The 57,671-nt window shown below is 72.6% G+C and carries 47 protein-coding genes, 1 tRNA gene and 1 pseudogene (1 of these 49 only partly in view); 26 read left to right on the forward strand and 23 right to left on the reverse strand.

What is annotated here, in order from left to right; genetic code table 11:
- Positions 1-189: 189 nt before the first annotated feature.
- Positions 190-615, forward strand: coding sequence for a guanyl-specific ribonuclease (locus tag AC07AW_RS11655; protein ID WP_478815226.1), 426 nt, complete (start codon positions 190-192; stop codon positions 613-615).
- Between the two features lie 9 nt (positions 616-624).
- On the opposite strand, the gene AC07AW_RS11660 is transcribed toward AC07AW_RS11655, so the two are convergent.
- Positions 625-2,094: an ankyrin repeat domain-containing protein gene (locus tag AC07AW_RS11660; protein WP_478815227.1), complete on the reverse strand. Its 1,470-nt coding sequence runs from the start codon at positions 2,092-2,094 to the stop codon at positions 625-627.
- A gap of 69 nt (positions 2,095-2,163) precedes the next feature.
- Positions 2,164-3,048: a hypothetical protein gene (locus tag AC07AW_RS11665; protein ID WP_478815228.1), complete on the reverse strand. Its 885-nt coding sequence runs from the start codon at positions 3,046-3,048 to the stop codon at positions 2,164-2,166.
- 198 nt (positions 3,049-3,246) lie between these two features.
- On the opposite strand from AC07AW_RS11665, the gene AC07AW_RS11670 reads away from it, so the two are divergent.
- Positions 3,247-4,017, forward strand: coding sequence for a S1 family peptidase (locus tag AC07AW_RS11670; protein ID WP_478815339.1), 771 nt, complete (start codon positions 3,247-3,249; stop codon positions 4,015-4,017).
- A 59-nt stretch (positions 4,018-4,076) separates the two neighbouring features.
- Here AC07AW_RS11670 and AC07AW_RS11675 read toward each other — a convergent pair whose 3' ends face one another.
- Positions 4,077-5,837 carry a glycoside hydrolase family 35 protein gene (locus tag AC07AW_RS11675; protein WP_478815229.1) on the reverse strand — a complete coding sequence of 587 codons (1,761 nt, stop codon included), beginning with the start codon at positions 5,835-5,837 and terminating at the stop codon, positions 4,077-4,079.
- A gap of 84 nt (positions 5,838-5,921) precedes the next feature.
- Between AC07AW_RS11675 and AC07AW_RS11680 the strand changes: the two genes are divergently transcribed.
- From AC07AW_RS11680 to pepN, 4 genes are read left to right on the forward strand one after another with little or no spacing between them, the layout of a single operon-like run.
- Positions 5,922-6,809: a helix-turn-helix transcriptional regulator gene (locus AC07AW_RS11680; RefSeq protein WP_478815230.1), complete on the forward strand. Its 888-nt coding sequence runs from the start codon at positions 5,922-5,924 to the stop codon at positions 6,807-6,809.
- Between the two features lie 11 nt (positions 6,810-6,820).
- Entirely contained in the window at positions 6,821-7,144 is a 324-nt protein-coding gene (locus AC07AW_RS11685; protein WP_478815231.1) for a chorismate mutase, read from the forward strand.
- The gene (locus AC07AW_RS11690; RefSeq protein ID WP_478815232.1) at positions 7,144-8,130 is read left to right on the forward strand and encodes an asparaginase; all 987 of its coding nucleotides are present in this window, start codon (positions 7,144-7,146) and stop codon (positions 8,128-8,130) included. Before AC07AW_RS11685 ends, AC07AW_RS11690 begins: the two co-directional genes overlap by 1 nt.
- A 51-nt stretch (positions 8,131-8,181) precedes the next feature.
- Positions 8,182-10,665 (forward strand): aminopeptidase N, encoded by a 2,484-nt coding sequence (pepN, locus tag AC07AW_RS11695; protein ID WP_478815233.1) that lies wholly within the window; start codon positions 8,182-8,184, stop codon positions 10,663-10,665.
- Between the two features lie 22 nt (positions 10,666-10,687).
- On the opposite strand, the gene AC07AW_RS11700 is transcribed toward pepN, so the two are convergent.
- Positions 10,688-11,578 carry a LysR family transcriptional regulator gene (locus tag AC07AW_RS11700; RefSeq protein WP_478815234.1) on the reverse strand — a complete coding sequence of 297 codons (891 nt, stop codon included), beginning with the start codon at positions 11,576-11,578 and terminating at the stop codon, positions 10,688-10,690.
- Between the two features lie 106 nt (positions 11,579-11,684).
- Between AC07AW_RS11700 and AC07AW_RS11705 the strand changes: the two genes are divergently transcribed.
- The 4 genes from AC07AW_RS11705 (at position 11,685) to AC07AW_RS11720 (ending at position 16,984) form a co-directional block, all read left to right on the forward strand.
- Positions 11,685-12,077 (forward strand): hypothetical protein, encoded by a 393-nt coding sequence (locus AC07AW_RS11705; protein WP_478815235.1) that lies wholly within the window; start codon positions 11,685-11,687, stop codon positions 12,075-12,077.
- Positions 12,070-13,680 carry a multicopper oxidase family protein gene (locus tag AC07AW_RS11710; protein ID WP_478815236.1) on the forward strand — a complete coding sequence of 537 codons (1,611 nt, stop codon included), beginning with the start codon at positions 12,070-12,072 and terminating at the stop codon, positions 13,678-13,680. Before AC07AW_RS11705 ends, AC07AW_RS11710 begins: the two co-directional genes overlap by 8 nt.
- 521 nt (positions 13,681-14,201) lie before the next feature.
- Entirely contained in the window at positions 14,202-15,575 is a 1,374-nt protein-coding gene (locus tag AC07AW_RS11715) for a pyridoxal phosphate-dependent decarboxylase family protein (protein WP_478815237.1), read from the forward strand.
- A complete protein-coding gene (locus AC07AW_RS11720; protein WP_478815238.1) occupies positions 15,572-16,984 on the forward strand; it encodes a lysine N(6)-hydroxylase/L-ornithine N(5)-oxygenase family protein in 1,413 nt (470 codons plus the stop codon). The genes AC07AW_RS11715 and AC07AW_RS11720 overlap by 4 nt, the downstream gene beginning before the upstream one ends.
- A 9-nt stretch (positions 16,985-16,993) precedes the next feature.
- Here AC07AW_RS11720 and AC07AW_RS11725 read toward each other — a convergent pair whose 3' ends face one another.
- Positions 16,994-18,790, reverse strand: coding sequence for a bifunctional metallophosphatase/5'-nucleotidase (locus AC07AW_RS11725; RefSeq protein ID WP_478815239.1), 1,797 nt, complete (start codon positions 18,788-18,790; stop codon positions 16,994-16,996).
- Between the two features lie 113 nt (positions 18,791-18,903).
- Here AC07AW_RS11725 and AC07AW_RS11730 point away from each other — a divergent pair, with 113 nt between their 5' ends.
- Together AC07AW_RS11730 and pyk are read left to right on the forward strand one after the other, a co-directional pair.
- On the forward strand, positions 18,904-19,587 hold the full coding sequence (locus AC07AW_RS11730; RefSeq protein WP_478815240.1) for an SIMPL domain-containing protein: 684 nt from the start codon (positions 18,904-18,906) through the stop codon (positions 19,585-19,587).
- A 146-nt stretch (positions 19,588-19,733) separates the two neighbouring features.
- Positions 19,734-21,161: a pyruvate kinase gene (gene pyk, locus AC07AW_RS11735; protein WP_478815241.1), complete on the forward strand. Its 1,428-nt coding sequence runs from the start codon at positions 19,734-19,736 to the stop codon at positions 21,159-21,161.
- 36 nt (positions 21,162-21,197) lie between these two features.
- Here the strand turns inward: pyk and AC07AW_RS11740 are convergent.
- Positions 21,198-21,270 (reverse strand) — tRNA-Leu (locus AC07AW_RS11740).
- 115 nt (positions 21,271-21,385) lie between these two features.
- Between AC07AW_RS11740 and AC07AW_RS11745 the strand changes: the two genes are divergently transcribed.
- Positions 21,386-22,039 carry an ANTAR domain-containing response regulator gene (locus AC07AW_RS11745; protein WP_453522638.1) on the forward strand — a complete coding sequence of 218 codons (654 nt, stop codon included), beginning with the start codon at positions 21,386-21,388 and terminating at the stop codon, positions 22,037-22,039.
- A gap of 76 nt (positions 22,040-22,115) precedes the next feature.
- On the opposite strand, the gene AC07AW_RS11750 is transcribed toward AC07AW_RS11745, so the two are convergent.
- The 9 genes from AC07AW_RS11750 to AC07AW_RS11790 all read right to left on the reverse strand — a co-directional run bounded on the left by AC07AW_RS11750 (position 22,116) and on the right by AC07AW_RS11790 (position 32,818).
- The gene (locus AC07AW_RS11750) at positions 22,116-22,832 is read right to left on the reverse strand and encodes an ABC transporter ATP-binding protein (protein WP_478815242.1); all 717 of its coding nucleotides are present in this window, start codon (positions 22,830-22,832) and stop codon (positions 22,116-22,118) included.
- Positions 22,829-23,950: an ABC transporter ATP-binding protein gene (locus AC07AW_RS11755; protein WP_478815340.1), complete on the reverse strand. Its 1,122-nt coding sequence runs from the start codon at positions 23,948-23,950 to the stop codon at positions 22,829-22,831. Before AC07AW_RS11755 ends, AC07AW_RS11750 begins: the two co-directional genes overlap by 4 nt.
- A gap of 5 nt (positions 23,951-23,955) precedes the next feature.
- Entirely contained in the window at positions 23,956-25,689 is a 1,734-nt protein-coding gene (locus tag AC07AW_RS11760) for a branched-chain amino acid ABC transporter permease (protein ID WP_478815341.1), read from the reverse strand.
- 5 nt (positions 25,690-25,694) lie between these two features.
- A complete protein-coding gene (locus tag AC07AW_RS11765; protein WP_478815243.1) occupies positions 25,695-26,627 on the reverse strand; it encodes a branched-chain amino acid ABC transporter permease in 933 nt (310 codons plus the stop codon).
- Between the two features lie 128 nt (positions 26,628-26,755).
- On the reverse strand, positions 26,756-27,994 hold the full coding sequence (locus AC07AW_RS11770) for a branched-chain amino acid ABC transporter substrate-binding protein (protein WP_478815244.1): 1,239 nt from the start codon (positions 27,992-27,994) through the stop codon (positions 26,756-26,758).
- 470 nt (positions 27,995-28,464) lie between these two features.
- Positions 28,465-28,914 carry a hypothetical protein gene (locus AC07AW_RS11775; RefSeq protein WP_478815245.1) on the reverse strand — a complete coding sequence of 150 codons (450 nt, stop codon included), beginning with the start codon at positions 28,912-28,914 and terminating at the stop codon, positions 28,465-28,467.
- A complete protein-coding gene (locus AC07AW_RS11780) occupies positions 28,911-29,795 on the reverse strand; it encodes a trypsin-like serine protease (protein WP_478815246.1) in 885 nt (294 codons plus the stop codon). The genes AC07AW_RS11775 and AC07AW_RS11780 overlap by 4 nt, the downstream gene beginning before the upstream one ends.
- Positions 29,796-29,969: 174 nt before the next feature.
- Positions 29,970-30,473, reverse strand: coding sequence for a PaaI family thioesterase (locus tag AC07AW_RS11785; protein WP_478815247.1), 504 nt, complete (start codon positions 30,471-30,473; stop codon positions 29,970-29,972).
- 62 nt (positions 30,474-30,535) lie between these two features.
- Positions 30,536-32,818 carry an FdhF/YdeP family oxidoreductase gene (locus AC07AW_RS11790; protein ID WP_478815248.1) on the reverse strand — a complete coding sequence of 761 codons (2,283 nt, stop codon included), beginning with the start codon at positions 32,816-32,818 and terminating at the stop codon, positions 30,536-30,538.
- Positions 32,819-32,940: 122 nt separating this feature from the next.
- On the opposite strand from AC07AW_RS11790, the gene polA reads away from it, so the two are divergent.
- Entirely contained in the window at positions 32,941-35,652 is a 2,712-nt protein-coding gene (polA, locus tag AC07AW_RS11795; RefSeq protein ID WP_478815249.1) for a DNA polymerase I, read from the forward strand.
- A 681-nt stretch (positions 35,653-36,333) separates the two neighbouring features.
- Positions 36,334-36,663 (forward strand): annotated as a pseudogene (locus AC07AW_RS11800) (serine hydrolase); the annotation flags it as partial.
- 289 nt (positions 36,664-36,952) lie between these two features.
- Here the strand turns inward: AC07AW_RS11800 and AC07AW_RS11805 are convergent.
- On the reverse strand, positions 36,953-37,861 hold the full coding sequence (locus tag AC07AW_RS11805) for a DUF4184 family protein (RefSeq protein ID WP_478815250.1): 909 nt from the start codon (positions 37,859-37,861) through the stop codon (positions 36,953-36,955).
- 257 nt (positions 37,862-38,118) lie between these two features.
- On the opposite strand from AC07AW_RS11805, the gene AC07AW_RS11810 reads away from it, so the two are divergent.
- From AC07AW_RS11810 to pgfA, 3 genes are all read left to right on the forward strand, one after another.
- Positions 38,119-39,903: a lytic transglycosylase domain-containing protein gene (locus AC07AW_RS11810; protein WP_478815251.1), complete on the forward strand. Its 1,785-nt coding sequence runs from the start codon at positions 38,119-38,121 to the stop codon at positions 39,901-39,903.
- A gap of 165 nt (positions 39,904-40,068) precedes the next feature.
- Positions 40,069-40,209, forward strand: coding sequence for an SPW_0924 family protein (locus tag AC07AW_RS11815; protein ID WP_369143656.1), 141 nt, complete (start codon positions 40,069-40,071; stop codon positions 40,207-40,209).
- A 10-nt stretch (positions 40,210-40,219) separates the two neighbouring features.
- Entirely contained in the window at positions 40,220-41,215 is a 996-nt protein-coding gene (gene pgfA / locus AC07AW_RS11820) for a cell envelope lipid trafficking protein PgfA (protein WP_478815252.1), read from the forward strand.
- Here pgfA and AC07AW_RS11825 read toward each other — a convergent pair.
- On the reverse strand, positions 41,199-43,853 hold the full coding sequence (locus AC07AW_RS11825) for an ATP-dependent RNA helicase (RefSeq protein ID WP_478815253.1): 2,655 nt from the start codon (positions 43,851-43,853) through the stop codon (positions 41,199-41,201). The two genes, pgfA and AC07AW_RS11825, sit on opposite strands and share 17 nt — an antisense overlap.
- Before the next feature lie 72 nt (positions 43,854-43,925).
- A complete protein-coding gene (locus AC07AW_RS11830) occupies positions 43,926-44,765 on the reverse strand; it encodes a class I SAM-dependent methyltransferase (protein ID WP_478815254.1) in 840 nt (279 codons plus the stop codon).
- A 346-nt stretch (positions 44,766-45,111) separates the two neighbouring features.
- Between AC07AW_RS11830 and rpsA the strand changes: the two genes are divergently transcribed.
- From rpsA to AC07AW_RS11850, 4 genes are all read left to right on the forward strand, one after another.
- On the forward strand, positions 45,112-46,623 hold the full coding sequence (rpsA, locus tag AC07AW_RS11835; RefSeq protein ID WP_478815255.1) for a 30S ribosomal protein S1: 1,512 nt from the start codon (positions 45,112-45,114) through the stop codon (positions 46,621-46,623).
- A gap of 176 nt (positions 46,624-46,799) precedes the next feature.
- Positions 46,800-47,738 carry a PAC2 family protein gene (locus AC07AW_RS11840; protein ID WP_478815256.1) on the forward strand — a complete coding sequence of 313 codons (939 nt, stop codon included), beginning with the start codon at positions 46,800-46,802 and terminating at the stop codon, positions 47,736-47,738.
- Between the two features lie 31 nt (positions 47,739-47,769).
- Positions 47,770-48,384, forward strand: coding sequence for a dephospho-CoA kinase (coaE, locus tag AC07AW_RS11845; RefSeq protein WP_478815257.1), 615 nt, complete (start codon positions 47,770-47,772; stop codon positions 48,382-48,384).
- 137 nt (positions 48,385-48,521) lie between these two features.
- On the forward strand, positions 48,522-48,890 hold the full coding sequence (locus AC07AW_RS11850) for a tetratricopeptide repeat protein (RefSeq protein ID WP_478815258.1): 369 nt from the start codon (positions 48,522-48,524) through the stop codon (positions 48,888-48,890).
- A 36-nt stretch (positions 48,891-48,926) separates the two neighbouring features.
- On the opposite strand, the gene AC07AW_RS11855 is transcribed toward AC07AW_RS11850, so the two are convergent.
- Positions 48,927-49,196 carry a DUF6343 family protein gene (locus AC07AW_RS11855; RefSeq protein ID WP_478815259.1) on the reverse strand — a complete coding sequence of 90 codons (270 nt, stop codon included), beginning with the start codon at positions 49,194-49,196 and terminating at the stop codon, positions 48,927-48,929.
- A gap of 92 nt (positions 49,197-49,288) precedes the next feature.
- Positions 49,289-49,624: a hypothetical protein gene (locus AC07AW_RS11860; protein WP_478815260.1), complete on the reverse strand. Its 336-nt coding sequence runs from the start codon at positions 49,622-49,624 to the stop codon at positions 49,289-49,291.
- 185 nt (positions 49,625-49,809) lie between these two features.
- Here AC07AW_RS11860 and AC07AW_RS11865 point away from each other — a divergent pair, with 185 nt between their 5' ends.
- From AC07AW_RS11865 to AC07AW_RS11875, 3 genes are all read left to right on the forward strand, one after another.
- Complete coding sequence (locus tag AC07AW_RS11865; RefSeq protein WP_478815342.1) at positions 49,810-52,647, forward strand: DEAD/DEAH box helicase; 2,838 nt, start codon at positions 49,810-49,812, stop codon at positions 52,645-52,647.
- Positions 52,644-53,924: an SWIM zinc finger family protein gene (locus tag AC07AW_RS11870; RefSeq protein ID WP_478815261.1), complete on the forward strand. Its 1,281-nt coding sequence runs from the start codon at positions 52,644-52,646 to the stop codon at positions 53,922-53,924. Before AC07AW_RS11865 ends, AC07AW_RS11870 begins: the two co-directional genes overlap by 4 nt.
- A 215-nt stretch (positions 53,925-54,139) precedes the next feature.
- Positions 54,140-54,931: a chaplin gene (locus tag AC07AW_RS11875; RefSeq protein ID WP_478815262.1), complete on the forward strand. Its 792-nt coding sequence runs from the start codon at positions 54,140-54,142 to the stop codon at positions 54,929-54,931.
- Between the two features lie 37 nt (positions 54,932-54,968).
- Here the strand turns inward: AC07AW_RS11875 and AC07AW_RS11880 are convergent, their stop codons facing one another.
- The 3 genes from AC07AW_RS11880 to AC07AW_RS11890 form a co-directional block, all read right to left on the reverse strand.
- Positions 54,969-55,658: a DUF2293 domain-containing protein gene (locus tag AC07AW_RS11880; protein WP_478815263.1), complete on the reverse strand. Its 690-nt coding sequence runs from the start codon at positions 55,656-55,658 to the stop codon at positions 54,969-54,971.
- A gap of 13 nt (positions 55,659-55,671) precedes the next feature.
- Positions 55,672-56,130 carry a hypothetical protein gene (locus AC07AW_RS11885; RefSeq protein WP_478815264.1) on the reverse strand — a complete coding sequence of 153 codons (459 nt, stop codon included), beginning with the start codon at positions 56,128-56,130 and terminating at the stop codon, positions 55,672-55,674.
- 80 nt (positions 56,131-56,210) lie between these two features.
- On the reverse strand, positions 56,211-57,422 hold the full coding sequence (locus AC07AW_RS11890) for a pyridoxal phosphate-dependent aminotransferase (RefSeq protein WP_351180983.1): 1,212 nt from the start codon (positions 57,420-57,422) through the stop codon (positions 56,211-56,213).
- A 90-nt stretch (positions 57,423-57,512) separates the two neighbouring features.
- Between AC07AW_RS11890 and AC07AW_RS11895 the strand changes: the two genes are divergently transcribed.
- Positions 57,513-57,671, forward strand: partial view of a winged helix-turn-helix transcriptional regulator gene (locus AC07AW_RS11895; RefSeq protein ID WP_478815265.1) — the beginning only. It continues 471 nt past the right edge of the window; 159 of the gene's 630 nt are visible here — the first part of the coding sequence; it begins with the start codon at positions 57,513-57,515; its stop codon lies beyond the right edge, outside the window.

Genomic DNA, 57,671 nt, shown 5'->3' on the forward strand with positions numbered 1-57,671 from the left:
CGTTCTCCTTCCTCCCTCCCCCCTTCCCCCCCCCCCCCCCCCCCCCCCCCCCCCCCCCCCCCCCCCCCCCCCCCCCCCCCCGCGCCGTGTCCACCGGATCCGCACGTTGGGGAGGAACTGGTTAACGTCCGGGGAATTGAAGGCCGTTGGGGTTCCCGACGAGGATCTACGCGCGTCATCATCACAGCCATGCGAATCCCCCCTCGATTCACCCTCGCCGGCGGTGTCGCCACCGCCCTCCTCTCCTCCCTCCTCCTCGGCGCCCCGGCCACCGCCGCGCCCGCCCCCGCACCCGTCGCCGCCGTGTCCTCGCTCGCGGCGACCGCGTCCGTCGGGGACATCTGCTACTCGGACCTGCCCAGCCAGGCGTACGACACCCTGCGCCTGATCGACGCGGGCGGCCCCTTCCCGTACAGCCAGGACGGCTCCGTCTTCCAGAACCGCGAAGGCGTCCTGCCGGCCCACAGCTACGGCTACTACCACGAGTACACGGTGAAGACCCCGGGCATCGACACCCGCGGCGCCCGCCGGATCGTCACCGGGAACGCGGTGGACGAGGACTACTACACCTCCGACCACTACGCCACGTTCGACCTCATCGACTACGCCTGCTGACCCCCACCGTCAGCCGCGGCGCGGGGTCGTCCACTCCAGGCGGGTCCTGACCCGCCGGTCGTGGACGTGCTCCAGGGCGGCCAGCGCCGTCTCCCGCGCCGCGCCGTCCGCCTCCCCGTCCGCGAGGATCGACGCCAGCGCGTCGACGGCGCGCGGGTCCTGACGGATCGCGAGCCCGCGCGCCGCCTCCGCCGCGGTCTCCGGATCGGTGTCGCCGAGCCGCTCCGCGAGCCCCTCCCGTACGAGAGGGGTGTCGTCGGGCAGCTCGGCGAGCGCCAGCGTCGCCCAGTCCCGCACCCGGGCGTCGCCGTCCCGGCTCAGCGCCAGCACCACCCCGAGCGCCTCGACGTGCCCGGCCGGCACGATCCCGGCGAGGGCCGCCGCGACCGCCCGGCGCACCACCGCGTCGGGATGCCCGGCCGCCGCGAGCAGTTCGGGCACGGCGGCCGCGTCCGCGCACTCCCCGAGCGCGATCGCCGCCGAGAGCAGCGGTTCCCGCGCCGGGGGCACCGCCTCCGCCGCGAGACGGCGCAGGACCGGCACCGCGCTCGGGCCGAAGCCGGGCAGCGCGCCGAGCACCCGCGCGCCGAGGGCCCGGCGCAGCGGATCCCGGTAGGCGCACCACCCGGCCGCCGCCACGAAGGTCTCCTCGTCGGCCCGGCCCGCCAGTTCGGCCACCGCCGTCGTCCAGTCGTCGAGCTCGGGGTCGCCGCCGTGCAGCGCCCGTGCCGCGAGCTCCTCGTGCGGGGTGCGCAGGCCGAGCGCCGCCTCCAGGAGCGTGGCGATCGCCGCGTGACCGGTGCCCCGGTCGTCGCCGCGCCCGGGCGCGCCGTTCTCCCGCAGGAGTTCGACGCACACCGTGATCCCGCCGTCCTCCCGGATCCGCCGGACGACCGCCTCGTACGTCTGCCCGCCCTCGTTCCCGGCGACGAGCCCGCGCCGCAGCTCGGCCGCGATGTCGGCACCGATCCACCGCCGGGCCTCCCGCAGCGCGGCCTCCCGGGCCTGTGCCCCGTGGTCGAGGAGCGCCCGCACACAGCCGCTGGAGCCGCGCCGGGCGGCGGCGACGAGCGGGAGGAGCCCGTCGGGTCCCGGCCGGTCCGGGTCGGCGCCGTGCTCCAGGAGGACCCGGGCCGTGTCGGCGTGGCCGAGGCGGAGCGCCCAGGCGAGGGCGGTGAAGCCGTACGACTCCTCCTGGTCGGCCGCCGCGCCCGCCGCGAGCAGCGCCCGCACCACCTCGGCGTACCCGCCGCAGGCCGCGCCGCACAGCGGCAGGTCGCCGTCGTCCTCGCCGCTGCGCCGGCCCGGGTCGGCCCCGGCGGCGAGCAGCACCCGCACGATTCCGGCCTCGCCGTCGACGGCAGCCCGGTACAGGGCGGTCTCCCCGTCCTCCCGGCCCTCGGGATCGGCTCCGTCCCGCAGGGCGCGTACGGCCCCGTTCTCGTCCCCGTGGCGGATGGCGTCGAACAACGTGCTCATGCCCCGACCCTGACGCGCCGTCGGTGCGTGGCGCAAATCGCTTCGCGTGTCGAGGTGTGCGTCGACGGGTCAGGGAGCGCACTCCAGGACCGAGCCGCACACTCCGCACCGGGCCCGCAGCGCCTGCCCCGCCGGGACCCGCAGGCGCTGGGCGCAGACCGGGCAGTGGAAGGAGACGCCGGTCGCCGGAGCGCCGCCCTCGAAGGCGTACGGGGCGTCCTCGGAGGCCCGGCCCCGGCGCCGCTGCACGGCGTACCGGCGGCGCTCGGCCCAGCCCGCCCCGGCGAGCGGCGGCGCGGTCCGCTCCCGCGCGGCCTCCGCCCGGCCCCGTACCCATGCCTCGTACGCCACCGCGCTGGTGAACCACGGCGAGGGGTCCTCGCCGAAGACCTCGGCCCGCTTGGCGAGGACGTAGCCGAACTCCTCCGGGGTCAGATAGCCGAGCTTCTGGCTCTCGACGCCGTCCCGCCGGTACGCGTCGAGCAGCAGCCAGCCGGCGCCCAGATAGGTGGTGGTCACATCGGTGAGGACCTCGTTCTCCGCGGTGGAGGGGAAGCCGAGGCCGAGCCGGTGCAGCAGGACGTGGGTGATCTCGTGGGCGAGGGCCGCGCCGATGTCCCTGCGGCGGGTCCGGAAGCGGTCGTTGAGCTCCACGAAGTACTCGGGGCCCGCGGTGAGCTCGACGGCCGCCGCGTGCTCCATGGGCCGGAAGCTCACCACGATGCGCGCCTCGGGCAGCCTCAGGTGCCGGACGAGGGTGTGGGCCACCCGCTGGGCGCCGAGATGAAGGTCCTCGTCGTCGCCCAGGGCCACGTCGGCGGCGGTCACGCAGGCCGGGTAGCGGTGCACGCCGTCGGGGGAGAGGCGGCGGTAGAGCGCGGTGAGCGAGGCCCGCACGACGGCGCGGTGCGGGAAGCCGTGGATGACACGGTCGGCCTCATGACGGTTCTGCATGCCGGATCCCCCCTCCTCTCCACTGTACGGTCCCCCCACCGGATCTGGCCGAAAAGGCTTTCTTGTGGCGGCAGTTGAGCGCTGTCCATAATCCGGACGTGCCTTGACGGGCGCATGTCACCGATTCCCGCCGGTGCCGTCACCCGTCCGGGCCGACCCCCCACGAGAGAAGGAAGACACGTGAAGCAGCAGAACCGCATGGTCCGTGCCCTCCAGAAGCTGGCAGCCGCCGGCGCCGTCGTCCTGGCGGCCGTCAGCCTCCAGCCCACCACCACCGCCTCCGCCGCCCCGGCCCCCGTGGTCGGCGGCACCCGCGCCGCCCAGGGCGAGTTCCCCTGGATGGTCAGGCTCTCCATGGGCTGCGGCGGCTCCCTGATCACCCCTCAGATCGTCCTCACCGCCGCCCACTGTGTGAGCGGCTCCGGCAACAACACCAGCATCACCGCCACCGCCGGAGTCGTGGACCTCCAGTCCAGCAGCGCCATCAAGGTCCGGTCGACCAAGGTCCTGCAGGCCCCCGGCTACAACGGCCAGGGCAAGGACTGGGCGCTGATCAAGCTCGCCAGCCCGATCACCTCGCTGCCCAACCTGAAGATCGCCGACACCACCGCGTACAACAGCGGCACCTTCACCGTGGCCGGCTGGGGCGCCGCCCGCGAGGGCGGGTCGCAGCAGCGCTACCTGCTCAAGGCGAACGTCCCGTTCGTCTCCGACGCCTCCTGCCAGTCCGCCTACGGCAGCGACCTGGTCCCGGCCGAGGAGATCTGCGCCGGCTACAGCCAGGGCGGGGTCGACACCTGCCAGGGCGACTCCGGCGGCCCCATGTTCCGCAAGGACAACAACGGCGCCTGGATCCAGGTCGGCATCGTGAGCTGGGGCGAGGGCTGCGCGCGGGCCGGCTACCCCGGCGTCTACACGGAGGTCTCGACCTTCGCCGCCGCGATCACGTCGGCCGCGGCCACGCTGTAGCCGCTCGCCCCTGAACGGGTGCCCCGGAGCGGCCTCGGCTCCGGGGCACCTTCACGTGTTCAGAGGACGTCCAGCTCCACCGAGGACGGCGCCCCGCCCTCCAGCTCCAGGACCCACACCTCGTTCGCGCCCTCCCGCAGCACCGGGCCCGGCACGAACAGCGCCTCCTGCGGGCCCGCCGCCCAGTAGCGGCCCAGGCAGAAGCCGTTCATCCACACGAAGCCGCGGGTCGAGCCCGGCAGCCGCAGCCACGCGTCGCCCGCGCCCGTCACGTCGAGCGCGCCCCGGTACAGGCCGGGGCCCGGCTCCGCCGGCACCGACGCGAACGGCACCTTGCCGACCGCCGCCGCCTCGAAGGCGTCGAGCCGCAGCCCCCGGGCCCGTACCCCGTGCAGAAACTGCCGCTCGTGCCGTACGCCCCCGGTGATCCCCTTCGGCTCAGCCAGCCGCGGCCCGTAGTTGACCCGGCCGAGAGACTCCACCCACAGGTCCACGAGCGCGGGACCCGCCACCGGCCCGGGAAGGACGGCGTCCTCCCCGGCCGAGGTGTCCAGCACCCCCGCCGGCCGCCCGTCCACGTACACCACGGCCCGGTCCCGCAGCCCCGTCACGCCCAGCGGGTACGGCTGCCGGGGCCCCGGCACCGCCACCCGGTAGCGGACCAGACCCCGGTCCACGCCCAGCTCCTCGAAGGCCGGCGGCATCGGCGTCACCGTCTCCTCGCCGCCGAGCACCTCCAGGACCCCGTCCAGCGGCGCCCAGCCGTCGAGCGCGCAGGACACCGGCGCCCCGAGCCGGGCCGGCGGCTCCGGCAGCTCCGGCAGCGGCCCCTCCGCGTACTCCGCGAGCACCTCGCGGAAGGCCCGGAACTTCTCCGTCGGCCGCCCCGCCTCGTCGATCGGCGCGTCGTAGTCGTACGAGGTCACCGTCGGCCGCAGGGGACCGTCGTGCAGCTCGCCGTCCCGGTTCGCGCCCGCCCAGCCGCCGAAGTTCGTCCCGCCGTGCGCCATGTACACATTGACCGAGGCCCCGCACTCCAGGATCTCCCGCAGCGCCGCCGCCGCGTCCGCCGCGTCCCGCACGGAGTGCTCCGTGCCCCAGTGGTCGAACCAGCCGCACCAGAACTCCATGCACATCAGCGGCCCCGACGGCTGGTGCCGCCGCAGCGTCGCGAAGCCCTCCCGCGCGCCCGAGCCGAAGTTCGCCGTCGCGAGCACCCCCGGCACCGAACCGCCCGTCAGCATGTGGTCCTCGGGCCCGTCCGAGGTGAACAGCGGCACGCTCACCCCGCAGCCCCGCAGCAGCTCCGTCAGCCACTCCAGATAGCCCCGGTCGCTCCCGTAACTCCCGTACTCGTTCTCCACCTGCACCAGGACCACCGGCCCGCCCCGGTCCACCTGCCGCTCCACCACCTGCGGGAGCAGCCGCCGGAACCAGGCCTCCACCGGCGCCAGGAACTCCGGGTCCAAGGTCCGCACCCGCCGCCCGAGCGGCCCGGTCAGCCAGTGCGGAAGCCCGCCGTTCTCCCACTCGGCGCAGATGTACGGACCGGGGCGCACGATCGCCCGCATCCCGGCCCGCCCCACCGCGTCCAGGAACCGCCCGAGCGCCTCCACGTCCGCGTACCGGCCGGGCTCCGGCTCGTGCAGGTTCCACGGCACGTACGTCTCGACGCAGTCGAGGCCCATCGCGCGCAGCATCCCGAGCCGGTGCTCCCAGTGCCCCTCGTGCACCCGGAAGTAGTGCAGCGCCCCCGAGAGCAGCCGCACCGGCCGCCCGTCGAGCAGAAAGTCCTCGTCACCCACAGCGAACGTGCTCATGGCCTCACCCTGACCCTCTGGCGGCGGCGCGGTCCATGGACAAAGATCGTCGCAGTTTGGACGTTAGAGAGAGCGGGCCGCGCGATGTACCACACCTGGATGCGTTACTTCACGCCCGGCCCCGTCCACCACCGCCTCGGCCTCGTCTGCCTCGGCGTCGGACTCCAGCACGGCACCCTGCCCACCGTCGGCCCGCGCACCCTCGACCACCACGTCGCCGTCGTCGTCTCCGCCGGCGGCGGCTGGTACCGGGGCGCCGACGGGCGCCGCACCACCGTCACCGCCCCCGCCCTCCTCTGGCTCACCCCCGGCACCCCCCACCACTACGCCGCCGACCCCGCCACCGGCTGGGACGAGGCCTTCGTCGACTTCACCGGACCCGCCACCACCACCTACACCGAACTCGGCTACATCGAGCCCGACCGGCCCGTCGTCCCCCTCTCCGACGCCGCCCCCGCCCGCGCCGCCATCGGCCGCATCGCCCGCGCCGCCCGCCCCGGCAACCCCCTCCTGGAGGTCGAGACCGGCGCCGCCGTCCACGAACTCCTCGTCGCCCTGCGCCGGGCCCGCGCCGACACCAACGCCGAGGGCGACCCCGTCCTCGCCGCCCTCGCCCGCGACGCCTTCCAGCCGCTCTCCGTCGCCGACCACGCCGCCCGGCACGGCATGACCGCCGCCGAGCTGCGCACCGCCGTCCGCCGCGCCGCCGGATGCAGCCCCAAGGACTACCTGCTCACCGTCCGCCTCGGCCGCGCCAAGGAGCTCCTCGCCGCCACCGAGCTGCCCGTCGCCGCCGTCGCCCGCCGCGTCGGCTACGACGACCCCGCCTACTTCTCCCGGCTCTTCACCCGCCGCGTCGGCACCGCGCCCATCCGTTTCCGCGAACAGCAGGGGCGGTCCGTGCACGGCGGCTGGAGCAACGTCGTTCCGGATCCCGAACACCCGCCCACGATCCTCCCGAGATCCGTCTAAGCTCGCAGATCATGAGCGACACCAGCGGCACCAGTGCTATCGACCCGTCCGTCATCGCCGAACTGACCCGGCTGCGCGAAAGCATCGACAACATCGACGCCGCCGTCGTGCACATGCTCGCCGAGCGCTTCAAGTGCACCCAGCAGGTCGGCGTCCTCAAGGCCGAGCACCAGCTACCGCCCGCCGACCCCGCCCGCGAGTCCCGCCAGATCGCCCGGCTGCGGGAACTCGCCGAGAGCGCGAAACTGGACCCGGCCTTCGCGGAGAAACTCCTCAACTTCATCATCGCCGAGGTCATCCGGCACCACGAGACGATTGCGGACGGAGCACGCTGATGGGCCGCGTCACGGTCTTCACCCTCGGAGGGACCATCTCCGCACGAGGCGGTGACGCCGCCCGCATGACCGGCCGGGAGGTCCTCGCCGGGCTCGGCGCCCCCGAGGACGTCGAGCTGCGGGACTTCCGCCGGGTCCCCAGCTCCACCCTCTCCTTCGAGGACCTCGCGGCCCTCGCCGACGAGGTCCGCAAGGCCGTCGCCGACGGCTCCGGCGTGGTCGTCGTCCAGGGCACCGACACCCTGGAGGAGACCGCCTTCCTCCTCGACCTGCTCTGCACCACCGAGCAGCCGATCGCCGTCACCGGCGCCATGCGCCGCCCCGACCTGCCCGGCGCCGACGGCCCCGCCAACCTCGCCGCCGCGCTCGCCGTCGCCGCCGACCCCGCCTGCCGGAACCTCGGCGTCCTCGTCGTCCTCGCCGACGAGATCCACGCCGCCCGCCTCGCCCGCAAGACCCACACCACCTCCATCGCCACCTTCGCCTCACCCGGCGCCGGACCCCTCGGCACCGTCGTCGAGGGCGAACCCCGGATCCTGCTCCGCCCCGCCGCCCCCACCGCGCTCTGCCCGCTGAAGCTCGACCCCTCCGTACGCATCGCCCTGCTGACCCTCTCCCTCGGCGACCGCGGCGAACTCCTCGACGCCGTCGACGACCGCTTCCAGGGCCTCGTCGTCGCCGCCTTCGGCGCCGGACACGTCCCCGCCCCGCTCGTCGAACCCCTCGCCGAGATCGCCGGCCGCATCCCCGTCGTCCTGGCCTCCCGCACGGGCGGCGGCGCGACCCTCTCGCACACCTACCGCGGCCCCGGCTCCGAGTACGACCTGCTGCACCACGGACTGATCCCCGCCGGCCCGCTCGACCCCGCCAAGGCCCGGATCCTGCTCCACACCCTGGTCTCCAGCGGCGCCGCGGGACCGACCGGCTACGACCGCCCCCGCATCGCCGCCGCCTTCACCCACCTGAACGGCTCCGGCCTCGCCTGAGCCGGGTACACCCCCTGCCCCGGCCGAGAGTGATCGGGCAGCATAGGGCCCATGTCCGTACTGACGCGCGACGAAGCGCAGACCCGTGCCCAGCTCCTCGACGTCCACCACTACCGCGTGGACCTCGACCTCACCACCGGCGACGAGACCTTCGGGTCCCGGAGCCTGATCCGCTTCACGGCCCGCGCCGCGGGGGACACCTTCGTCGACCTCAAGCCCGAGACGCTCCGCTCCGCCCTCCTCGACGGCGAGCCCCTCGACGTCACCACCCTCGACGGCAACCGGCTCCCGCTGACCCTCACCGAGGGCGAGCACACCCTGCGCATCAGCACCACCATGCGGTACTCCCGCACCGGCGAGGGCATGCACCGCTTCACCGACCCCACGGACGGCGAGTCGTACGTCTACACCCAGCTGTTCATGGAGGACGTCCAGCGCGTCTTCGCCGCCTTCGACCAGCCCGACCTGAAGGCCGTCTTCGAGCTGAGCGTCAAGGCCCCCGAGGGCTGGACCGTCCTCTCCAACGGCATCACCGAACAGCAGGAGGACGGCCGCTGGCAGGCCGCCCCCACCCCGCTGCTCTCCACCTACTTCGTCTGCGTCGCCGCCGGCCCCTGGCACACCATCCGCACCGAGCACGCGGGACTGCCCTTCGGCATCCACTGCCGCCGCTCCCTCGCCGCCCACCTCGACGCCGACGCCGACGAGATCCTCGCCGTCACCAAGGCCTGCTACGACCGCTACCACGAGAAGTTCGACGAGCCCTACCCCTTCGACTCGTACGACCAGGCCTTCGTCCCCGAGTTCAACGCCGGCGCCATGGAGAACCCCGGACTCGTCACCTTCCGCGACGAGTTCGTCTTCCGCTCCGCCGTCACCGTCACCGAGCGCCAGACCCGCGCCATGGTCATCGCCCACGAGATGGCCCACATGTGGTTCGGCGACCTCGTCACCCTGCGCTGGTGGGACGACATCTGGCTGAACGAGTCCTTCGCCGAGTACATGGGCTTCCAGACCGTCAACGAGGCCTGCTCCGACCTCTTCCCCGACACCTGGATCGACTTCGGCGTCACCCGCAAGGCCTGGGGATACGAGGCCGACCAGCGCCCCTCCACCCACCCCGTCGCCCCCGACCCGGAGGCCGTCCCCGACACCGCCTCCGCCCTCCTCAACTTCGACGGCATCTCCTACGCCAAGGGCGCCTCCGCCCTGCGCCAGCTCGTCACCTGGCTCGGCGAGAAGGACTTCCTCGCCGGCATCAACATCCACTTCAAGCGCCACAAGTTCGGCAACGCCACCCTCGCCGACTTCATCGACAACCTCGCCGCCGCCACCGACCGCGACGTCCACGGCTGGGCCGAGCAGTGGCTGCGCACGACGGGCGTCGACACGCTCAAGCCACGCGTCGAGGGCGAGGGCCTCGACTGGAAGCTCACGGTCGACCGCGCCGGCAGCCGACCGCACCGGATCAGCGTCGGCGTCTACGACCGGGACGCCCTCGACGCCCCCGTCCTGCGAGAGCGGCACGAGATCGACGTCCCGCAGGAGGCGCCGCTCGATCTGACCGGCCCCCGCCCCGCCCTGGTCGCCCTCAACGAGCAGGACCTCACCTACGCCAAGGTGCGCTTCGACGAGACCTCCGAGTACACGGTCCTGTGGGCGCTGTCCGACATCCCCGACGCGGTCACCCGCGCCGTCGTCTGGAACAGCCTGCGCGACATGGTCCGCGACGGTGAACTGGAGCCCGCCACCTACCTGGAGGCCGCGCACGCCCACCTGCCCCAGGAGACCGAACTCGCCCTGGTCCAGGGCGTCCTCGGCTTCGCCCGCACCCAGATCGCCGACCGGTACGTGACCGAGGAGGAGCGCCCGGCCGCGCTCGCCACCATCGGCGAGATCGCCCGCGCACTCCTTCGCCGCACCGAGGACGGCGAGGAGCCCGGACTGCGCCTCACCGCCGTCCGCGCCTGCATCGACAGCGCCACCACCCCCGACAAGATCGCCTCCTGGCTCGACGAGGGCACCGTCCACGGCGGCCCCGAGCTCGACCCCGAACTGCGCTGGCGGATCCTCGCCCGGCTCGCCGTCCTCGGCGCCACCGACGAGACCGTGATCGCCGCCGAACTGGAGCGGGACCCGAGCGCCACCGGCCAGGAAGGCGCCGCCCGCTGCCGGGCCGCCCTCCCGGACCCGGCGGCGAAGGCCGCCGCCTGGTCGGCGCTCTTCGAGTCCGACGCCCTCTCCAACTACCTCTTCACCGCCACCGCCCAGGGCTTCTGGCAGCCCGAACAGGCCGAGCTCGTACGGGAGTACGTGCCGCGCTTCTACGCGGACGCCGTCGCGCTCGGCGACCGCCGGGGCCCCGCGATGGCAGAGGCCGCCGGCCGCTACGCCTTCCCCGGGTACGCGATCGACGCCGACTCCCTGGCCCTGGGCGAGTCCCACCTCGCGGACGACGAGATGATCCCGGCCCTCCACCGCAAGCTCGTCGACCAGCTCGACGACCTGCGCCGGGCACTGCGCGTGCGCGGCTAGGGGTGTCTTGGGCCTTCTCGGATCAGACCGGACCGGACGTCCAGTCCCAGCCCGTCAGCGCCGCGTGCATCAGGCGCGCGGCGCCCGCCGGGCGGCCGTCGGCGTACCGGAGCAGGGTGAGGGTACGCCGGCAGTCGGGGCTGTCCACGGCGATCCAGGCGACGGGGGCGCGGGTGGCGCTGCGCCGGGCCATGTCCGGGATGAGGCCGATCCCGAGCCCGGCGGCCACCAGGATCGCGGTGGCGCTGGGCTCGTCGCCCTCGCAGACGATCCTCGGGGGAGCCAGGCCGTTCCCCGCGAAGAGCCGGTCCAGGAGCCTGCGCTGCCAGTGGCCCGTGCGGGTGGTGACGAAGGGCTCGCCGGCGAGCTCGCCGACGGTCACCGAGGCGCGGCCCGCCAGCGGGTGGTCGAGCGGCGCGACCACCCACACCGCCTCGTCGAGCAGCCGGACCGCCTCCAGGCCCTCCGGCGCGAACGGCTGCGAGGCCACACAGAGGTCGATCTCCTGGCTGCGCAGGCCGCGGGTCATCTCCTCGGCGGCCATCTGATGGAGTTCGACCTCGACGCCGGGGTGGGCCCGCTTGAACACCCCCAGCGGCCCGGTCAGGGTCAGGAAGGTCTCCGAGGCCAGCCGTACGGTGCCGAAGTCCCCGCCCGTGATCGCGGCGACGGCCCGGCGTCCCGCGTCGAGCTCCCCGAGGGAACGCTCGACGTGCCGGAGGAAGACCTTCCCGGCGTCGTTCAGCCGGAGCCGGCCGACCCGGTCGAACAGGGGCGTGCCCAGCTCGCTCTCCAGCCTGGCGACGGTACGGCTCAACGACGGCTGGGCCACGCGGAGTTCCTCGGCCGCGCGGCTGAGGTGCTCCAGGCGGGCCACGACGACGAACTGCCTGAGCGCGTGGAGATCCATCATGCCCCCAGGGACATCACCCGATAACGGTATTGATCTTGGACAGGATATCGGCCGGGCCATAGCGTCGTGAGGGTTCCCGCACCGACAACAAGGGGGAGGGCACGCCATGTTGAGAGGCGTGTGGCGGGCCGTCGTCACGGCGCACGTGGTGGCGGTCTTCGGTCAGCCGGTGTTCGCCGGCGTCTATCTGAGTGGCGACTTCGACGGCCTCGGCATGCACGGGGTGGGCGCCGACGTCGTCACCTCGCTCTGCCTCGTGCAGCTCGTCGTCGCGATCGTGGTCTGGGCGCGGCTGCGCCGCTCCTGGCCGTTCTCCGTCACGCTGGCCCTCGCGGTCGCCGAGACGGCGCAGTACTTCGCGGGGACGGCCGGGGCGCTGTGGCTGCACATCCCCCTGGGCGTGTTCACCGTCGCGGCCGTCGTCGTGCTGTTCACCGCGGTGTGGCTGCGGCCGCTGGAGCGCCGGGAGGCCACCGGGCGGGAGGCCGTCGATGCCTGAGCTGACGAGGCGCCGGGTCCTGGCCGTCGGCGGGGCGCTCGGGCTCATGGCGGCCGGCGGACTGACGGCCGCGGCCGGACTGTCCCGCCGACCGGCGGTCACGGGCGCGGAACTCCGCAGCGGGGTACCGCTGCCGGCTCCGTTCCGGGTGCCGCTGCCCCTGCCCGCCGTCGCGAAGCCGGTCGCGACGTCGGGCGGCGCGGACCGCTACGAGATCGTCCAGCGCGAGGTGACGGCGGAGATCCTTCCCGGGGTGCAGACACGACTGTGGACGTACGGGGGGACCTTCCCCGGCCCCACGATCGAGTCGCGGCGCGGCCGCCCGGTCACGGTCTCCCACCGCAACGAACTGCCCGTGCCGACGGTCGTGCACCTGCACGGCGGGCGCACACCGGCGGCGTCGGACGGGTACCCGACGGACCTGGTGCTGCCGGAGGGCTGGAGCGGTCACGGCGGCGGTCACGGCGGCGGCCACGGGGGACACGGATCGGGTCATGTCATGCACGACCCCCGGGCGGTGACGACCGAACTCACCCGGGACTACACCTTCCCGCTGGACCAGCGGCCGACGCTGCTCTGGTACCACGACCACCGGATGGACTTCACCGCCCCGGCGATCTGGCGCGGCCTCGCCGGACTGCACCTCGTGCGCGACGACGCCGAGGAGGCCCTCGGACTGCCGTCGGGGCCGCGTGAACTGCCGCTGATGATCACAGACCGGGCGTTCGCCGCCGACGGCAGCCTCGACTACCCGTCCCTGGACCCCACGCTGCGGGGCAGCCCGGGCGTCCGCGAGCCCTACCTGGCCGGCGTCCTCGGCGACGTCATCCTCGTCAACGGCGCCCCCTGGCCCGTGCACGAGGTCGACGCGGCCCGCTACCGGCTGCGCCTCCTCAACGCGTCGAACGCCCGGCACTACGAGCTGGCGTTCGTCGACGAGGGCGACGGACGCATGGTCGAGTTCGTCCAGATCGGCGCCGACCAGGGTCTGCTCGCGGCACCGGTGAAGCACTCCACCCTGCCCTTCGCCCCGGCCGAACGCTACGACGTGGTCGTCGACTTCTCGCGCCTTCCGGTCGGCACGCTGGTCAAACTCGTCAACCGCCTGGGCTCCGGCCGCACGCGTGACGTCATGGCCTTCAGGGTCGTGCGCAAGGCGGCCGACGACAGCCGGGTCCCGGCTGTCCTCTCGACCGACCTCCCGACGTGGCGGCGCTCGGAGGCGGTCCGGGTCCGCGACTTCTCCTTCCGCGCGGGACGCATGGGCGAGGACGACCGGCACGGCTGGCTGATCGGCGGCCTCCCCTTCGACCCGGCCCGCCCGGACGTGACCGTCCGCCTGGGCGACGTGGAGATCTGGCGCCTGGTCGCGGACGTCCACCACCCCGTCCACCTCCACCTGACGGGCTTCCGCGTCCTCTCCCGGGGCGGCGAGGCGCCACTGCCGCACGACGCGGGCCTGAAGGACACGGTGTCCCTCCGGCCGGGCGAATCGGCGGAGATCATCACGCGGTGGGAGGGCTATCGGGGCCGGTACCTCTTCCACTGCCACAACGCGGAACACGAGGACATGGGCATGATGGCCAACCTCGAGGTGACCTGACGCCCACCCCGTTGTGCCCACCCGTTCCACTCGGGCGGCGCCCACGCCCACCCCGTTGTGGGCGTGCGTCCCTCAGGGGCGGTGCCCACCCGCCCGGACGGCGCCCGCCCCGTTGTGGGCAGGCGTTCCGCAAGGGGCGGAACGGGTGGGCACAACGGACCCGCGCCCTGCCGGCGCCAGAGGCTTCGGTGCCCTGACCCGCACCGCGTTGTGGGCCGCCGCTGATGGTGCGGGTCCAGGCGCGGAAGGCGGAGGCGCCGCTAAAGGGCGCCGTCCCGTGTGCCCACCCGTCCCGCCCCAGCGGGACGATTGCCCACACGGGGGTGGGCCGGGGCACCGCCCTCCAGGGCGCGGGGCCCACACGGCGGCGGGCCGAGGCACCACCCTCCAGGGCGCGGGCCCACACCACGGGTAGGCGCCGTCCAGCAAGGCGGCTCGGGTCACCCCCCCGCGTCCCCCGTTCGGGTCACGTCCGCGGACTCCCCGGACAGCACCCCGCAGGGCCCGGCACCCTGTCGTCCATGCGTGCCGCACCCCCGCCCCTCGCCGCCGACCCCGCCGCCCTGAGCCGGCTCCTCGGCGCGGCCCTCGACGCCCTCCGTGAAGGGGCGCAGGTCAGGGGCGGCCCTCTGCCGGCGGGGGGCCCGGAGGCCGTGGCCCGCCGGCTCGCCGCGGCGCTCGGAGCCGTACTCCCCGACACCGGCACCGGACCGGACGAGGCCCTCCGTACCCTCGTGCGGGCCCTCGCGGAGGGCGCCGCCGACCCCGCCCACCCCCTCTGCGCCGCCCACCTCCACACCCCGCCCCTCGCGCTCGCCGCGGCCGCCGATCTGGCCGCCTCCGCGCTCAACCCGTCCATGGACTCCTGGGACCAGGCGCCCGCGGCCTCCGCCCTGGAGGCCGAGGTCACGGCGGCCCTGGCCGCCGAGGTCTTCCCGGCCGCGCCCCACCCCGACGCCCTGGTCACCACGGGCGGCACCGAGTCCAACCAGCTCGCGCTGCTCCTCGCCCGGGAGCGGCACGGTGCCGGACTGCGGATCGTGGTCGGCGCCAACGCCCACCACTCCTTCCGCCGCGCCGCCTGGCTTCTCGGCCTGCGGGAGCCGGTGACCGTGCCCACCCCGACAGGGGCCATGGACCCGGCGGCCCTCGCCGAGGCCCTGGACCGAGGGACAGGGCCCGTTCTCGTCGCCGCCACGGCCGGCACCACCGACGAGGGCCTGATCGACCCGCTCCCCGCGATCGCCGGGGTCTGCGCGGCCCACGGCGCGGAGCTGCACGTCGACGCCGCGTACGGCGGGCCCGTCCTCTTCAGCCGTACCCACCGACGGCTCCTCGACGGCCTCGACCGGGCCCGTACCGTCACCGTCGACCTGCACAAACTCGGCTGGCAGCCGGCCGCCGCGGGACTCCTCGCCGTACGCGACACCGCCGACCTCGCCGTCCTCGGCCACACCGCCGACTACCTCAACGCCGACGACGACACCGAGGCCGGGCTCCCCGACCTCCTCGGCCGCTCCCTGCGCACCACCCGCCGCCCCGACGTCCTCAAGACCGCCGTGACCCTCCGGGCCCTGGGCCGCACCGGCCTCGGCGCGCTCGTCGACGCGTGCATGGACCTCGCCCAGGACCTCGCCGACCTGGTGGAGAAAGCCCCCGGCCTCGACCTCAGGGGACGCCCCACCCTCACCACCGTCCTCTTCCGGCCCACCGGCGCCGACGACGAGGCCGTCGCCGCGATCCGCCGCAGCCTCCTCGCCGAGGGCCGCGCCGTCCTCGGCCGGGCGAAGGCCGACGGCCGCCTCTGGCTCAAGGCCACCCTGCTCAACCCCCACACCACCCCCGGCGATCTCGCCGAGATCCTCACCCTCGTGGAAGGCAGCGCGCACCGATGACCGGCAGCACCCCCCAGCAGGACCTCGATCAGCCCCACGACCTGGTGGGCGTCGGCATCGGCCCCTTCAACCTCTCGCTCGCCGCCCTCGCGCACGGCGTCCCCGGCGGCCTCGACGCCACCTTCTACGAGCAGCGGCCGGCCTTCCACTGGCACCCGGGGCTCCTCCTCGACGGCGCCACCCTCCAGGTCCCCTTCCTCGCCGACCTGGTGACCCTCGCCGACCCGGCCAGCCCCTGGACCTTCCTCAACTACCTGAAGAGCCGCGAGCGTCTCTTCCCCTTCTACTTCGCCGAGAAGTTCCACATCCAGCGCGCCGAGTACGACGCCTACTGCCGCTGGGTCAGCGAGCGGCTCCCCGGCCTCCACTTCGGCCACCAGGTCGACTCCGTCCGCTGGAACCCCGAGCGCCGCCTCTTCGAAGTCGACTTCACCCAGGTCGACCCGGAGGGCGAGGCCGAGGCCCTGGGCCGCGCCTACACCCGCAACGTCGTGCTGGGCGTCGGCACCGAGCCGTACGTCCCCGAGCCGCTCCGCCCGCTCGCCGACGCCCCCGGCGTGCCCGTCATCCACTCCGCCGACTACCTCACCCACCGCGAGACGCTCCTGCGCGCCGGGCACATCACCGTCATCGGCTCCGGCCAGTCCGGCGCCGAGGTCTTCCTCGACCTGCTCCGCGCCCGCCCCGCCGGAGCCGAGCGCATCCACTGGCTGGCCCGCACCGAGGCCTTCGCCCCCATGGAGTACTCCAAGCTCGGCCTGGAGCACTTCACCCCCGACTACACCCGCTACTTCCACGCCCTGCCCGAGCCGGTGCGCGGCGAACTCGTGCCCCGCCAGTGGCAGTTGCACAAGGGCATCGACGCGGAGACCATCGCCGCCATCCACGACGAGCTCTACCGCCGCACCCTGCACGGCGGCTGGCCCGACGCCGTCCTCACCCCCGGCGTCCGGGTCCGCACGGCGGGCCGGGTCGCCACCACCCAGGTCGAACTGCACCTGGAGCACGTGCAGCAGTCCACCCGCTCGCGGCTCACCACCGACGCCGTCGTCCTCGCGACCGGCTACCGGGAGCGCCCGGTGGACCGGATGCTCGCCGGACTCGACCCGTACCTGCGGCACGACTCGGCCGGGCGGGCGCGGGTCGACGAGCGGTACCGGCTGGTCCTCGACCCCTCCGTCACCGGCTCCGTGTACGTCCAGAACGCCGAGCGCCACACCCATGGCGTCGGCGCCCCCGACCTGGGCCTCGCGGCCTGGCGCAGCGCGGTCATCCTCAACTCGGTCACCGGCAAGGAGCCGTACCCGCTGCCGCGCCGCACCGCCTTCACCAGCTTCGGCCTGGAGACGCGAGAGGCGCCGAGCATCCCGGCCCAGGACCGGAAGCTGACGCCTCTCGTGCAGCAGTAGGAAGGGGGACTAGAAGACCGGCACGCCGTCCCGGGTCAGCTTCCAGTCCACCGACGCGAAGGTGCCCGGGTCGACCGTCCCCTTGGCCTTCACCCACTGGATGATGGTGTTGCGGATCTCGTCCGAGTTCGCCCACAGCTGCTGGGCCTTGGCCACGTGCGGGAAGGCGCCGCCGCCGGACGCGCGGTAGTTGTTGACCGCGAGGACGAACTGCGCGGCCGGGTCGAGCGGCTTGCCCTGGAAGGACAGGCCGGTGATCCGCGAGCCGACCGGCTTGGCGATGTCGATGTCGTAGGTCAGACCAAACACGGCGTCGTAGTTGTAGTCCGGCGTGCTGTCGGCGTTCGTGAGCTTCGCGGTGTCGACGGGCGCGCCCGCCGGGGTCTGGACGTAGTACTTCGCCGAGTACTCCAGGTAGTCCTTCAGCTGGGCGCCCGTCATCAGTCGGGCCTCCAGGGTGTTCTCGAAGGGGTAGAGACCGGCGGCGTCCTTGATGCTGATCTCGCCGGCCGGGATCCGGGCCGTGCGGGAGAAGCAGGAGGCCTGCGAGAGCACCGGAAGTCCGGCGTACGCGCCGCCCGCGAGGGCCGCCTTCACCGTCTCGGCCTGGACGACGTTGATCAGGTCGATGATCGGCTCGTCCTTCCAGGGCGCGTCGGCCGTGGTCATGGCCGCCGTGGAGGTGCCGATGACCTGGTTGACGTACGCGACGACCTTCTTGTGCTCGTCCACGAGCAGCCCGGTGATCTCCGGGTCCTCGGCGACCGTGTTGGAGTTGAGGACCTGCGCGCCGGCCTTCTCGACCACCCAGCGGCCCTTCTCCCACACCAGGTCGAAGGAGAAGAGGGTGAGGCGCTGGCCCCACTTCAGCGGCTCGGACAGGACGACGTCCTTGCCGGTCTCCTTGTTCTTCACCCGGTACTCGGGGATCTCGGTGTGCGCGTGGCCGACGAGGATCGCGTCGATGCCCGGCACCTGCTCGGCGACGAGCCCGGCGGCGTTCTCGATGTACGGGAGCTGGTCACCGTACGAGGAGGTGCCGGAGGAGCCGGAGTGCGCCGAGACGACCACGACGTCGGCGCCCATGGAGCGCAGCTTCGGCACCCACTTGGCCGCCTGCTCCTCCAGGCCGGGGAAGACCATCCTGCCGGTGACGTTCGCCTTGTCCCAGATGGCGATGCCCGGGTTGGTCAGGCCCAGGACCGCGACCTTGACGTCCCTGCCGTGCGGGGTGCGCAGACAGTGCATGCTGTACGGCGCGAAGGCCGGGCGCAGGGTCTTGGCGTCGAGCGCGTTGGCGCCGAGCAGCGGGAAGTCGCACTGCTCCTCGAACTTCCGGAGCACCGGGATGCCGTAGTTGAACTCGTGGTTGCCGAGCGCGGCGGCGTCGTAGCCGATGGCGTTCATGGCCTGGGCCATGGGGTGGACGGGGCCGCCGGTCTGCGTGATCGGGTCGACCTTGGCGTAGTAGTACGACAGCTGGGTGCCCTGGATGGTGTCACCGGCGTCGATGAGGAGCGTGTTCTCCTCGCCCTTCTCCGCGCGCACCTGGTTCACCAGGGTGGAGATCTTGGCGAGGCCGACGTCGTTGTGCGCCTTGTCGTCGAACTCCTTGTCCGTGAAGTAGTCCCAGTTGAAGACGTTTCCGTGCAGGTCGGTGGTGCCCATCACGGTGAACGAGTACCGCTTGGCCGGCCGGGGGCGGGCCTGGTCGGCCTCGGCAGGGGCGGCGACCCCGGCGGTGAGAGCGACTCCGGCTCCGACGGCGGCGGAGCTCTCCAAGAAGGCCCGGCGGTTCAGCGGCATGTGTTTCTCCCCTTGATTCGGCGCCTGCCATGGCGCACAACGCGCGTAGATTCTGGCTCAGACCGCACCGTCGCAACAGCCCTTCCGGGTTACGGAGTGGGAAAGTGTTCGGTATGACACATCCACACCCCACCCCCGACGCACCCCAGGTGACGGTCCGTGGCGAAGGACGCCTGGAGGTCGAGCCGGAGTTCGCCCGGATCTGGGTGACGGTCTCCGCCCGGGGTACGGACCGCGCGGAGACGCTCGCCGACCTCACCCGCCGCAACGCGCGGGTGCTCGACCTGGTGAAGGCGCTCGGCGACGCGGTCGAGAAGCTGGAGACGGGCAGCTTCTCGCTCTCCCCGGAGCTGACCCGGAAGGGACGCGGGGAGCGCGTGCACGCCTATACGGGCCGGGTACGGGTCACGGTCGAGCTGACCGACTTCACCGCGCTCGGCGAGCTGGTGACCCGGCTCGCCGACCTGGAGATGACGAGCGTCGACGGCCCGTGGTGGGACCTGCGGCCGGCCTCTCCGGCGTACGCGGAGGCGCGCCGGCGCGCGGTCGAGGAGGCGGTGCAGCGGGCCCGGGCCTACGCGGAGGCGCTCGGCGCCTCGCTCGCCTCACTCCTCGAACTGTCGGACGCCGGGCTCGCCGAGCCGCTGCGGCCGAGGCGCGCCGGCTTCGGCGCGGCGGCCGTGGCCTACTCGGCGGAGGCGGTCGGCGAGGCGCCGCCGCTCGACCTCGAACCGCAGCGGCAGACGGTCACGGCCGAGGTCGTGGCGCGGTTCACGATGAGCCCGCCCGCACTCTGAGACGGGCGGCTCGGGGGCGCGAAAATCGCTCATCGGAGCACGCCGGTGCACAGATTCAAGACTTGTCAACAAGCTTTCATGCAAAGGTTGTTGAGTAGTCATGCCGAGCCAATTTCCTACTGATGGGTAAGGCCTAGGCTCGCCTCATGCGCCGAGCGAAAATCGTTTGTACCCTTGGGCCCGCCACCGAAACATACGACCAGATCAAGGCGTTGATCGAGGCCGGAATGGACGTGGCCCGCTTCAACCTCAGCCACGGCAGCTACGCCGAGCACGAGGAGCGCTATCAGCGCGTCCGCAAAGCCGCTGACGAGACCGGCCGCAGCGTCGGGGTCCTCGCCGACCTTCAAGGCCCGAAGATCCGCCTCGGCCGCTTCCGTGAGGGGCCCGTACTCCTTGAACGCGGAGACGAGTTCACCATCACCGTCGAGCCGCGGGAGGGCGACCGCCACGGCTGCGGGACGACCTACGCCGGCCTCGCCGGGGACGTGACCCCGGGTGAGCGCATCCTCGTCGACGACGGCCGCGTCACCCTGGAGGTCAGCTCCGTCGACGGCCCGCGGGTGCGCACCCGCGTGATCGAGGGCGGCATGGTCTCCGACCACAAGGGCCTCAACCTGCCCGGGGTCGCCGTCTCCGTCCCCGCCCTCTCCGAGAAGGACATCGAGGACCTGCGCTGGGCGCTGCGCACCGGCGCCGACGTCATCGCCCTCTCCTTCGTCCGCAGCGCCCGCGACATCGACGACGTGCACCGGATCATGGACGAGGAGGGCCGCCGACTCCCCGTCATCGCCAAGATCGAGAAGCCGCAGGCCGTCGAGAACATCGACGAGATCGTCGCCGCGTTCGACGGCATCATGGTCGCCCGCGGCGACCTGGGCGTCGAGATGCCGCTGGAGCAGGTGCCGATCGTCCAGAAGCGCGCCGTGAAGCTGGCCAAGCGCAACGCCAAGCCGGTCATCGTCGCCACCCAGATGCTCGACTCGATGATCGACAACTCCCGCCCCACGCGCGCCGAGGCGAGCGACGTGGCGAACGCGGTCATCGACGGCACCGACGCCGTGATGCTCTCCGGCGAGACCAGCGTCGGCCGCTACCCGATCGAGACGGTCCGCACCATGAGCCGGATCGTCGAGGCCGCGGAGGAGGACATCCTCGCCAAGGGCCTCCCGCCGCTCACCGAGCGGAACAAGCCCCGCACCCAGGGCGGTGCCGTGGCCCGCGCGGCCGCCGAGATGGGCGACTTCCTGGGCGCCAAGTTCCTGGTGGCGTTCACCCAGTCCGGCGACACGGTCAAGCGGCTCTCCCGCTACCGCTCGCCGATCCCGCTCCTCGCCTTCACGCCGGACCCGGCGACCCGCTCCCAGCTCAACCTGACCTGGGGCGTCGAGACCTTCCTCGGCCCGCACGTGGACTCCACGGACGCGATGGTGGCCCAGGTCGACGAGGAGCTGCTGCGGATCGGCCGCTGCCGACCGGGCGACATCGTGGTCATCACGGCGGGCTCCCCGCCGGGCGTCGCGGGCTCCACGAACCTCGTCCGTGTCCACCACATCGGAGAACCACTCGCCTAGGGCCTAGGGTCTCAATCCTTGGAATCAAAGGTAAAGTGCCCCGGGTGGGATTCGAACCCACGCTGTATGGTGTTTGAGACCACTGCCTCTTCCGCTGGGCTACCGGGGCATCCTTCGAAACGAAGGTCGGTGATCACCCGCCGTGCCCCTACCTTACAGGAGGTAGGTAGGCTCATGGGGAGCTGTATCCGCCTCGGAACGAGGCCATGGAACGAGGAGCCCGCGTGACCGCCCCCGAGTCGCCCCAGCCCGCCGACGACGCCGAGGCGTCGCACGTCCCGCCGCTGACGACCCGCGTCGTCATCGCCGAGGACGAGGCCCTCATCCGCCTCGACCTCAAAGAGATGCTGGAAGAAGAGGGCTACACGGTCGTCGGCGAGGCCGGCGACGGTCAGCGGGCCGTCGAGCTCGCCCGCGAGCACCGCCCCGACCTCGTCATCCTCGACGTGAAGATGCCCGTCCTCGACGGCATCTCGGCCGCCGAGAAGATCGCCGGCGAGTCCATCGCCCCGGTCCTCATGCTGACCGCCTTCTCGCAGCGCGAGCTCGTCGAGCGGGCCCGGGACGCCGGCGCCATGGCGTACCTGGTGAAGCCCTTCAGCAAGAGCGACGTGGTCCCGGCCATCGAGATGGCCGTCTCCCGCTTCGCCGAGCTCCGCGCCCTGGAGAAGGAGGTCGCCGACCTCTCCCAGCGCCTGGAGACCCGCAAGCTCGTCGACCGCGCCAAGTCGATCCTGCAGACCCAGTACGGCCTGACGGAGCCCGCGGCCTTCCGCTGGATCCAGAAGACCTCGATGGACCGCCGCATGTCGATGCAGCAGGTCGCCGAGGCCGTCATCGAGGACGCCGAGGAGAAGAAGGCGGCCAAGGGGCAGTAACCGCCCCCCGTTCCGTACACGAGAAGGCCCGCCCCACGACCTTGTGGGGCGGGCCTCCTCGTAACTGTGACCGGTCCTACTCCTCGCCGAGGTACGTCTTGCGGACGTCGTCGTTCACGAGCAGGTCCCGGCCGGTGCCGGACAGCTTCATCGTGCCGACCTCCAGGACGTACCCGTAGTCCGCGAGGGAGAGTGCGGCCTGCGCGTTCTGCTCGATGAGCAGGATCGTCATGCCCTCGGACTTCAGCGTCGCGATGGTCTCCATGATCTTCTGCATCATGATCGGGGAGAGGCCCATCGAGGGCTCGTCCAGCATCAGCAGCTTGGGGCGGGACATCAGGGCCCTGCCCATCGCCAGCATCTGCTGCTCACCGCCGGAGAGGGTGCCCGCGGCCTGCTTGCGACGCTCGCCCAGGATCGGGAAGAGGTCGTAGGACTTCTGGATGTCCTGGTCGATCCCGTCCTTGTCCTTGCGGAGGAAGGCGCCGAGCTGGAGGTTCTCCTCGATGGTGAGCCGGGGGAAGATGTGCCGGCCCTCGGGGGAGTGCGCCAGACCGAGCGACACCACCTTGTGGGCCGGGATGCTGCTGAGCGACTGGCCGTCGAAGGTGATCTTGCCGGACGCCGGCTTGAGCAGACCGGAGAGGGTGCGCAGGGTCGTGGTCTTGCCGGCGCCGTTGGTGCCGATCAGGGCGACGACCTGGCCCGCCTCGACGGAGAAGGAGATGCCCTTGACGGCCTCGATCTTGCCGTAGGCGACCCTGAGGTCCTCGACCTCCAGAAGTGCGGTCACTTGGAGTCTCCTTCGGTGGTGCTGTCCGCGTCGGCGGCCGGAGCCTCGTCGGCGGGGGTGTCGTCGGAGCCCTCGGCGTCGTCCGCCTCGTCGGCGCCGTCCGCCTCGTCGGCGCCGTCCGCCTCGTCGGCGCCGTCCGCCTCGTCGGCGTCGGCGTCGGCGTCGGTGTCGGCGTCGTCCGCCTCGTCGGCGTCGGCGTCGGCCTCGGGAGCGGCCTCTTCCGTGGCCGGCTCCTGTACGGCCTCGGTGGGCTCCTCGGCGGTGTGGGCCTCGGTGGCCTCGACCTCCGCAGCCTCCTCCGCGCCCGGAGCGCCCTCGTACGGCGTACCGAGGTACGCGGCGACGACACGCTCGTCGCCCTGGACGACCTCGGACGTGCCCTCGACGAGCTTCTCGCCCTGGACGAGGACGGCGACCCGGTCGCACAGCTTGAAGATGAACTTCATGTCGTGCTCGATGACCAGGACGGCGATGCCGAGGTCGCGGATCGCGAAGACCAGCTCCTCCGTCGTACGGGTCTCGCTCTGGTTCATGCCGGCCGTCGGCTCGTCGAGCAGCAGCAGGCCGGGGTCGCTGGCGAGCGCGCGGGCGATCTCCAGCTTGCGCTGCTCGCCGTACGGCAGGTTGCGCGCCAGGTGCTCCGCCTTGTTCGCGAGGCCCACGAACTCCAGGAGTTCCATGGCCCGTTCGCGCGAGGCGGCCTCCGCCTTCTTGAAGCCGGGACCGCGCAGGAGCGCGGACCACAGGCCCTCCTTGGTCCGGGTGTGGCGTCCGACGAGGACGTTCTCCAGGACCGTCATGTTGGAGAAGAGGCGGATGTTCTGGAAGGTACGGGCGATGCCGGCCTGGGTGACCAGGTGCGGCTTCGGCGGCAGGACCGTCCCCTTGAAGCTGACCTGGCCCTCGGTCGGGACGTACAGGCCGGTCAGGCAGTTGAAGAAGGTGGTCTTGCCGGCGCCGTTGGGGCCGATGAGGCCGACGATCTCGCCCTCGCGGACGGTCAGGTCGACGCCGCGGACGGCGGTCAGGCCGCCGAAGCGCATGGTGACGCCGCTGGCTTCGAGGACCGGGGCGGCCGTGATGGTGCCCGTGGTGGTTTCGGTGGTGGTGGTCGTCATGTCGTTCACGCCCCCGCCTTCGCCGTACCGACGATGCCCGCGTCCTCGGACTGCCGTTGTTCCGGTACGTCCGGCTGTTCGTCGTTCTCGTGGAATTCCAGCTTGGCGCGCTTGTTGGCGATGAGGCCCTCGGGGCGGAAGCGCATGATGAGGATCAGGGCGATGCCGAAGCCGAGGAGCTGGTAGTCCTGGAGGAACGACAGCTTCGCCGGGATCAGGAAGAGGAGGGCCGAGCCGACGATCGGGCCGGTGATCGTGCCCATGCCGCCGAGGATGACGGCCGCGAGGAGGAACGCGGAGTTCGGCGGGACGGGACCGGCGAACACGTAGTTCTCGGGGACGACCGTGGTGTTGACGTGTGCCTGCACGGTGCCGGCGAGGCCGGCGAGGGACGCGCCGAGGGCGAAGGCGACCAGCTTGACCCGGAAGCCGTTGATGCCCATCGCGGTGGCGGCGGTCTCGTCCTCGCGGATGGCGACCCAGGCGCGGCCGATGCGGCTGTTGCCGGCGCGGGAGAAGACGACCACGACCAGCGCCATGACGAGGATCATGAGCAGGTAGTAGTTGGCGTAGGCGCCGAGCTCGATGCCGAGCACGGTGTGCGACTCGCCGAAGTTGTACCCGAAGAACTCCAGCTGAGGGATGTTCGGGATGCCGTTCGGGCCGTTGGTGATCTGCGGGCCCGAGGTGCCGTCGAGGTTGCCCATGGCGATGCGGAAGATCTCACCGAAGCCGAGGGTCACGATGGCGAGGTAGTCGCCGCGCAGTCGCAGGGTCGGCGCGCCGATGACGACGCCGAAGACCAGCGAGGCGGCCATGCCGGTCAGCGCCGCCGCCCAGAAGGGGAACTGGACGCCGAACGCGGAGCTGGTGGCGCCGGAGACGAGGGCCGCGGTGTACGCGCCGACGCCGAGGAAGGCGACGTAACCGAGGTCGAGCAGGCCGGCGAGGCCGACGACGATGTTGAGGCCGAGGGCGACGGTCGCGAAGATCAGGATGTTGACCGCGATCAGCGTGTACGTGTCGCCGCTCTGCTGGATGAACGGGAAGGCGATCGCCATGACGATGCTTGCGGTGATCGTGACCTGGCGGTTGCGCGCGGTGATCTGCGAGAGGCGGGCGGTGAGCCCGGACTTGACCAGCGCCGTGGCGGAGAAGCCGACCAGGATCAGGTACGCGACGAAGAGCTGCGGCTCGTTGTCGTCGGTGTCGATGCCGAAGGTGACGACGTACAGGCCGAGGGCGAAGACCGCGACGATGATCAGGATCTCGGCCCAGGACGGCAGCTTCTTCGCGGGGGCGGCCTTGCGGGTGTCGTCGGGCAGCTTGTACGCGGCGATCGCGGGGACGGCCGAGGCGAGGACGGCGACGCCGGCGCCGGGCTCCAGGTCCACCAGGGCGCCCAGCTCCACGATGATCGCGAGCGCGGTGAAGAGGGTGGTGGCGAAGGTGCCGAGGGCCAGGATCCACACGGCCTTGCGGGAGCCGGCGGGGGTGAGCCAGCCGAGGCCCTTCACGCCGAGCGCGGAGAGCGCGTGGGCGGCGGTGAGGACGGCTCCGAGCAGGGTGAGGAGCTGGAGCGGTGCGGGATTGCCGTAGATCGTGAGGTTGCCGGGGAAGGCGCTGGTCCACGTCCAGGCGAGGAAGGCGCTGACGACGGTGGCGATGCTGCCGCCGACGACCGCCCAGAGGAGCAGGGCCGGCTTCGGCGCGGACTTCGTCGTGTCGATGTTCGTCATGGTGCTCACGCCCTGTCCGCGACGCGCTCGCCCAGCAGGCCCTGGGGCCGTACGAGGAGCACGAGGATGAGGAGGACGAAGGCCCACACGTTGGACCAGGCACCGCCGCCGAGCTGCTGCATGCCGGGGATGTCCTCGATGTAGGCGATCGAGAGGGCCTCGGCGAGGCCGAGGACCACGCCGCCGACCATGGCGCCGTAGATGTTGCCGATGCCGCCGAGGACGGCAGCGGTGAAGGCCTTGAGACCGAGGATGAAGCCCATCTCGAAGTTGATCTGGCCCTTGTCGACGCCGTACGCGACGGCGGCGACGGCGGCGAAGGCGGCACCGATGGCGAAGGCCATGACGATGATGCGGTCCGTGTTGATGCCCATCAGCTTCGCGGTGTCCGGGTCCTGCGCGGTGGCCTGCATGGCGCGGCCGCTGCGGCTCTTCGAGACGAAGACGCCGAGGGCGAGCATGCACAGCGGCGCGAGCACGAGGATGAAGGCGTCGGCGCGCTGGATGGAGAGGCTCTCGGTGATCTTGAAAGCCTCGCCCTCGAACTCGGGGAAACTCACGGCCTTCTTGGCGTCCGGGTAGAACTGCCAGACCAGCTGCTGGAGCGCGATGGACAGACCGATCGCCGTGATGAGCGGGGCCAGTCGGGGCGCGTTGCGCAGCGGACGGTAGGCGAACCGCTCGGCGGCGGTCGCGACGGCTACGGAGGCTATCGCGCCACCGATGATCATGAGCGGTATCGCCACCAGCAGGGACGTTCCGCTCGGGAGAGCGGTGTAGGTGGTGAGGGCGCCGAAGCCCCCGATCATGAAGATCTCGCCGTGGGCGAAGTTGATGAGCTGGACGATGCCGTAGACCATGGTGTACCCGATGGCGATGAGGCCATAGAGGGCACCGAGGGCCAGGCCGTTGGCCAGCTGTTGCGGCAGTTCGTGCACCGCAGGCCTCCGATGAGCTTGTCGGATATGACTCCGCGCGAGGGCGCTGTTTGCGCCCTCGCGCGGCTTGGTTCAGGTGGTGCGGGTGTCCCGGCGCCGAGGCTCTCGGCGCGGCGCCGGGCCGGGGATTACTGGTTGAAGGTGTCGCTCTTGACGTCGACCCACTTGCCGCCCTCGACCTTGTAGACCGTGAGCTGCTTGTTGGTGGTGTCGCCGTACTCGTCGAAGGAGACCTTGCCGGTCACACCGTCGAAGGAGACCTTGCCCAGGGCCTCGGTGACCTTGGCGCGGGCGTCGGACGGGAGCTTGCCGTTGTTGGCGGCGACGACGGCCTTGACGGCCTGGATGATGGCCCAGCCGGCGTCGTAGGAGTAGCCGCCGTAGGCCGCGTACGGGTCCTTGTAGCCGCCCGCGTTGTAGTCCGCGATGAACTTCTTGGCGGTGTCGAGCTTCTCGACCGGGTAGCCGATCGAGGTGGCCAGGTCACCGTCGTTGGCCTCGGCGGAGGCGCTGATGAAGGCCGGGTCGTAGATGCCGTCGCCACCCATGACGGGGATCTTGGCGCCGGTCTTCTTGACCTGGTCGGAGAGCAGACCGCCCTCGGGGTACTGGCCGCCGAAGTAGACGGAGTCGGCGCCGGAGGCCTTGACCTTGTCGGCGGTGGAGGAGAAGTCGGTCTCCTTCACGGTGACGTGGTCGGTGTCGACGACCTGGCCGCCGAGGCGCTTGAACTCGTCGGAGAAGATCGCCGCGAGGCCGGCGCCGTAGGTCTGCTTGTCGTCGACGACGAAGACCTTCTTCTTGCCGGCGTCCTTGAAGAGGTACTGGGCGGCGAACTTGCCCTGGACCACGTCGGTGGCGGCGGTGCGGAAGTAGGTCTTGAAGGGGCGCTTGAACTCGCCCTTGCCCCAGTTGTCGCCCTGGCTGAGCGCCGGGTTGGTGTTGGCCGGGGAGACCTGGGCCAGGTTGGCGGAGGCGAAGACGCCCTGCATCTGCTGGGAGACGCCGGAGTTCAGCGGGCCGACGACGCCGAGGACGTCCTTGTTGCCGACGAGCTTGGTGGCGTTGGCCTGGCCGGAGGCCGGGACGGCCTGGTCGTCGAGGCCCTCGATCTTGAAGGTGACGCCGGGGACTTCCTTGTTCTTGTTGGCGGTCTGGACCGCCAGGTCCACGGAGTTCTTGATGCCCTGGCCGAGCGCCGAGAGGGAGCCGGTCAGCGGGGCGTCGACGCCGATGACGACGGTGACGTTTCCACCGTTCGCGTTGTTGTCGCTGCCACCCTTGTCGTCGCGCGAACCGCAGGCGGTGAGGGTGAGCGCTCCGGTGGTGAGCACGCTGGTGAGGATGAGCAGTGAACGGTGTCGCACGAAGAATCCTTTCCCTGGCGCGGCCCCCTCAAGCTGAGGCGGTGCCGTGAAGCTGTGTAGCTAGAGGTGCCGTTTTCGTTGCCGGGCCGTACTGGGTCGAGCAGGGCCGTGCAGTGCAAGCGCCCGGCGGCGCGGTGACTGGCCGTGACTCTAGGCGCAGGTGGGGAACGGCGGGGAGCGCCCAGGTCAGGATGTGACTGTCTTGTTATGCCGACGGGCGGATGCCGTGTGCGACGGGTGGGCAAATCCGGGCACAGCGGTCGGTAGTGCAGTGTTCACATAGTGAGAACCCGCAGTTCCGCTAAGGGGCTTGAGTGGATCACACTCCTGACGGCGGCCGCGTGAGGCTGTCCGGTAATCGGACAGTGGTTCAGTTGTCACCGGACGGAAGGCGGGTCCGTGATCGACTCCGCTTCTCGGGCGCCGAATGGCGCGAATGTTACGCAGTGTTACGGCGATCATGGCCGAGATCAGTCGCTGGAGGGCGCCGGGGAAGCGGCCGGGGAGGTGCTCCACTCCTCGGGCGGACGCCAGTTCTCCGAGCTCCCCGTCGCCCCCTTCGCCGCCTCGCAACGCCGCCGCGACTCCCGGTCGGCCAGCGCCTCGGCGGCGCTCCGTCCCGAGCGTCGATCCTCGGCCCGGGCAGCCGCGAGCACCTCGTCGTGGATCTCGTACTGCTCGTTGGAGAGCCCCTTCTGCTCCCAGTCGAGTCCCGCCCACTTCGATCCCTTGAGCGCCTCTTTCACCCAGTACGACACCAGGCTCGCGCAGACGTCGGCGGGGGTGCTGGTCCGCGGCGCGGGCGACGGTGCGGGGTGCGGGTCCGGAGCGCGGCCGCAGCCGGCGGACAGGGTGAGCACGCACCCGGTCAGGGCCGCCGCCAGGGCGGCCCCGACCGGCCGTGAACGGGGGTGTGTCACGGGAGTTGGACGAACGGCTTCAGGAAGTCGCGCGCGCCGGGAGTGTCCAGGCGGTACGTGACGTTCGTGGCGTAACAGGGCGTGTCGCCGGTGATCGTGGTGGCCACGAGCGTCAGCTTCCCGTTCAGCGTCGCGAAGTTGGGGCCGCCCGAATCGCCGTAGCAGGCACCGCCGTTGCCCTGGGGCGCGGTCATGGCGAGCCGGATCCAGGCGTCGTTGAGCGCGTCGAACGAGACCGGCGCCTTCATGCGGACCCCGCCGCCCGGGTGGGTCTGGCCGCCCGGTCCACGCTCCGCCTCCTCGGTGCCGTAACCGGCGACGAGGAACGAGGTGGAGTTCAGGCCCTGCGGGCCGAGCGTGGCCAGGGCGCCCGCCTTCGGGAGCGCGGCGGGAGTGAAGGACCAGCGGCCCTTCACCGCCTTCGCCGGCAGTTCGATCACCGAGATGTCATGGGTGTCGGAGGCCGGACCGGGGTAGGCGGGGTGGCTGATCGCGGTGCCCTCGACGGCCACGCTCCGTGCAATGGTGGCGGGGTCGCCCGGGTGCTCGGCGGCCGCCCGGTCCAGACCGGACTGCACGTCCTGGTCGAGCGAGACGTAGAAACGCACGTTCTCCGGCCAGTCCGTCGTGCAGTGCGCGGCCGTGAGGAAGGTGTCCGCGTCGATCATGGTGCCGGAGCAGACCCAGTCGACCCGGTCGGGCGTCGCCGGGTCGTCGTCGTTGTCCCAGGTCGCGACGAGCGCGCCGACCTCGGTGCGCTCGGGGGCGGGGGCCGCGTTGTACGAGTTGATGGCCGAGGACGGGATCGCGGTGGCGATCACGGCGGCGCAGGCGGCGGCGGTGACGGCGGTCATCGCGGTGGTGGTGCGAACGGCGGTCACGAAGAACCCCTCGGTGGATGGATGGGATCAGGTGTTCTCCTGTGGGGGAGGTTCGCCAGTGAAGCCGCTGTCCCGGCGCGGGGCAAGAGGGCCGCACGGTACGGGAGTTGTCCGGAACGCGCAGACGGGGGCGGCGCGCGAAAGCGCGCCGCCCCCGTCGAGGGATCCGGTGACTCAGGAGCCGTTCGGCTGCCCCGCCTGAGGCAGGTTCCCCGCGTCCTTCGCGTCGATGTCGCGCAGCAGGCAGGTCAGCCGCGCCGAGCACACCCGCTTGCCCTGCTCGTCGCTGATCACGATCTCGTACGTGGCGGTGGTCCGCCCGCGGTGGACCGGGGTCGCCACGCCGGTCACCAGACCGCTGCGCACCCCGCGGTGGTGGGTGCAGTTGAGGTCGACGCCGACGGCGATCTTCGAGACCCCGCCGTGCAGCATCGAGCCGATGGAGCCCAGCGTCTCGGCCAGCACCGCCGACGCGCCGCCGTGCAGCAGTCCGTACGGCTGGGTGTTGCCCTCGACCGGCATGGTGCCGACGACCCGCTCGGCCGAGGCCTCCACGATCTGGACACCCATCCGGTTCCCGAGGTGCCCGGCCGAGAAGAGCGCCGGGAGGTCGACGCCCAGCGCCGCGTACTCGTCGATGACCTCCTGCGGGAACTTCACATGCTGCTGCTCACCCATGGGCCCGGCTCCGTTCGTCTTCGTACGGCTGCTTGTCGCATCGTGGTCGCCTGAGCAAACGCTTAGGCGGACTGCGATTGTTCCAGACGCACGATCACGGACTTGCTGGCGGGGGTGTTGCTGATGTCCGCCGTCGACTCCAGCGGCACCAGGACGTTCGTCTCCGGGTAGTAGGCCGCCGCGCACCCCCGGGACGTCGGGTAGTGCACCACCCGGAAGCCGGGCGCCCGCCGCTCGGTGCCGTCCGTCCACTCGCTGACCAGATCCGCGTACGCCCCGTCCGCGAGGCCGAACGCCGCCGCGTCCTCGGGGTGCACCAGCACCACCCGGCGGCCGCCCTTGATCCCCCGGTAGCGGTCGTCCAGGCCGTAGATCGTGGTGTTGTACTGGTCGTGCGAGCGCAGCGTCTGCAGCAGCAGCCGGCCCTCGGGCACCCTCGGGTACTCGACGGGGGCGGCCGTGAAGTTGGCCTTACCGGTCTTCGTGGGGAAGCGGCGCTCGTCCCGCGGGCCGTGCGGCAGCGCGAAGCCGCCCGGGCTCGCCGCGAGGCGGGCGTTGAAGTCCTGGAAACCGGGCACCACGCGCGCGATGCGGTCCCGGATCCGGGCGTAGTCCGCCTCGAACTCCTCCCAGGGCGTGGCCGATCCGTCGCCGAGCACGGCCCGGGCCATCCGCGCCACGATCGCCGGCTCGGACAGCAGGTGCGGGCTCGCCGGCGGCAGGTTGCCCCGGGAGGCGTGCACCAGGCTCATCGAGTCCTCGACCGTCACGAACTGCTTGCCGCTCTTCTGGACGTCCTTGTCGGTGCGGCCGAGCGTCGGCAGGATCAGCGCGCGCGTGCCCGTCACCGCGTGCGAGCGGTTCAGCTTCGTCGACACGTGCACGGTCAGGCGCGCGTTCCGCATCGCCGCCTCCGTCACCTCCGTGTCGGGCGTCGCCCCCACGAAGTTGCCGCCCATCGCGAAGAACACCTTCGCCTCGCCGTCGCGCAGCGCCTGGATCGAGCGCACCACGTCGAAGCCGTGGTGGCGCGGCGAGACGATCCCGAACTCCTTGTCCAGGGCGTCGAGGAAGGCGGGCGCGGGGCGCTCGAAGATGCCCATCGTGCGGTCGCCCTGCACGTTCGAATGGCCGCGCACCGGGCACACCCCGGCGCCCGGCCGTCCGATGTTCCCCCGGAGCAGCAGGAAGTTGACCACCTCGCGGATGGTCGGCACGGAGTGCTTGTGCTGGGTGAGACCCATCGCCCAGCAGACGATCGTCCGCTCGGAGGCGAGCACCATCTCCAGGGCACGCTCGATCTCGGAACGGTTCAGCCCGGTCGCGGCGAGCGTCTCGTCCCAGTCGGCGTCCTTCGCCGCCGCAGCGAACTCCTCGTACCCGTGGGTGTGCTCGCGTACGAACTCCTCGTCGACCGCCCCGGCCGTCTCCAGGACCAGCTTGTTGAGGAGCCGGAACAGCGCCTGGTCGCCGCCGATCCGGATCTGCAGGAACAGGTCCGTGAGCGCCGCGCCCTTCAGCATGCCCTGCGGCGTCTGCGGGTTCTTGAAGCGCTCCAGGCCCGCCTCCGGCAGCGGGTTCACCGAGATGATCCGCGCGCCCGCGGCCTTCGCCTCCTCCAGGGCCGAGAGCATCCGCGGATGGTTCGTCCCCGGGTTCTGCCCGGCCACGATGATCAGGTCCGCCCGGTGCAGGTCCTCCAGGGAGACGCTGCCCTTGCCGATGCCGATCGTCTCCGTCAGCGCCGAGCCCGAGGACTCGTGGCACATGTTGGAGCAGTCCGGCAGATTGTTCGTGCCGAACTCGCGGGCGAAGAGCTGCAGCAGGAACGCCGCCTCGTTGCTCGTCCGCCCCGAGGTGTAGAAGAGCGCCTCGTCGGGCGAGCCCAGGGCCCGCAGCTCCTCCGCGAGGATCGCGAACGCCCGCTCCCAGCTCACCGGCTCGTACCGCTCGCCGCCCTCCGGGAGCAGCATCGGCTGCGTGATCCGGCCCTGCTGGCCCAGCCAGTACCCGCTGCGGGTCGCCAGGTCCGCCACCGGATGGGCCGCGAAGAACTCCGGGGTCACCCGGCGCAGCGTCGCCTCCTCGGCGACCGCCTTCGCGCCGTTCTCACAGAACTCCGCCACATGCCGCTTGTCACCCTCGGGCCAGGCGCAGCCGGGACAGTCGAAGCCGTCCTTCTGATTGACCTTGAGCAGGGTCCGCGCGGTGCGCCGCAGACCCATCTGCTCCTGCGCGATCCGCAGGGTGTGCCCGATGGCGGGCAGGCCGGCTGCGGCGTGCTGCGGCGGCGTGACCTGCGGTGCGTCCTGGACCGGGTCACCGGCCGGCGGCTTGCTGACCATCGCGCTCTCCCTTGAGCGGTAATCCTGTGGCGTACGTCTTCGATCCTGTCACGCGGCACCGACAACCCGGCACCCCGACCGCTGTGGACGGGATTGTCAGTGGACCGTGGCAGGATCGTCGTGTGGCCGAGACAGCATCGAAGAACCCCGCAGACACCCGCCCCCGCCTGCTCCTCATGGACGGGCACTCGCTCGCGTACCGGGCGTTCTTCGCGCTGCCCGCGGAGAACTTCACCACCGCGACCGGGCAGCCGACGAACGCGATCTACGGGTTCGCCTCGATGCTGGCGAACACGCTCCGCGACGAGGCGCCCACCCACTTCGCGGTCGCGTTCGACGTGTCCCGCAAGACCTGGCGGTCCGAGGAGTTCCCGGAGTACAAGGCGAACCGTTCGAAGACCCCCGACGAGTTCAAGGGCCAGGTCGAGCTGATCGGCGAGCTCCTCGACGCGATGCACGCGCCGCGCTTCGCCGTCGACGGCTTCGAGGCCGACGACGTCATCGCCACCCTCGCCACCCAGGCCGAGGCCGAGGGCTTCGAGGTCCTCATCGTCACCGGCGACCGGGACTCCTTCCAGCTGGTCAGCGACCACACCACCGTGCTCTACCCGACCAAGGGCGTCTCCGAGCTCACCCGCTTCACCCCGGAGAAGGTCCAGGAGAAGTACGGCCTGAGCCCCTCGCAGTACCCCGACTTCGCCGCCCTGCGCGGCGACCCGTCCGACAACCTGCCGGGCATCCCCGGCGTCGGCGAGAAGACCGCCGCCAAGTGGATCAACCAGTTCGGCTCCTTCGCCGAGCTCGTCGAGCGCGCGGACGAGGCCAAGGGCAAGGCAGGCCAGAACTTCCGCGACCACCTGGAGTCGGTGAAGCTCAACCGCCTCCTCACCGAGATGGTCAGGGACGTCGAGCTGCCGAAGACCGTGACGGACCTCGCCCGCGAGCCGTACGACCGCACGGCCGTCGCCCTCGTCCTCGACACCCTGGAGATCCGCAACCCCTCGCTGCGCGAGCGGCTCCTCGCCGTCGACCCGGGCGCCGCCGAGGAGGCCGCGCCCGCCCCCGCCGCGGGCGTCGAGCTCGACTTCACCGTCCTCGGCGCCGGCGAGCTCGCCCCCTGGCTCGCCGAGCACGCCGGCGAGCCCCTCGGCATCGCCACCGTCGACAGCTGGGCCCTCGGCACCGGGAACGTCGCCGAGATCGCCCTCGCCGCCGCCGGGGGAGCCGCCGCCTGGTTCGACCCCAGCGCCCTCGACGAGGCCGACGAGCAGGCCTGGGCCGCGTGGATCTCCGACCCCGACCGGCCGAAGGTCATGCACAACGCCAAGGGCGCCATGCGGGTCTTCCCCGAGCACGGCTGGTCCATCGCGGGCGTCACCATGGACACCGCCCTCGCCGCCTACCTGGTCAAGCCCGGCCGGCGCTCCTTCGCCCTCGACGCCCTCACCGTCGAGTACCTCGGCCGTGAGCTCGCCCCGGCTGCCGCCGCCGACGGCCAGCTCGCCTTCGGCGCCGACGACACCGCCGAGGCCGAGGCCCTCATGAGCCAGGCGCGGGCCGTCCTCGACCTCGGCGGAGCCTTCGACGAGCGGCTCGCCGAGGTCGGCGCCCGCGAGCTCCTCCACGAGGTCGAGCTCCCCACCTCCGTCCTCCTCGCCCGCCTGGAGCGGCACGGCATCGCCGCCGACCGCGACCATCTGGAGGCCATGGAGCAGCAGTTCGCCGGCGCCGTGCAGCAGGCCGTGAAGGAGGCGCACGCCTCCGTCGGCCACGAGTTCAACCTCGGCTCGCCCAAGCAGCTCCAGGAGGTCTTCTTCGGCGAGCTCAACCTCCCCAAGACGAAGAAGACCAAGACCGGCTACACCACGGACGCCGACGCCCTCGCCTGGCTCGCCGGCCAGACCGAGCACGAGCTCCCGGTGATCATGCTCCGCCACCGCGAGCAGGCCCGCCTGCGCTCGACGGTCGAGGGCCTGATCAAGACGGTCGCGGCCGACAACCGGATCCACACCACCTTCAGCCAGACGGTGGCCGCGACCGGCCGCCTCTCCTCGACCGACCCCAACCTGCAGAACGTGCCGGTGCGGACGGACGAGGGCCGCGCCATCCGGCACGGCTTCGTCGTCGGCGAGGGCTTCGAGGCCCTCATGACCGCCGACTACAGCCAGATCGAACTGCGCGTCATGGCCCACCTCTCCGAGGACGAGGGCCTCATCGAGGCCTTCACCTCCGGCGAGGACCTGCACACCACCGTCGCCTCCCAGGTCTTCGGCGTCGAGCGGACCGCCGTCGACGCGGAGATGCGCCGCAAGATCAAGGCCATGTCGTACGGCCTGGCCTACGGCCTGTCGGCGTTCGGCCTCTCGCAGCAGCTGAACATCGACCCGGGCGAGGCCCGCGGCCTGATGGACACCTACTTCGAGCGCTTCGGCGGCGTACGGGACTACCTGCGGCGCGTCGTCGACGAGGCCCGCGCGACCGGGTACACCGAGACGATGCTGGGCCGCCGCCGCTACCTCCCCGACCTCAACAGCGACAACCGGCAGCGCCGCGAGGCCGCCGAGCGCATGGCGCTCAACGCCCCCATCCAGGGCACCGCGGCGGACATCGTGAAGGTCGCCATGCTGAACGTCGACCGGGCGCTGACGGAGGCGGGCCTCGCCTCCCGGATGCTCCTCCAGGTCCACGACGAAATCGTCCTCGAACTCGCCCCCGGCGAGCGCGAGCAGGTCGAGGCCCTGGTCCGCGAACAGATGTCGGCCGCCGCCGACCTCCGAGCCCCACTGGACGTCTCGGTAGGCGTAGGCCCGAACTGGGACTCGGCAGCCCACTGACACCGCCGCGTGGTGGGCACACGTTCCGCAGGGGGCGGTGCCCACACGTTGTGGGCACGCGTTCCCCCGGGGCGGTGCCCACCCCCCAGTTGTGGGCATGCGTTCCGCCGGGGCATTGCCCACCCCCACCCCGTTGTGGGCAGGCGTTCCGCAAGGGGCGGAACGGGTGGGCACAACGGACCCGCGCCCTGCCGGCGCCAGAGGTCCTGAGCCTGAACCCGCACCACGTGCACATCGCGCCCGTGGTGCGGGCCCGGCAGGTGTGCGCCAGTCGGACCAGTCCGGGCGCGGCCCAGGTGCACGGCTCTCAAAACTGGGAGCATGATCCGCCGCCCCCACCTCCCCACCTGGGCCCTCCTGAGCGCCCTGCTCGGCGCGTCCGGCACCGCCTGGTCCCCGCCCGCCGAGGCACACCCGGCGCCCGCACTCTGCACCTCGTCCCGCGAGCCGGCCCTCGCCGCCCGCCTGTCCCGGGACATCACGGCGGCGCTCAAGGGCCGCGAGAGCACGGTCGCCCTCGCGGTCCACGACCCCGGGCGCGGACTGCGCTGCCGGCTCGACGACACCCTCGCGTACGACTCCGCCAGCATCGCCAAGGTCCTGATCATGCAGGCCGTCCTCGGACGCGCGGAGGAACTCGGCCGCGCGCCGACCCCGCTGGAGGCGCGGCGGCTGAAGGCGATGATCACCCGCTCCGACAACAAGGCCGCCACCGAGCTGTGGGACGGGCTGTCCCGTGCCCGGCTGAACCGGGTGCTGCGGGAGGCCGGGGCCCGGGACACCGTCCTCGGCCGCGGCCACTACTGGGGCCTCACCCGCACCACCGCACGCGACCAACTCACCCTCCTCGCCGCTGTGTCGCGCCGCACCGAGGCCCTGTCCCTGATGGGGCAGGTCGTCCGCGCGCAGGCCTGGGGCGTCACGGCGGGCGCGCCCCGCACGGTCAAGGTCCACCTCAAGAACGGCTGGCTGCCCCGCGCGACCCACGCCTGGCGTGTCCACAGCGTCGGCATCGTGCGCCCGGCGACGCCGGACACGACCCCGGGCGCAGGCACAGGCACAGGCACAGGAACCGGCAAGGGGAAGCAGACCGACAAGGACATGGCCAAGGCCAAGGACACGGCCAAGGACCCGGACACCGCCACCGAAAACCCCGCGGTCGACTACCGGATCGTCCTCCTGAGCCACGACAACCCCACCATGCGATACGGCGTCCGCACCCTGGAGAGCGTCTCCCTCGCCGTCCACCGCAGACTCGCCGGCGGCGCGGCGGCCCGCGGCTTCACCCCGCCCGAGAAGATCAGCGAGATCCCTGACGGGAGCGCTCCGGCCGAGGGACCGGGCCCGGATCCGGGTCCGGGAGGCCCCGCGGCGCCGGGCCGGCCGGGATGGTCCGGGACCGCCGTGACCCGAGGAGCCGCGCCCCCGTCCCGTACAGCACGAGCCCGACGGCGAGCCCCGCGCCGGCACCGAAGCAGGCCGTCGGGATGACGTCGAGGGGCGTCTCGATCCGGCCCCAGCCCCAGTACGCGGCCCAGCGCAGCACCCGGTGGGCGATCCCCGCGAGGACGCAGCCGCCGATCAGCCCGGCGGCGAGGAGCCGCCCGTGCCGGCCCGGGACCGTGACCCCGGCCGGCAGCTCCACCCCCGGGACGGCGGAGCGGAGCGCCCGCGCCGTGCACCAGCCGAGGAGCGCGAGGGCCAGCGCCGAACCCCCGTACTGCGCGTAGAGATAGACCGGGAACCCGGCGACGACGTCGCCGAGGAAGGGGATCGCGCGGGTGCCCCAGCGGTCCAGGTGCGTGAAGGAGTCCCAGACCACGTGGGTCGTGGCACCGAGGATCGCCGACAGGCAGAACCACCCGGCGAGCGCGGCCGGGTGCCGCTCCCGCCAGGGACGGCCCCGGACGAGCCCGTACACCCGGCCGCGCCACCGGGCGGGCAGCAGCGCGACGAGTGGCTCGCGCACGGTCAGCCACAGGGCCACGAGCACGGCGGTGATCAGCACGTCGGCCGTGACGATCCCGACGGGGGAGTGGGTGACGTCCCCGAGGACCATCGCCCCGGGGAACGCGGTCGCGGCGAAATAGGTCATGTCGGGGGAGAAGGACCCGGCGACGAGCGCGGACGCGACGAGCGGCCCGCGCGCGGTCCCGTCCCGGCGCAGCGCGGGCAGCACGGCGGCGGCATGGCTCAGCGTGAACGGCAACGGGAGTTCCCCCAGGGTCCGGTGGCGACAGCGGCCGGTGTCCGTGAGGGAGCAGTCTGCACGGTCGGCCGGAGTGCAAGAGGGGCGGGATGCTCCGGTCGGTTCCCGGACTCACCTGGTCGACAGGCGTCCAAGAGGTGACGAAACCGTGAAACACGGTCAGCTGCCGGTATTCGCCGGTCCGGAGTTGGCATAGGGTCGCCAGAGGTTTCACGCGGGGAGCGCGAAACCGCGTCGATGGGGAGGGGACGACGTACATGGCAGCGCACATCGGCCACCGGCTGCGCAAGGGAGCCACCAGTGGTGTCGTGATGGCCGCGGCGGTCGCCGCGCTCGCCGCCTCGCAGGCGCCGGAGGCGATCCCGCCGGCCGCGGACAATGCCGGCGGAGACACCGCCATCGGTGCCGGTGACACGGCATCGCCGTCGGGAGACGGCTCAGCGTCGGGCGATTCCCCGTACTACACGCAGCTGCCGCCGCTGAACACGCCGAACAAGCCCGGGGCGACCACCAATCTGCCGGTGATCGCAGGCCCCGCCGAGGCCGGCATACCCGCGTCCGTCTACTCCGCCTACAAGCGCGCCGAGCTGTCCATACGTTCGACCGACCCCGGTTGCAACCTGCCGTGGCAGCTGCTCGCCGGCATCGGCAAGGTCGAGTCGGGTCAGGCGAACGGCGGCCGGGTCGACGCCAACGGCACGGCGTCGCCGCGGATCCTCGGTCCCGCCCTCGACGGCAACGGCTTCGCCATGATCGCCGACACCGACGGCGGCGCCTTCGACGGCGACAAGGTCCACGACCGGGCCGTCGGCCCGATGCAGTTCATCCCGTCCACCTGGGCCACCTGGGGCCAGGACGCCAACAGCGACGGGAAGAAGGACCCGAACAACATCTACGACGCGGCGCAGGCGGCCGGGCTCTACCTCTGCGCCAACGACCGCAACCTCGCGCTCAAGGCCGACCTCGACCAGGCGATCCTCAGCTACAACCGCTCCAGGGAGTACCTGAACACGGTCCTGTCCTGGGCCGCCTTCTACGAGCGCGGCAGCCACCAGGTCCCGGACGGCACGGGCGTGCTGCCGGTCGGGCGCAGCGACGGGGGCAACCGGGGCAACCGCACCCATCCCGCCACCCAGCTCCCGACCACGCCGACGACTCCGACGCCGAACCCGAGCACCCAGCCGCCGAAGGCGCCGGAGAACCGTCCCGGTCCGGTCAAGCCGCCGACCGTTCCGACCAAGCCCCCGGTCACCCCGCCGGTGACGCCGCCCGCGGTCCCGCCGGCCGCCAAGGTCGCGCAGCTCGCGATCGTGGCGAACCAGAAGCTGACCACGACCACCGGCAGCGCCTTCACGGGCGCTCCCCGGGTCGCCGCGCTCGACGCCGCGGGCAACCCGGTCGCCGGCGTGAGCATCCGCTTCGAGATCACCGGCACCACCGACACCCGCTTCGCCGACGGCGCGACGACCGCCACCGTCACCACCGGGTCGACCGGCCTCGCCACCTCGCCCGCCCTCCGGGCCGGCGAGAAGACGGGCTCCTTCACCGTGCGGGCCACCGTCGTGGGCCGGACCCTGGGCGCGGCCGACTTCGCCGCGACTGTCACGGAGCGCCAGGCGGACACGCTCACCCGGGTCCCCGGCGACGCCCTGACCGCCACGACCGGCTCCTCCTTCACCCAGCAGGTCCAGGTGAAGGCCACCGACAAGGGCGCCCTCGCCCCCGGCGTGCTCGTCACCGCGGTGATCGTCACCTCGAAGACGGACCCCAAGGAGAGCACCGCGGGCCCGTCCTTCAAGGGCGCGGACGGCACGGCGGTCCGTACCGTCACCCTGAAGACCGGTACGAACGGACTGCTCACCTTCGAGTCGGGCGACATCCTCGCGGGCGACACGGCCGGCACGTTCTACGTCCAGCTCACCGCACCGGGCGGCGGCACCACCTTCATCGACCTCACCGTCGCGGCGCCCGCGACGCAGACCCCGGAGCCCTCGCCCTCCGACAGCGGCTCGCCCGAACCGACCCCCTCCCCCTCGGCCTGACCGCACGCGCCACCGCACCGCGTTCCTCCGCGCCGTCCCCCGTCCGCACCGGACGGGGGACGGCGCTTCGCGTTATCCGGGTGCAACGTGTTCTCATCTCGCGGCCGCGTTGCTACGGTGCCCCCGCCCTGACGACCTATCAGATCGCATCCCGGGAGGCCGACCATGCGCGCCCTCGTCGCCGCCGCCATCGGACTCGCCCCAGTCCTCCTCTTCGTCCTGCTCCTCTCCGTGGTCGATCTGCCGCCCGACGGCCCCACCTCGCCCAAGCCCCTGCTGACCGCCGATCCCGGCGCCAGGAAGTAGGGGGACGACCGTGCGCCGCCGAGCCAGCCTCGTCCTGCTCGCCCTCGCCGTCTTCTGCGCCGCGATGGCCCCGACCCTGCGCTGGTACGCCTTCCCCCGCCTGGCGAAGATCCCGGCGAACCAGTACCAGGACACCGTTCTGGAGGCGCGGCCCGCGACCCTCCTCAACTACTCCACCCTCAAGGCCGAGAAGGTCGACAAGATCACGATCATCCAGACCCTCAAGGGCAACGTGGAGGAGTCCCGGCGCATCGAACGCGACGCCGGGCGCGACGTCGTCGTCTGGGACGCCCTCGCCTACGTCACCGGGCCCGACGGCAAGATGGTCTCCCAGGTCCCCGAGCGGTACATCTTCGACGCCCACACCCAGGACCCCGTCCACGCCACCGGCGAGTCCGTCGACGGCGACGCGGTCCGCCGCGAGGGCATCGAGTTCAAGTTCCCCTTCCTCACCGAGAAGCGCGACTACCAGTACTTCGACGCCCAGACCCGCACCGCGGCCCCCATCCACTACAAGGGCACCCGCACCTTCCGCGGCATGGAGGTCTACTACTTCGAGCAGACCATCCCCTGGACCAAGGTCCCCATGCCCAAGACCATGCCGGTCAAGGGCATCACCCCGAAGATCCTCGCCGACTCGGGCCTCACCCGCTGGTACACGACCAAGCGCATGTTCTGGATCGAGCCGGTCACCGGAGCCCCCGTCAACGGCGAGGAGATCCACAAGGAGGAGCTCCGCAACGCCAGGAAGCTGATGGGGCAGGACACCCTCACCGTCTTCGCGGGCCACGTGAAGATGCGCGAGGACTATCTGGAGAGCGTCGGCGAGCTGGTCTCCTCCAACCGCCTCATGGTCCTCATGCTCGTCTCCTACGTCCCGTGGAGCCTCACCCTCCTGGCACTGGCCTTCCTTGCTCTCGCCCTCTGGCTGGAGGCCCGCTCGCGCCGCCCCGAGCCGGAGCCCCCCGCCGCCCCCGCCCCGGCCCCGGTCAGCGCTCCCCTCTGAGACGGGCACTGGTGTGCCGGGTCGGCACCGCCGCGGACGGATCCTCGGGCCACGGGTGCTTCGGATACCGCCCCCGCAGCTCCGCCCGCACCGCGCGGTAGCCGTCCCGCCAGAACGACGCCAGGTCCGCCGTGACCGCCGCCGGCCGTCCGGCGGGGGAGAGGAGGTGGACGAGCACCGGGACCCCCGCCACCCGGGGCGTCTCCGCCAGACCGAACATCTCCTGGAGCTTCACCGCGAGCACCGGCCGCTCACCCCCGTACTCGACCCGTATCCGCGAACCGCTCGGCACCTCGATCCGCTCCGGCGCCAGCTCGTCAAGGCGCACCGCCTCGCCCGAAGCCCACGGCAACAGCCTCCGCAGCGCCTCCCCCGCGTCGATCCGCCCCAGATCGGCCCGGCGCGACGCCCGGGACAGCTCCGGCTCCAGCCACTCCCCGGCCCGCTCGACCAGCGCCCCCTCCGACACGTCCGGCCAGGGCTCTCCCAGCTCCCGGTGGAGGAAGGCGAGCCGCTCGCGCAGCTCCCCGGCCTCCCGGCGCCACCGCAGCAGCCCGAGCCCCTCACGCCGCAGACCGTCCAGCAGCGCCTCCCGTACGAGAGCGGGCTCGGCCCCGGAACCCAGGGGCCGGACCGTCAGCTCGACCGCGCCCAGCCGGTCCACCGACCGGGCGACCACGTCCCCGTCCTCCCAGTGGACCTCCTCGCCGGTGCTCCGCAGATGCCCGGCCGCCCGGCACGCCGTGGACTCGTCCACCACGGCCGCGAGCCGCACCCGCGCCGTGGCGTCCCTGGCGGTGCGGTCCGCCACCGCCACGGCCAGCCACGGGCTGGACCGCAGCCGAGACCCCTCGGCAAGCCGAGCCCCGCTCCCCGACGCCATCAGATAGCCACCCTGCTCCCGCGCCCGGGCCACCCGCTCCGGAAACGCCAACGCCGTCACAAGCCCGGCCGCGGCATCGTCGTCGACCCCGACCCCGACCCCGACCCCGACCCCGGCCCCGGACGAGGCCCCGGCCCCGGCCACGGACGAAGACCCGGCCCCGGACACAGACCCGGACACGGACCCCGACCCGGCCCCGGCCCTGTCCCCGGCGCCCCCGCCCACCGCCTCGCTCGCCGACCGCTCCAGGCGGCGCACCTCCGACCGCCAGCGCGCGCCGTACCCGTCGGTGCCCCGGCGGGCCGTCCGCCAGGCCGCCACCAGGTCGTCCCCGTACTCGCGCGGCGGCTCCTCGCCGATCAGCGCCACCACCTCCGCCGCCCGCCGGGCCCCCACCTCGGGCGCGCCGTCCAGGAGCGCGCGCCCCAGCCGGGGGTGCAGCCCGAGCCGGGACATCCGTACACCCCGCTCCGTGGCCCGGCCGTCCCCGTCGACGGCCCCGATCGACCCGAGGACCGCGCGGGCCGCCGCCATCGCCCCGGCCGGCGGTGCGTCGAGCAGCGCGAGCCCCTCCGCCGTCGGGTCGCCCCAGCAGGCGGCCCGCAGGGCGAAGTCCGCCAGGTCGGCGATCCTGATCTCCGGAGAGGGGAACCGGGCCCGGCCGCCGTCCTCCGCCTCGGCCCAGCAGCGGTAGACCACACCGAACTCCTCACGGCCCGAGCGCCCCGCCCGCTGGGTCGCCGCAGCCGTCGACACCGGCACCGTCGCGAGAGACCCGAGACCCCGGGCGTGGTCCGTCCGGGGCTCCCGCGCGAGCCCCGAGTCCACGACGATCCGCACCCCCGGAACCGTCAGGCTCGACTCCGCCACCGACGTCGAGAGCACCACCCGCCTCCGCCCGTCCGGCCCGGCACCCCGCAGCACCGCGTCCTGCACCGTGGCCGGAGCCCGCCCGTGCAGCTGCAGCACCTCCGCGTCGACCCCGTCGAGCAGCCCGGCCGTCCGCGCGATCTCGCCCGTACCCGGCAGGAAACACAGGACGTCGCCCTCGTGCCGCTCCAGCGCGAGCCGGACCGTCGACGCCACATGGCGCAGCAGAGCCGGATCGACCCAGGTGCCGTGCGCGGGCCTGATCCCGGCCGGCGGCGCGGCGAACCGCACCGCGTACCCATGCCCCTCGCCCTTGCTCCACACGATCGGCGCGGGCCCGCCGCCGTCCAGGACCGTGAGCAGCTCCGCCCAGGACTCGGCGTCGCTGGTCGCGGAGGCCGCGATCAGCTTCAGCTCCGGCCGGAGCGTCGCCCGCACGTCCACCAGGAAGGCCATCGCCGTGTCGGCGTCGAGATGCCGCTCGTGGCACTCGTCGAGCAGCACCACGTCCACGCCCGCCAGCTCCGGATCGCGCTGGAGCCGCTGGAGCAGGATGCCCGTGGTCACCACCTCGACCCGGGTCGCGGGGCCGCTCCGCCGCTCGCCGCGCACCGAGAAGCCGACCGCGCCGCCGACCTCCTCGCCGAGCAGCCAGGCCATCCGCCGGGCCGCCGCCCGCACCGCCATCCTCCGCGGCTCGGCCACCAGCACCCGGCGCACCGGTCCGTCCCCTATCAGCCCCGCGAGAGCCAGCGGCACCAGCGTCGTCTTGCCGGTGCCGGGAGGAGCGGACAGCACCGCCGCACCGCGCTCCGCGAGCGCGGCGAGCAGCTCGGGGACGGCGTGGCGGACGGGGAGACGGTCGAGTGCGTCGTTTCGGATCACGCACTCAGTCTCGTACGTGCGAAGAAGACGGAGGGCCCCGTTATCCACAGGGCCCTCCATTAGTAGTACTGATTACTCGTCCCGCTCGCAGACGAAGATCGCCGTCCCCGGGATCAGGTTCCCCCGCAGCGGGGACCAGCCACCCCATTCCTGGCTGTTCCAGGCCGGCCACTCCGGCTCGACCAGGTCCACGAGCCGGAAGCCGCCGGCCACCACGTCCCGCACCCGGTCCCCGATGGTCCGGTGGTGCTCCACGTACACCGCTCGCCCCTGCTCGTCCTGCTCGACGTACGGCGTGCGGTCGAAGTACGAGGCGGCGACCGAGAGGCCCTCGGGGCCCGGCTCGTCCGGGAACGCCCAGCGGATCGGGTGCGTCACCGAGAAGACCCAGCGGCCGCCCGGCCGCAGCACCCGGCGCACCTCACGGAAGACCCGCACCGGGTCCGCGACGAACGGCACCGCGCCGTACGCCGAGCAGGCCAGGTCGAAGGAGCCGTCCCGGAAGGGCAGCGCCCCCGCGTCCGCCTCCACCAGCGGCACCTCCCCGCCGATCCGCAGCGCGTGCTGGAGCTGCCGGTGGGAGAGGTCGAGGGCCACCGGCCGCGCGCCCTGGGCGGCCAGCCACCGCGAGCACTGTGCCGCGCCCGCGCCGATCTCCAGGACGGCGAGGCCCTTCAGGGAGCCGGCGGGGCCGAGGAGCCCGGCCTCGGCCTCGTCGAGCCCCTCGGGGCCCCAGACGAACCGGTCGTCGCCCAGGAAGGAGCCGTGCTCGCTCTGGTACTCGTCGGCGTTCCGGTCCCACCAGCCCCGGCTCGCCCGGCTGCTCTCCGCGTCCCCCGCGTCACGCCGGGTCGCCTCGGCCTCTTCCTCGTCCCCGTCGACCGCGTCTTCGTGTCCGTACTCTTGGTTCATCTCGCCCGCCGATGTAGTTTGCGCTCAGTGCCGCCGTGCGGCGGACCCCCGCCTTGGTGACGCAAGGGCCGTGAGTGCTGCCGGAATTGAGCAGATCTGCCCCGGGTGCGCGCTTCGCGCATTGACCCTGCCCGGCCGCCCCCGTATGCTAAAGGTTGCGCTGCGGGCCTGCGCGCCTCAGACGGAGCAGGCCGCGCTCGTACCTGTTGTATGTCCCCTCGGTTTTCGAGGTTCCCTCCCGTTCGCGGAAGGGTGCTTCATTGGCTGTCCGGCTTCTTGGTGCGATACGGGCTCTCGGCGTAGCAGTACCTACGACTTTCTGTCCGTAACCGGAGCCCTTTCCCACATGACGAGCAGCACCGAGACCACCGCCACCAGCACCACCCCGCAGGTTGCGGTCAACGACATCGGTAACGAGGAAGCCTTCCTCGCCGCGATCGACGAGACGATCAAGTACTTCAACGACGGCGACATCGTCGACGGCGTCATCGTGAAGGTCGACCGGGACGAGGTCCTGCTCGACATCGGTTACAAGACCGAAGGTGTCATCCCGAGCCGCGAGCTCTCGATCAAGCACGATGTCGACCCGAACGAGGTCGTCAAGGTCGGCGACGAGATCGAGGCCCTTGTTCTCCAGAAGGAGGACAAGGAAGGCCGCCTGATCCTCTCGAAGAAGCGTGCCCAGTACGAGCGCGCCTGGGGCACCATCGAGAAGATCAAGGAAGAGGACGGCATCGTCACCGGTACCGTCATCGAGGTCGTCAAGGGTGGTCTCATCCTCGACATCGGCCTCCGCGGCTTCCTCCCGGCCTCCCTGGTCGAGATGCGTCGTGTCCGCGACCTCCAGCCCTACGTGGGCAAGGAGCTCGAGGCGAAGATCATCGAGCTGGACAAGAACCGCAACAACGTGGTCCTGTCCCGCCGCGCCTGGCTCGAGCAGACCCAGTCCGAGGTTCGCCAGACCTTCCTCACGACCCTCCAGAAGGGTCAGGTCCGCTCCGGCGTCGTGTCCTCGATCGTCAACTTCGGTGCCTTCGTGGACCTGGGTGGCGTCGACGGCCTCGTGCACGTCTCCGAGCTGTCCTGGAAGCACATCGACCACCCGTCCGAGGTTGTCGAGGTCGGCCAGGAGGTCACCGTCGAGGTTCTCGACGTCGACATGGACCGCGAGCGTGTCTCCCTGTCGCTGAAGGCGACGCAGGAGGACCCGTGGCAGCAGTTCGCCCGGACCCACCAGATCGGCCAGGTCGTCCCGGGTAAGGTCACCAAGCTGGTTCCGTTCGGTGCGTTCGTCCGCGTGGACGAGGGCATCGAGGGTCTGGTCCACATCTCCGAGCTGGCCGAGCGCCACGTGGAGATCCCGGAGCAGGTCGTCCAGGTCAACGACGAGATCTTCGTCAAGGTCATCGACATCGACCTCGAGCGTCGTCGCATCAGCCTCTCGCTGAAGCAGGCCAACGAGTCCTTCGGTGCCGACCCGGCCTCGGTCGAGTTCGACCCGACCCTGTACGGCATGGCCGCGTCCTACGACGACCAGGGCAACTACATCTACCCCGAGGGCTTCGACCCCGAGACCAACGACTGGCTCGAGGGCTACGAGGCTCAGCGCGAGGCCTGGGAGACCCAGTACGCCGAGGCGCAGGCTCGCTTCGAGCAGCACCAGGCTCAGGTCATCAAGTCCCGCGAGGCCGACGAGGCCGCCGCTGCCGAGGGCGCTGCCGCCCCGGCCGCCGGCACCGCCGGTGCGGGCATCTCGGGTGGCTCCTACTCCTCGGAGTCGGACGACACCTCCGGCGCCCTGGCGTCGGACGAGGCGCTCGCCGCCCTCCGCGAGAAGCTCGCCGGCGGCCAGAGCTGAACAGGCTCTCCGCTGAGCGCTAGCCGCTAGCGAACCGAGGCCCGTTCCCCTTCGGGGGAGCGGGCCTCGGTCGTTTTCCGCACCCCCCGTACTCCTCCGCCGGAAGATCGCGCGACCCGGGAATGGCCGTGCCCCGCGCGGCGTTTCCAGAGAGAACACGAGGAGGAGCGGTAATCGTGCTTGATCCCCAGGATTTGTACGAATGGGACCCGAAGGGCGTGGCCGTCGTCGACCTGGCCCTGGCGCAGGAGTCGGCCGGGCTGGTCATGCTGTACCACTTCGACGGCTACATCGACGCGGGCGAGACCGGCGAGCAGATCGTCGACCGGCTGCTCGACACCCTCCCGCACCAGCTGGTGGCCCGCTTCGACCACGACCGGCTCGTGGACTACCGCGCCCGCCGCCCGCTGCTCACCTTCCGGCGCGACCGCTGGACCGCGTACGAGACGCCGTCCATCGAGGTCCGCCTCGTGCAGGACGCCACCGGCGCGCCCTTCCTCGTCCTCTCCGGCCCCGAGCCGGACGTGGAGTGGGAGCGGTTCGCCGTCGCCGTCCGGCAGATCGTCGAGCGCCTCGGCGTGCGCCTCTCCGTCAACTTCCACGGCATCCCGATGGGCGTTCCGCACACCCGCCCCGTCGGCCTCACCCCGCACGGCAGCCGCACCGACCTCATGCCCGGCCACCGCAGCCCCTTCGACGAGGCCCAGGTCCCCGGCAGCGCCGAGTCCCTCATCGAGTACCGGCTCACCGAAGCCGGCCACGACACCCTCGGCGTCGCCGCCCACGTCCCGCACTACGTGGCGCGGTCCCCGTACCCGGACGCGGCCCTGACCGCCCTGGAGGCCGTCACCGCCGCCACCGGCCTCGTCCTGCCGGGCGTCGCCCACTCCCTGCGGACCGAGGCCCGCCGCACCCAGACCGAGATCGACCGCCAGATCGGCGAGGGCGACGAGGAGCTGGTCGCGCTCGTGCAGGGCCTTGAGCACCAGTACGACGCGGCGGCCGGCGCCGAGACGCGCGGCAGCCTGGTCGCCGAGCCGGTCGACCTGCCGTCGGCCGACGAGCTGGGCCGTGAGTTCGAGCGCTTCCTCGCGGAGCGGGAGGGCGACGCCTAGCCCCTCCGGGACAGGCCCTAAGCTGCCGCTCATGCTGAAGGTGGGCCTGACCGGCGGGATCGGCGCCGGCAAGAGCGAAGTGTCACGGCTGCTCGTCTCGTACGGAGCCGTACTGATCGACGCGGACCGGATCGCGCGCGAGGTCGTCGAGCCCGGGACCCCGGGGCTCGCGGCCGTCGTGGCCGCCTTCGGGGACGGCGTCCTCACCGCGGAGGGGACGCTCGACCGGCCGAAGCTCGGCTCCATCGTGTTCGCCGACGCAGACCGGCTCGCCACCCTCAACACCATCGTCCACCCCCTGGTCGGGGCCCGGTCGGCGGAGCTGGAGAGCCGCGCGGGCGCCGGGGACGTCGTCGTCCACGACGTACCCCTGCTCACCGAGAACGGGCTCGCGCCGCTGTACGACCTGGTCGTGGTCGTGGACGCGTCCCCCGAGACCCAGCTCGACCGCCTCGTACGGCTCCGGGGCATGGCCGAGGCCGAGGCCGGGGCCCGGATGGCCGCCCAGGCCACGCGCGCGCAGCGGCTGGCCGTCGCCGACCTCGTGATCGACAACGACGGACCGCTCGACGCGCTGGAGCCCCAGGTGCGGAAGGTCTGGGAGGAGCTGGAGCGCCGCGCCGCGGCCCCGGCCGAGGACGCCTAGGGCCTGCCCGGCGGATCAGGGGCGCGGACCCGGCCATGATCCGCCGGACAAGCCCCGGCGTCAGGCCCCGCCAGGCCCGGCGGAATGCGGCCGCCGGGTCCGGTGTTCAACCACCGGTCGAGGGGAAGGATGCCATCGTGGCCGACAGCAACCCGGAAACGCACGTCATCGACTTCCGCGCCGCCGAGCACCTGCTGGCCGCACGGGACCCTCGTGGGGCCGTCAAGCTGCTGGACTCGGTGATCGCCGCCCACCCCGAGAACACGGCGGCGCGCCTGCTGCGCGCCCGGGCGTTCTTCGCCGCCGCACAGCTCCGACCGGCACAGCTGGAGTTCGAGCTGGTCCTGGAGCGCGAGCCGGACAACGCCTTCGCCCACTTCGCGCTGGCCCGCACCTTCGAGCGCTCCGGGCAGTCCGCCCAGGCCATCCGGCACTTCCGCCTCGCCGCCGCGCTGGACCCGAAGCCGGAGTACCTCCTGGCGGCGGGCTTCGACACCCGGAACTGAACGGGCGGAACCGAGCGGTCCGAGCGGGTGGGGGCGTCAGCGTCGTGGGCCGCCGTGATCCGGTTCGTACGGCGGGATGCTCCGGCCCGGCTGCCAGTGCGGGCCCTGATGGATGTGGTGCAGCACCACCGCCATGTCGACCGTGGCCACCAGGAACAGCACCCCGCAGGCCGCCGCCCAGCCGGGATGTTCCAGCAGGGAGAACACGGTCGTGCCGAAGGCCGCCCAGAGCAGCCCCCACATGCTCAGCCAGAACCGCAGGCGCAGCGCGCTGCGCGCGTTCACAGGCTCGTTCCCCGTACGCATGACGGTCGCATCTCCCCTCGGAACCCCGAGGTCACTTCCAGCATGTACCCGGGGTGGGGGAAAGGGAACGCCCGCCGAGGGGCGCTTCCCGCCTAGTGGACGACGCTGTAGCTGCGCCAGGGCAGGGTGCCGGGGGCGATCCAGTTCGCGGAGTTGGTGGCCACGTAGGTGGAGTTCTCGCCCTTACAGTCGCGGGTCCGGTACATGATGATGTCGGTCAGGGCGTTGTTCTCGACCCTGGTCACGCCCGAGGGAGCCAGGCGGTGGCAGCCCGTCACCAAGGGGCTCGTCACGGTCACCACGAACCTGTGCTGCGTCTCGGATTTGATCGTGCCCACGGCGGTGCGGCCGAGGCCCGAGCAGCCGGCGACGGCAAGGGTGAGGAGCACGGCCCCGGTGGCGGTCGTGAGACGCCGACGAACGGACATGGCGGATCCTCTTCTGTCGTGTCGTTTCAGGCCACCATGCCGCCCCCGGCGACCGCCGGCATCCTTTGCTGGGCCGTCCGGGGGAACCGCCCGACGCCCGTTGTCAGACCCCACCCGTAAGGTCGGAGGTCCAGTAGGGAAACGACACACAGCGGGAGGAGAGCGGAGCCGTGGCACACACCTGGATGACCAGCGCCGCCGTCTTCCTGCCGGCCTCTCTTCCCCGTGACGGCCGGGTCGCCTTCTGGGCGCCCGACGGCGGCCCGCTGCCGGATCCGACGGCGAGCGGGGCGGAGCGGGCCGAGCTGACCGTGGCCCGGCGGCACGGCAGCGGCGCCCGCGGCCGTTCCGTGCCCGCCGTGATCCTGCCGGTCGAGGCCGCCCTGCCGCATCTCGTCGCGGCCCGCCACCATCCGGCCGCGCACCCCGCCACCGCCGGCTGGGGCGCCGCCGCCCTGCACGCCCTGCACCTCGCCTCGCGCGGACGGCTCCTGCCGGGGCTGACCGCGGACGATCTCGACGCCTGGCGGGCCGGACCCCTGGACGCCGAGGACATCGCGCATCTGCGGGCCGTCGCCGCCGCCCTGCCGTACGAGGCATACGCGGTGCCGGTGCCGGGGCGCGGTCCGCTCCGGCTGCCCGAGCCCGAAGGCCTCGTGCGGGCCTTCCTCGACGCGGTCGCCGACGTGCTGCCCCGCACGCCAGCCGCCGCCCACGCGGTCGGCGCGCCGTTCGCGGCGCGCGCCCCGCAGCACCTGCCCCGCGCGCGTGCCTGGGCCGCCGAGGCGGCGGCCGGGATGGACGCGGGGGTGCGGGTCTCGCTCCGCCTGGACCTGTCGCCGTACGAACTCTTCGACACCGCCGATGCCCCGGACACCTCCGGCACCGCCGACGGGGAGCGGCACGCCGCCGCCGCGCTCCTCCAGATCCACAGCCTCGCCGACTCGACCCTCGTCATCGACGCGGCGGACCTGTGGGCGGGGGACGGCGAGCACTTCGGGCCCCGCGCCCGGATCGACGCCGTCCTCGCCCTGCGCCGGGCCGCCCGCGTCTGGCCCCCGCTCTCCCGGCTCCTGGAGCGGGACGTGCCCGACGTCCTCGCCGTCACCGAGGACGAGCTGTACGAGCTCCTCGGTCCGGCCGCCGCCCGGCTCGCCGACGCCGGGGTCGCCCTCCACTGGCCGCGCGAGCTGGCCCGCTCGCTCAGCGCCTCCGCCGTCGTCCGCCCCGCCCACGCCGCGCCCGGCTCCGCCACCGACGGCACCTCCTTCTTCGACAGCGAGGAGCTCCTGCGGTTCAACTGGCAGCTGGCGCTCGACGGCGATCCGCTCACCGAGCGCGAGATGGACCTCCTGGCCGAGGCCCACCGGCCCGTCGTCCGCCTCCGCGACCAGTGGGTCGTCGTCGACCCCGCCCTCGTCCGCAAGGCACGCAAGCGCGAGCTCGGCCTGCTCGAACCGGTCGACGCCCTCGCCGCCGCGCTCACCGGCACCGCCGAGGTGGACGGCGAGTCCGTCCCCGCCGTCCCCGTAGGGGCCCTCGCCGCGCTCCGCGACCGGCTCCTCGCCGGCCCCGAGGACGTGCAGGCACCACCCGGTCTCACCGCCACCCTGCGCGACTACCAGCTCCGCGGCCTCGCCTGGCTGGACCTGATGACCTCGCTCGGACTCGGCGGCTGCCTCGCCGACGACATGGGACTCGGCAAGACCGTCACCCTCATCGCCCTCCACCTGCGCCGCGCTCGCCGCGCCCCCACCCTCGTCGTCTGCCCGGCCTCCCTCCTCGGCAACTGGCAGCGGGAGGTGCGGAAGTTCGCCCCCGACGTGCCCGTCCGGCGCTTCCACGGCACGGACCGGGACCTCGACGGCACCGAGGGCGGCTTCGTCCTCACGACCTACGGCACCCTGCGCACCAGCGCCACCCGCCTCGCCGAGCGGGAGTGGGGGATGGTCGTCGCCGACGAGGCCCAGCACGTCAAGAACCCGTTCTCCGCGACCGCCAAGGCGCTCCGCGAGATCCCCGCACCCGCCAGGGTCGCCCTCACCGGCACCCCCGTGGAGAACAATCTCTCCGAGCTCTGGGCGCTCCTCGACTGGACCACCCCCGGCCTCCTCGGCCCGCTCAAGGCCTTCCGTTCCCGGCACGCCCGGGCCGTGGAGAACCACGAGGAGATCGAGCACGAGGAGGCCGTCGAGCGGCTCGCCCGGCTGGTGCGGCCCTTCCTGCTGCGCCGCCGCAAGTCCGACCCCGGCATCGTCCCCGAACTCCCGCCGAAGACGGAGTCCGACCATCCCGTCGCCCTCACGCGGGAGCAGGCCTCGCTCTACGAGGCGGTCGTCCGCGAGACCATGACGCGGATCGAGGGCGCCGAGGGCATGGCCCGCCGGGGTCTCGTCATGAGCCTGCTGACCTCCCTCAAGCAGATCTGCAACCACCCCGCGCAGTACCTCAAGGAGCAGGCGCCGCGCGGCAGCGGCACCGGGCGCCTCGCCGGCCGTTCCGGAAAGCTCGCCCTGCTCGACGAGCTCCTCGACACGATCCTCGCGGAGGACGGGTCCGTGCTCGTCTTCACCCAGTACGTGTCGATGGCGCGGCTCCTCGCCGACCACCTGGCCGCGCGCGGCATCCCGGCACAACTCCTGCACGGCGGCACGCCGGTGGCCGAGCGGGAGCGGATGGTCGACCGCTTCCAGGCCGGCGAGGTCCCCGTGTTCCTGCTCTCCCTGAAGGCCGCCGGCACCGGCCTCAACCTCACCCGGGCCGGCCATGTCGTCCACTACGACCGCTGGTGGAACCCGGCCGTCGAGGAACAGGCCACCGACCGGGCCTATCGCATCGGGCAGACCCAGCCGGTGCAGGTCCACCGGCTCATCGCCGAGGGGACCGTCGAGGACCGCATCGCCGAGATGCTCCGCGCCAAACGGGCCCTGGCCGACGCCGTCCTCGGCTCCGGCGAGGCCGCCCTCACCGAACTCACCGACCGGGAGCTCGCCGACCTGGTGTCCCTGAGGAGGCCCTCGTGAACCACGCCCGGGGCGCGCGGGGCGCACGGGGTGCCGCCCTCCGCCACGACGACCGCCGCCGCAGCTTCCCGCAGCTCGCGCCGCGCTCGGCCCCCGACGGCCGGTTCGCCGCCACCTGGTGGGGGAACGCCTGGGTGACGGTCCTGGAGAACACCGCCCTGGACCCGGCCCGGCTCGCGCGCGGCAAGGCCTATGCGGGGCGCGGCCATGTCGACGCGATCACGGTCACCCCCGGCCGGGTCGTGGCCTACGTGCACGGCACCCGGCCCCGGCCGTACCGCACCGAGATCAGGATGCGGACCCTCGGCGACGACGGCTGGGAGCGGTTCCTCGACGAGGCCGCCGCCCGCCCCGACCACATCGCCGCCCTCCTCGACAAGGACGTGCCGCACGCCCTGGAGGCGGTCACCGGACTGCTGCCCGCGCCGGGCGACCTGGTCCCCGACTGCTCCTGCCCGGACGACGGTTACCCCTGCAAGCACGCCGCCGCCCTCTGCTACCAGGCCGCCCGTCTCCTCGACGAGGACCCGTTCGTCCTCTTCCTGATGCGCGGCCGCGGGGAGCAGGAGCTCCTCGCCGAACTCACCCGGCGGAACGCCGCCCGGGGAGCCGCCGAGGCGGGCGCCGCCGCCCCGCCGATGCCCACGGTCCCCGCCCGGATCGCGCTCGACGCGGCCACCGGGTCCGGTCTGCCGCCGCTGCCGCCCGAGCTGCCCGTCCCGGACCGGCCCGGCCGCCCGGCCGTCTTCCCCCCGGACCCGGACGCCCCCGATCCGCTCGCGCTCGACCTCCTCGCGACCGAGGCCGCCGCCCGCGCGCACGCCTTCCTCGCCACCGGCCACGACCCGGTCGCCGCGCTGACCCCCTGGCAGGACGCGGTCCGGCTGGCCGCCGCGCACCCCGGTTCCGGACTGACCGCCTCGTCTCGCGCGCTCTACCGCGATCTGGCGTACGCCCTCGATCGCACCCCCACGGACCTCGCCCGCGCCGTCGCCGCCTGGCGGCAGGGCGGTGCGGCGGGACTCGTCGTCCTCGAAGAGCCCTGGGACCCGCCGGCCGGCCCGTTCGACCGGGCCAGACCCGCGCTGCTGGCGGCCGACTTCCCGGCGTTCCGCCCCTGGCGCAACCATCTCTCCGGGGAGTCCCTCCAGCTCCGGCTCGGCCGGGACGGTCTCTGGTACGGGTACGAGTCGGACGCCGGCCGCGAGGACTGGTGGCCGCGCGGCGCCCCCGACCCGGACCCGGTCGGCGCCCTCACCGACCTCCTCGGGCGTTGACGGCTGCCGACGGGCGTGCGTGGGTGTGACGGACATTGGCGGGTGTGACGGGCGTCGGCGGGTGTGACGGGTGTCGGCGGGTGTTGACCCGACACTCGAACGGATTCCCACTCGATGGGGTGAAACCCGTCAACGGCCGGATCCGGCGCACACGTTTGTCGCGTTGATTCCGGTACGGGCACTTGCCCGTGCATACCTCCGGAAGGCAGGAAGCCATGAGGCAGATTCGCCGAAGTGGTCTGGCCACACTGTTGGTCACGGGCGGAGCGCTCGCCCTCTCGGCGGGCGCCGCCCATGCCGACGCCGGCGCCGAGGGCGCCGCGGTCGGTTCGCCGGGAGTCGGTTCCGGCAACACGATCCAGCTGCCGGTGCACGCGCCGGTCAACGCCTGCGGCAACACCGTCAACGTCGTCGGTCTGCTCAACCCGGCCTTCGGCAACAGCTGTGCCAACCGCTCCACGGAGCGGGAGGCAGGGGGGTACGGGGACGAGAGCGGCGGCGGTTCCCACAAGGACCAGCCCGCCACCCCGCGCGGCGGCGAGCAGGCCGGCGGCTCCCAGAGCGGCTCCCACGGGGGCGGCTCCTCCAACGGTGGCGGGTCCACCGCCGAGACCCACGCCGCGGGATCCCCGGGCGTGCTCTCCGGGAACGGCCTCCAGCTGCCCGTCGACCTCCCCGCGAACGTCAGCGGGAACTCGGTCGACGTCGTCGGCATCCTCAACCCGGTCTTCGGCAACACCTCGGTGAACGGCCCGGCCAAGCCCGAGCAGCCGATCGAGACGCCGACGCCGCGCCCGCAGACCCCCGTGCGCAACGTGCCGGTGCCGCGCTCCGAGAGCGTGCCTCCGGCCGCCCCGGCCCCCGCGCCGCAGGGTGAGACGAGCACCGCCTCGCTGGCCGCCACGGGTTCGGACGCCATGGGCTACGCCGTTCCCGCGAGCGCCGCGCTGCTCCTCGGCGGCGCCCTGCTGTACCGCCGCGCACGCCGGGCCGCCGACCAGGCCTGAGGGTCCGCCCGGCCGACGCGGGCTGACGCCCGAGCCGTCAGCCCCGTTCCCGGCCGCCCGCGGTACCGCCGTCCTGGCGCCAGGTCCGGAGCACCGCCTCGATGGCGGGCGCGATCCTCGTCCGGGCCTGGTGACGGGGAACCCCTTGCATCAGCAGGGAGTCGTACGGCGTGTCCACATGCCGTACGGAGGCTCGTACCGCGGCGGTGACCGCGCCGCGGTCGAGCGAGCGGCCCGCGGCCGTGCGCCCCACCCGTCCGCTGCCCTTGGCCGAGGCGTGGACGGCGATCTCCGTGGCCCGGTCGGCCGGGCAGGACGGGAAGAGCCGCAGGATCTCCGTCAGGAGGACCTGGGTGATCTCGGCGTCGAGGGCGGCGCGCCGGAGCGCGTCCCGGGCCCGCCGCGCGGCCCGTGCGTCCGCGTCGGCCAGGCAGGCCCGTTCCGCCTCGGCGAGGGCGGCCTCCTCGACGAGCAGGCCCTGGCGCTCGTACCGGGTGCGGCGTCGGTTGTGCCGTACGACCACGGCCCAGAGGGTGCTGGCCTCCCGGGCGCGGCGGGTGAGCGCCGTGTCGCCGCGGCGCAGGAAGACCAGATGGCCGAGATCGGCGCAGTCCAGGCAGACCGGCGCGTTGAAATCGACGATCATGCGTTCCAGCGGCCCCCGGTGGCACTCCGAGCAGCGGCGGCGCCGGAGCGGTTCGACGACGACGGGCGCGACGAGGTCCACGGCAGGTCCCCGGTCAGCGGACGCCGGGCGCGGCGGCGGCGATGAACACGGCGAGTGCCTCCTTCGCCTGCTCGGAGCGCCGGGCGCGGTCCGCCTCGTCGACCGCCTCGTGCATGCAGTGGGAATCCACGAAGGCGGCCTCGGCGAGCCGCCGGACCTCCGGGTCGTCGCACACCAACTGGACGTGGAAGAGGGCCTGCCGGGCGGCGGTGCGCTGCCGGTAGGAGGCGTGCCGCGACTCCTCCGCCTCTTCCGAGCCGGGCTGTCGGCGCGCCCGGAACCAGCGGTCGTTCTGGCTGTGCCGGTAGTCGACGACGGCGCCCGCGAAGGCGCTGTAGGTCGCGATCCGTTCCTGCCGGAGCTGTTCGGTGCGGGCGAGGGCGGCCGTGCGCTCGGTCGCCCGCCCCTGGAACCAGTGCGTGAAGACGACGCCCAACAGGGTTCCCGCCACTGCTATCAGCGCCGCATCCATGATCGGCCCGCCCTCCCGTTCCCTCTCGGCCGTCAGAGGCCTTCAGACCCGTAGATCATGACAGCAGAGGGGGCCGGACGTCACTGCCGGTAGCCGCTCAGGAAGCGGCCGATGCGGCTGATGGCGGCATCGAGGTCGTCGGCGTACGGCAGGGTCAGGATGCGGAAGTGGTCCGGGCGCGGCCAGTTGAAGCCGGTGCCCTGCACGACCTGGATCTTCTCCCGCAGCAGCAGGTCGAGGACGAACTTCTCGTCGTCGTGGATCTTGTGCACGGCGGGGTCGAGGCGCGGGAAGGCGTACAGGGCGCCCTTCGGCTTCACACAGGAGACGCCCGGGATCTCGTTGAGCTTCTCCCAGGCCCGGTCGCGCTGTTCGCGCAGCCTGCCGCCCGGGGCGGTGAGCTCGTGGATCGACTGCCGGCCGCCGAGCGCGGCCTGGATGGCGTACTGGGCGGGGGCGTTGGGGCAGAGCCGCATGGAGGCCAGCATGGTGAGGCCCTCCAGGTAGTTCTTCGCGTGCTGCTTGGGGCCGGTGACGACCAGCCAGCCGGAGCGGAAGCCCGCGACCCGGTACGTCTTGGAGAGCCCGCCGAAGGTGAGGACGACCAGGTCGGGGGCGAGGGAGGCGGCCGGGTGGTGGACGACCTCGTCGTAGACGATCTGGTCGTAGATCTCGTCGGCGAAGACCATCAGGCCGTGGCGCCGGGCGAGTTCGAAGATGCCCTCCAGGACCTCCTTCGGGTAGACGGCGCCCGTGGGGTTGTTCGGGTTGATGACGACGATGGCCTTGGTGCGGTCGGTGATCTTCGATGCCATGTCGTCGAGGTCCGGGTACCAGTCGGCGGACTCGTCGCACAGGTAGTGCACGGGCTTGCCGCCCGCGAGCGTGACCACCGCCGTCCACAGCGGGTAGTCCGGGGCGGGTACGAGGACCTCGTCGCCGTCCTCCAGGAGGGCCTGGACGGCCATCGAGATGAGCTCGGACACACCGTTGCCGAGGAAGATGTCGTCGACGTCCACGTCCGGCAGGCCCATGGACTGGTAGCGCTGGGCGACCGCGCGCCGGGCGGAGAGGATCCCGCGCGAGTCGGTGTAGCCGTGGGCCTTGGGGAGCATCCGGATCATGTCCTGGACGATCTCCTCGGGGGCCTCGAAGCCGAAGAGCGCCGGGTTGCCCGTGTTGAGGCGCAGGACGCTGTGGCCCGCCTCCTCCAGGGCGTTGGCGTGCTCGATCACCGGGCCGCGGATCTCGTAGCAGACCTCGTTCAGCTTGCTCGACTGCCGGAACTCCATGTCCGACCTCCCAGGTCCCCGGAATCAGTGTTGCTTGGTTTTACCAAGTTCAAGCTTGGAAAGTCCAACAACATGTCTAGACTGCGTCGCATGCCACGTCAGCCACGCCGCCGCAGCTACGACCAGCACTGCGCCGCCGCGCGCGCCCTCGACCTCGTCGGCGACCGCTGGACCCTGCTCGTCGTCCGCGAACTCCTCGCCGGGCCGCGCCGCTACACCGACCTCCACGCCGACCTGCCCGGCGTCAGC

Source organism: Streptomyces sp. NPDC044003 (assembly GCF_056435185.1).

Bases quoted from the DNA above. Each gene is read 5' to 3' on its own strand.
- AC07AW_RS11855 (WP_478815259.1), bottom strand. From the start codon at position 49,196: ATGCGTACGGGGAACGAGCCTGTGAACGCGCGCAGCGCGCTGCGCCTG.
- coaE (WP_478815257.1), top strand. From the start codon at position 47,770: ATGCTGAAGGTGGGCCTGACCGGCGGGATCGGCGCCGGCAAGAGCGAA.
- AC07AW_RS11700 (WP_478815234.1), bottom strand. From the start codon at position 11,578: ATGATGGATCTCCACGCGCTCAGGCAGTTCGTCGTCGTGGCCCGCCTG.
- AC07AW_RS11725 (WP_478815239.1), bottom strand. From the start codon at position 18,790: ATGCCGCTGAACCGCCGGGCCTTCTTGGAGAGCTCCGCCGCCGTCGGA.
- pepN (WP_478815233.1), top strand. From the start codon at position 8,182: ATGTCCGTACTGACGCGCGACGAAGCGCAGACCCGTGCCCAGCTCCTC.
- AC07AW_RS11815 (WP_369143656.1), top strand. From the start codon at position 40,069: ATGCGCGCCCTCGTCGCCGCCGCCATCGGACTCGCCCCAGTCCTCCTC.
- AC07AW_RS11730 (WP_478815240.1), top strand. From the start codon at position 18,904: ATGACACATCCACACCCCACCCCCGACGCACCCCAGGTGACGGTCCGT.
- AC07AW_RS11785 (WP_478815247.1), bottom strand. From the start codon at position 30,473: ATGGGTGAGCAGCAGCATGTGAAGTTCCCGCAGGAGGTCATCGACGAG.
- AC07AW_RS11790 (WP_478815248.1), bottom strand. From the start codon at position 32,818: ATGGTCAGCAAGCCGCCGGCCGGTGACCCGGTCCAGGACGCACCGCAG.
- AC07AW_RS11860 (WP_478815260.1), bottom strand. From the start codon at position 49,624: ATGTCCGTTCGTCGGCGTCTCACGACCGCCACCGGGGCCGTGCTCCTC.
- AC07AW_RS11865 (WP_478815342.1), top strand. From the start codon at position 49,810: ATGACCAGCGCCGCCGTCTTCCTGCCGGCCTCTCTTCCCCGTGACGGC.
- rpsA (WP_478815255.1), top strand. From the start codon at position 45,112: ATGACGAGCAGCACCGAGACCACCGCCACCAGCACCACCCCGCAGGTT.
- AC07AW_RS11890 (WP_351180983.1), bottom strand. From the start codon at position 57,422: ATGGAGTTCCGGCAGTCGAGCAAGCTGAACGAGGTCTGCTACGAGATC.
- AC07AW_RS11665 (WP_478815228.1), bottom strand. From the start codon at position 3,048: ATGCAGAACCGTCATGAGGCCGACCGTGTCATCCACGGCTTCCCGCAC.
- AC07AW_RS11670 (WP_478815339.1), top strand. From the start codon at position 3,247: ATGGTCCGTGCCCTCCAGAAGCTGGCAGCCGCCGGCGCCGTCGTCCTG.
- AC07AW_RS11830 (WP_478815254.1), bottom strand. From the start codon at position 44,765: ATGAACCAAGAGTACGGACACGAAGACGCGGTCGACGGGGACGAGGAA.
- AC07AW_RS11685 (WP_478815231.1), top strand. From the start codon at position 6,821: ATGAGCGACACCAGCGGCACCAGTGCTATCGACCCGTCCGTCATCGCC.
- AC07AW_RS11680 (WP_478815230.1), top strand. From the start codon at position 5,922: ATGTACCACACCTGGATGCGTTACTTCACGCCCGGCCCCGTCCACCAC.
- AC07AW_RS11755 (WP_478815340.1), bottom strand. From the start codon at position 23,950: ATGACGACCACCACCACCGAAACCACCACGGGCACCATCACGGCCGCC.
- AC07AW_RS11875 (WP_478815262.1), top strand. From the start codon at position 54,140: ATGAGGCAGATTCGCCGAAGTGGTCTGGCCACACTGTTGGTCACGGGC.
- AC07AW_RS11885 (WP_478815264.1), bottom strand. From the start codon at position 56,130: ATGGATGCGGCGCTGATAGCAGTGGCGGGAACCCTGTTGGGCGTCGTC.
- pyk (WP_478815241.1), top strand. From the start codon at position 19,734: ATGCGCCGAGCGAAAATCGTTTGTACCCTTGGGCCCGCCACCGAAACA.
- AC07AW_RS11660 (WP_478815227.1), bottom strand. From the start codon at position 2,094: ATGAGCACGTTGTTCGACGCCATCCGCCACGGGGACGAGAACGGGGCC.
- AC07AW_RS11655 (WP_478815226.1), top strand. From the start codon at position 190: ATGCGAATCCCCCCTCGATTCACCCTCGCCGGCGGTGTCGCCACCGCC.
- AC07AW_RS11810 (WP_478815251.1), top strand. From the start codon at position 38,119: ATGGCAGCGCACATCGGCCACCGGCTGCGCAAGGGAGCCACCAGTGGT.
- AC07AW_RS11690 (WP_478815232.1), top strand. From the start codon at position 7,144: ATGGGCCGCGTCACGGTCTTCACCCTCGGAGGGACCATCTCCGCACGA.
- AC07AW_RS11710 (WP_478815236.1), top strand. From the start codon at position 12,070: ATGCCTGAGCTGACGAGGCGCCGGGTCCTGGCCGTCGGCGGGGCGCTC.
- AC07AW_RS11705 (WP_478815235.1), top strand. From the start codon at position 11,685: ATGTTGAGAGGCGTGTGGCGGGCCGTCGTCACGGCGCACGTGGTGGCG.
- AC07AW_RS11715 (WP_478815237.1), top strand. From the start codon at position 14,202: ATGCGTGCCGCACCCCCGCCCCTCGCCGCCGACCCCGCCGCCCTGAGC.
- AC07AW_RS11760 (WP_478815341.1), bottom strand. From the start codon at position 25,689: ATGACGAACATCGACACGACGAAGTCCGCGCCGAAGCCGGCCCTGCTC.
- AC07AW_RS11720 (WP_478815238.1), top strand. From the start codon at position 15,572: ATGACCGGCAGCACCCCCCAGCAGGACCTCGATCAGCCCCACGACCTG.
- AC07AW_RS11675 (WP_478815229.1), bottom strand. From the start codon at position 5,837: ATGAGCACGTTCGCTGTGGGTGACGAGGACTTTCTGCTCGACGGGCGG.